This is a genomic window from Microcoleus sp. D3_18a_C4, from assembly GCF_036702415.1.
Taxonomy (GTDB): Bacteria; Cyanobacteriota; Cyanobacteriia; order Cyanobacteriales; family Microcoleaceae; genus Microcoleus.
Genome location: NZ_JAUBTI010000055.1, coordinates 1 through 44,565, shown reverse-complemented (window position 1 = coordinate 44,565; position 44,565 = coordinate 1). Strand labels below are relative to the sequence as shown.

The window sequence follows — 44,565 nt, the reverse complement described above, 5'->3', positions numbered from 1 at the left end:
CAAAAAGTCTTCAAGATTAGCTGTTTAATCTTCTACCTCTTGAGTTTTTGAGCAACATCTTGCCTTCTGTTAAAAGGTGGCTACTTTTAGCTGCACTCATTTTTTAGTCTAAACTACAGTAATTGACAATCTCAAAAACCCGCCTAGCCGGGATATTATGGTTAATCGATCGCACATGGTATTAATAGACATTGGGTTCCCAGAGATTTTCTGGGCATTTCTACGATCGCAGAGTTAATCATGGGTGGTGTCGCTTGAACCCAGAAGATCGATCGACAAATCAGGTAAAATCCAAAATTGCGTTAAGAGGCGATAATGGAACCTCTGAGCTACCGCCCCTGAGCTACCTATGGTGGAACTATGAATGCAGTCGAAATCGAAGAAGCAGTTTCCAGGCTCGCTGAAGCGCCCTTTGACTCGGAAGAGTTCCCCTTTGCCTTCCTCGAAGCCTTTGGTAACAAGCCGACGACTCTCAAGCGACTCAAAAGCAAAAGCGGTGGCTCCAACCAATCGGATCTCGGTGGCTTGCTCCAGCGTAACAATATCCATGTGAAGGTTTGCCCCGAAGGCGAGGTGACAAACACCCTCACGGCGTTGCGGGATAGTGCGGCGACGGCTCGGTATAAGGTTAAGTTTATCCTGGCCACCGATGGCAAAAGTTTTGAGGCGGAAAACCTCGTTGATGGGGAGACTGTCGCCTGCGACTACCCCGACTTTCACAACCATTTTGGTTTTTTCCTGCCATTGGCGGGCATTACGACAGTCAAGCAGATCCGTGAGAACGCCTTTGATATCAAGGCTACGGGGCGCCTCAACCGCCTGTATGTCGAGCTGCTGAAGGAGAACCCGGAGTGGGACAAGGCCGATCGCCGGGAAGCGTTAAATCACTTCATGGCGCGACTAATCTTCTGTTTTTTTGCGGAGGATACGAATATCTTTCACAGCAATGCCCTCTTCACTGCCACCATCGAACAAATGAGTGCGAGTGATTCGTCGAATACGCACGAGGTGCTGTCGGAGATGTTTCGGGCGATGTGTACGCCGCTTAAGGATCGGGAGGCGGCGAAGATTCGGAATTGGGCAGATAGATTCCCCTATGTGAATGGAGGGCTGTTTTCGGGTGGGGTGGCGGTGCCGCGTTTTAGCAAGATTGCCCGATCGTACCTGCTTCATGTTGGCAATCTGGACTGGACAAAGATTAATCCCGATATTTTCGGGTCGATGATTCAGGCGGTGGCGGATGATGAGGAGCGGGGTGCGTTGGGGATGCACTATACGAGTGTGCCGAATATCCTCAAGGTGTTGAATCCGCTGTTTTTGGATGGTTTGCGGGAGCAATTGGAGGCAGCGGGGGATAACGCCCGTAAGTTGCTGAATTTGCGGCAACGGATGGCGCGAATTCGGGTTTTCGATCCGGCTTGTGGATCGGGGAATTTTCTGGTGATTGCGTATAAGAAGATGAGGGAAATTGAGGCGGAGATTAATCGTCTTCGGGGTGAGGGCGATCGCAAATCTGATATACCGCTGACGAATTTTCGGGGGATTGAATTGCGTCACTTTTCCTGTGAAATTGCGCGGTTGGCGTTGATTATTGCGGAGTATCAGTGCGATGTGTTGTATCGGGGGCCGAAGTTGGCGCTGGCGGAGTTTTTGCCGCTGAAGGATGATAACTGGATTACCTGTGGGAATGCGTTGCGGTTGGATTGGTTGAGTCTTTGTCCGCCGACGGGGGCGGGGGTGAAGGTGCAGCGCGAGGATTTGGATTTGTTTGGCGAGATGCGGGAAGTAGCGGAGATTGATTTTGAGAATGAGGGCGGGGAGACTTATATTTGTGGGAATCCGCCTTATCTTGGTTTTACTTGGCAATCGAAAGAGCAGAAGGATGATCTTCAACTAATTTTTGGAGGTCGTATCAAGGCATGGAAATCACTTGATTATGTAAGTGGGTGGTTCGTGAAGGCTGCTGATTATGCAACACATACGAACACCATTGCTGCTTTTGTATCTACTAACTCCATCTGTCAAGGAGAGCAGGTGCCAATCTTATGGCCGTTAATTTTTCAGAATGGTCACGAGATTGTCTTTGCACATACGTCGTTCAAATGGGCAAATCTTGCAAGTAACAATGCCGGAGTAACTGTTGCTATAGTTGGAATTTCAAATCATCCGACTAGAATACGTCGGCTTTTTGAAATTACTGATGATGGTATCGTTAGCGAAAAAGAGGTCATAAATATAAACGCCTACCTGGTGCCTAGTCCCAATGTAGTTGTTGAAGCAGTTTCACGCCCCCCAGAAGGCAAGGACTATATGGTTTGGGGTAATAAACCATCAGATGGTGGGAACTTGATACTATTAGATTCAGAAGCTAGAGACGCAGTGAGTACCGAACCGTCTCTGGCAAAATTTATTTTTGACTTCGTGGGTTCGCAAGAGTTTGTAAGAGGAATCGTCAGGCGATGCCTCTGGATTGAAGATTCCGAGATTCACGAGGCACTAGCTTCAGATTTTATCGCCGATCGCGTAGCTGCCGTTCGTCAGATGCGTCTGAAAAGTCCGGCACTTTCGACACAAGCGTATGCAGAGAAATCACATCGATTTAGGCAGATTCAAGGACGAAGCATCGCGCATTCTATTATCGTTCCAAAAGTTACATCAGAGTCTCGACCTTATTTGCCAGTAGGGCTCCTATCAAGGCATTCAATAGTATCTGACAACGCCTTTGCCCTCTACGATGCTCCCCTCTGGAACATGGCGCTGATCGCCTCGCGCCTTCACCTAGTCTGGATCGCCACCGTCTGCGGCAAGTTAAAAACCGATTTTCGCTACTCCAACACCCTCGGCTGGAACACCTTCCCCGTCCCCACCCTCACCGATCAAAACAAAGCCGACCTCACCCGCTGCGCCGAAGATATCCTGCTAGCGCGAGAGCACTATTTCCCAGCCACGATCGCGGATATGTACGATCGCGATCGTATGGATACCGAATTCCCTCTGGTTAGGGAAGCGCACGATCGTAATGACGAAATCCTGGAACGAATCTACATTGGTCGCCGCTTCAAAAACGACACCGAACGCCTCGAAAAACTGTTTGAATTGTACACAAAAATGACCAGTCAGCCAGCGCCCCTCAACAAGTCTGCCAAACGTAAAACCAAAGGAGAAAAATGATGATGGCAAAAGATTTAACTTCATCGCCACTCGATCGCCAAAATATTCTCAACAATCGCTATGCCCTAGAAAAAATAGAAGAATACTTGGGATTAGGAGGCACTTACTATGAAGAAGAACTGCTATTTACCAAACAACAACTGATTGAAATTTTCGGTATCAGCGAAAGTACAATTGAAAAGTATCTATCCAGTCACAACGATGAGCTGAAGACTAATGGCTATAGGGTGCTACGAGGTCAGAAACTTCGAGAGTTCAAGACTTTGATGGATGCTACCGTAACTGATTACGGTACCAAAACCACAGTCCTAGGGGTTTTCACCTTCCGGGCGACTCTAAATCTAGCAATGGTGCTAGTGGAGAGCGATCGGGCCCGTGCAATTCGATCGCGCATCTTAGATATCGTGATTGACGTAATGGCAGAAAGGGCAGGCGGACATACCAAATATATTAACCAGAGAGATAACAATTACTTACCAGCAGTCTATCAAGAATTTAGCTATCGTAAAACCTTTACCGATGCCCTTGATAATTACCTCGACATGGGTAAATTTAAGTATGGCATTTACACCAACAAAGTGTATCAGATTGTTTTCCGAGAGAAAGCCGAAGAATATAAGCAGATATTAAGTTTGGGTAAAAACGATTGTCCCCGTGATACCATGTATGCCGAAGTTCTCATCGCCATTGCCAGTCTAGAGAATGGTTTGGCAGCAGAATTGAAAGCCGAGTCAGAAAAGGTGGGACGAAAGCTGAAACAAAAAGAGGTTGATTCGCTATTGGAAGCGGCAGAGGAAAACCCCTACCTAAAACCCATTATTGAAGATGCCCGCATCAAAATGGCCAGTCGTGATTTAGGGTTTCGGGATGCTCTGCATCAAAAATTAGAAGCGTATATCCAAAGTGTTCCAGAGAGCGACTTTGATAAATTTTTAGGAGAAACCAGCCGTTCTTTAGAAGAGCAACTTTCCGATCCGGCTCTTTTGGCTGTATTTAAGCGATTGAAGGATCGGTAAGTTATGGCAGCAGATTTTTTTTACTTTGACATTCACTATGCGATCGAGCTGCATGATTGGATTATCGAAAACTCAGGCGGATTTCCGGGTTCTAATAATCCGAGTCTACTAGAGAGCGCATTAAGCTGTTGTGCATTTAATTTGTATGGTGAGGGCGGGCAGGATGCCCACCCCACAAGAGGAAAAATTTATTTTACTATGCAATTTAAATGCGGATTAGCTTAGAACATATTCAAAACGATCTCTATTATCCTGAGATTCACCACAAATTAACTCACCTAGTTTTTGCTGTCAACAATTTTCATGCTTTTAATGACGGAAATAAACGCTCTAGTATTGCATTGGGAGCTTATTTCCTCAAGCTCAACGGGTATGATTTTTTAGTAATAAAATTTGTACTAGAAATGGAAAATATCGCCGTCTGGATAGCAGAAGGTAAAATTTCTAAAGAGTTTCTATGTGAACTGATTGAGTCTCTTATTTTCGAGGAAGATTTCAGTGAAGAACTTAAGTTTAAGTTAGCGCTTGCTGTCATGGGCGATATTGATTCTAATGGTTAGCTTAGCTAGAGCAGAGTCGTTACCTCCCTTTTTGGGCGTAAAAATGCTTAAATGCAAATCCACATGACGAAGCTCCAAAGCTTAAAACCCTTATGAATGAAGGATTTAAGTGCTTAAAAGCAAATGGGAGTCACCCCGAAACCATGCCCCCCAACCTCCGCGCAGACCACGCTACTCCAAAGAAGTCGCTGCACGATCGTAATGACGAAATCCTGGAACGAATCTACATCGGTCGCCGCTTCAAAAACGACACCGAACGCCTCGAAAAACTGTTTGAATTGTATACAAAGATGACCAGTCAGCCAGCACTGCCAAAAAAATCCGCCAAACCTAAAGGAGGTAAATGAGGAGAATCGCGATGGCTGCGCCCCGGCTTGCGCCTACGAGCTACCAAAATGACCCGTTAAATACAGAATGTTAAAATCAGACTAGCCCCTTATAGCCAAACAAGCCAATGCTAACCCTAGACCAACTCATTTCAGAAGCCACTGCATTACCAGATGCAGCCAAGGCTATCCTCATTGACAAAATTGTGGAGAGCATGGAAAGACAAATCGATCGAGATATTTTATTAGAAGGCGTGCAGAAAGCTCAAGAACGCATTGCGGAAATTGATAGCGGCGCAGTTCAAACCATTCCCGGAGATATTGCCTTAGCCCAAATACGGCAACTCTCAAAGCAATGAAATATGAATTTCACCCAGTAGCCCTGCAAGAATATGCAGAGGCTGTGCAATCTAGACTTGAAGGGTTTTACGAATATCGTCGATTTAACTAACTGGCTTCAGCAAAAGAATTAAAAATTCTCAACTATCTCATAATCAAGCCGACCATATTCCCGCCTAGACTGAATGAAGCGAATTCTTGAGAACATACTAAGTAAATAAGTACATGGACATTAATGCATCTATCATTGACCAACGATTAGCATCAGTCGTTAACGATATTCGTCAAAAGTCCGCCGAAGAATTGCACATCCAAGATGAAGGTAAAATCAAGTCCCTCGCATTTGTATACCTATGTGTTAGAACCATCTTGGATTTAGAAGATGACGACGCTTTCGAGTGCCTGACCGAAGGATCTGGTGACTTTGGCGTAGATGCCATGCACATTTCCGAAGAGTATGATGGTGAATTTACAGTTAGCTTGTTTCAAGCAAAATACAAAAACAAGCTAGCAGGAGATTCTAACTTTCCCCAAGAAGGCATTGAAAGTTTAATCAACGCAATTCAATACTTATTTAATCCAGCAGCTAGACTAGAACATATTAATCAACGACTGCTCGCAAAAGTCGAAGAAGCTCGTAGTTTGATTCGGGATGGTTACATCCCACAGGTTCGGGCATTAGCCTGTAACAATGGCCTAAATTGGAATGCGTCTGCACAGGAAGCTATTGAACGCACTGGCTTCGGCAGTCAAGTTACGTGGGAGCATATTAATCACGAACGCTTGGTCAAAATTCTGCAAGCTTCCAAACCCGTAAAAGATTCTTTGCAACTAAGTGGCAAGGCGATCGTTGAAGATATGGAATTTAGCCGAGTATTAGTTGGCAGAATTTCCGTCACCGAAATCGCAGCACTAATTGAACGACATGGTGAACGATTATTAGAGCGGAATATTCGTCGTTACTTAGGCTTGCAAGGTAATCGCGTCAATGAGGCTATTAGAAACACTTTAACCAGCGATGAGAAGAACAATTTCTACTTTTACAATAATGGGATAACCCTAACTTGTGAAAACTTTTCGTACAACGCTTTGCAAGATGGTAATTATCAGGTGCGTGTCGAAAATTTACAAATTATCAATGGAGGCCAAACCTGTCTGACCATATTCAAAACTTTGCGTGACAACAATTTGCTTCATGAAAATGCCCAAGCTTATGTTCTGCTTCGACTTTATCAATTACCTCATGAAAACGAAAGTTTAGTTCAAAGAATCACTTATGCTACTAATAGTCAAAATCCAGTAGATCTTAAAGATTTACGCGCTAATGACGAACTCCAGCAAAGACTGGAAATAGATATTAAGCAATTAGGATTCAATTACCGCCGGAAGCGATCTGATTCTAGTACCCGTCCGATAGATATTACTTCAGGAGTAGCTGCTGAAGCCATACTATCTGTTTGGCGAGAAAAGCCTCATCAAGCAAAATTCTTCTCGCGCGAGCATTTCGGAAAACTTTATGACGCAATCTTCACCGACCAATTGAGCGGCTCGCAAGTTGTAATTGCCGTTCAGCTTTACAGAATTGCAGAAAATCGTCGCAAAAGACCAAATCCTGCCGATCCAGATGTTGTTCGCTATGCTTCATGCTTTATTGCCATGCAGATGGGACGCAAGCTTCTTGCTGATTTGAATATTCAGATGAAAGACATTAGCCATCAGAATTTTAAATCTGCACAGCATCTGATTGAACAAAATAGCGAAGCCTATTTCGATGCCTCAGTACAGGATATTCAACGTGCGCTGCAAGATCTTTATGGGGAACAAGAGATTTCCTTACAGCAGCTATCTGCAACCTTTCGGCGTGGCGATTTAATCAGTAGACTTTGACTTACCAAAATGAATGTCCGATAAGTGCTACCGAACAGCCTGTCAATCGCAAAACCAAAGTTTACCACCCATGAGCAAACCGATCGCGATTCCCTCAGTTTCCGTCACCTACGCCCAGGATGGCACCTCCACCCGCCCCAACGCCCTCGGTATGCGCCCGATGCAAGAACGCGCCTACCAAAAGCGCGGCGAACAATACCTCCTGATCAAATCGCCCCCCGCCTCCGGCAAAAGTCGGGCATTGATGTTCATCGCCCTGGACAAACTAGAGAACCAGAACCTCAAACAAGCTATCATCGTCGTGCCAGAAAAGGCGATCGGCTCCAGCTTCCACGATGAGCCGCTGAGTCAGTTTGGCTTTTGGGCCGATTGGCAAGTTGAACCCAAGTGGAATCTCTGCGACGCACCGGGAAACGACGGCGGCAAAGTGGGCGCGCTGCAGAAGTTTCTAGCCAGCGGTGCCAAGATTCTGGTCTGCACTCACGCCACATTCCGCTTTGCCGTGGACAAATTCGGTATCGAAGTCTTAGACGATCGCCTGATCGCCATAGACGAATTTCATCATGTTTCGTCCAACCCAGACAACAAACTGGGCGATCGTGTCCGCCAACTCATGGCCCGCGACAAAACCCACATCATAGCCATGACCGGCTCCTACTTTCGCGGCGATGCCGAAGCTGTGTTGCACCCGGAAGACGAATCGCGATTCGATACCGTCACCTACACCTACTACGAACAGCTCAACGGCTACCAATACTTGAAGCAACTCGACATCGGCTACTACTTCTACGCGGGTAGCTACACCGACGAGATCGTGCAGGTGCTAAACCCCAAAGAGAAAACCATCCTGCACATTCCCAACGTCAACTCCCGCGAAAGCACCAAGGACAAGATCCGCGAGGTGGAGCACATCATCGAGGAACTGGGCGAATGGCAAGGCACAGATCCCAAGACGGGGTTTCAACTCGTGAAAACCGCCGACGGAACTATTCTCAAGATTGCCGATCTCGTAGACGACGACCCCACCAAACGGGATAAAGTCGCCACCGCCCTAAAAGACCCCACCCAGAAGAACAATCGCGATCGTGTGGACATCATCATCGCCCTCGGCATGGCGAAAGAGGGCTTCGATTGGATCTGGTGCGAGCACGCCCTGACGATCGGCTACCGCTCCAGTTTGACAGAGATTATTCAGATTATCGGTCGTGCCACCCGCGATGCACCAGGCAAAACCCGCGCTCGGTTCACCAACCTGATTGCCGAGCCGGATGCCGCCGAATCTGCCGTCACCGAGGCAGTGAACGACACGCTCAAAGCCATTGCGGCCAGCCTACTGATGGAGCAAGTGCTCGCGCCGCGCTTCGAGTTCAAACCCAAGCGCCCCGACAATCAACCAACACCGGGCTTCGACTACGGGGAAGATGGGTACAATCCTGGCAAGTGCAACGTGGGCATCAATCCAGAGAGAGGCCTGATTCAAATGGAAATTAAGGGATTAGCCGAACCCAAGAGCCCGGAAGCCGAACGCATCTGCCGCGAAGACTTGACCGAACTGGTGACGGCATTTGTCCAAGATAAGCCCGCGATCGAGCGTGGCCTATTTGATGAAGAACTGGTGCCAGAAGAACTAACCCAAGTTCGCATGGGCAAAATCGTCAAAGAGAAGTTCCCAAATCTAGAAGCGGAAGATCGAGAAGCCGTCCGCCAACACGCGATCGCCGCCCTAACCCTCGTCCAACAAGCTAAAAAAACCATGAACGAAAGTGGTGGGCAGTACGCCACAAATCCTGGTGGTGGGGAAGCAGCGAAAAACACCTCACTCCTCGATGGGGTGAGGAAGTTCGCCCTATCGGTAACAGACCTCGATATGGATCTGATCGATCGCATCAATCCCTTTGGCGAAGCCTACGCCATCCTGGCTAAGTCCATGAGCGAAGAACGGCTCAAGCAGGTGGCAGAAGTCATTGCGGCTAAGCGAGTAACCCTTAGCGTGGAAGAAGCGCGGGAATTAGCCAAACGGGCGCTGCGGTTCAAGCAAGAAAAGGGCAGGTTGCCCTCTCTCACAGCAGTCGATCCCTGGGAAAAACGGATGGCAGAAGGAGTTGCCTTCCTGCAACGCAAAGTAAAGGAGGAAACTAATGCCTAAGTACACCACCGATGATGATTTGGAATTGCTCGGTGAATTGGGCATGGACATGACCCCCGAACCCTCCGGCCAGCGTTCTGCCAGAGAAGAGCGGATCATCGCAGGCTTTGAGGAGATCGAGCGGTTTGTGGAAGAATATGGCAGACTGCCCCAGCATGGGGAAGATCGGGATATCTTCGAGCGGCTTTATGCAGTACGGCTCGATCGCCTGCGAGAATCGGAGGAATGTCGTGCAGTCTTGGAACCGCTAGACTCACGCGGACTGTTAGATGCTGAGACTGATGCCAGCCCGATCGCAGAAAGCGATCTCACAGATGAAGCACTGCTGGCCTCCCTTGGAGTCGATGCAGCCTCAGAGAACGACGTTACCCAGCTTACTCATGTGCGATCGCGCAGCGAAATCAAAGCAGCGGAGGAAATCGCCCAACGTACTCCCTGCCAGGACTTTGATGAATTCAAACCCATCTTTGACAAAGTGCAACGGCAATTGCAGTCGGGGGAACGGCAAACCATCAAATACCAGGACTATGCGGCCGTAAAGGAAGGTGATTTGTTCATCCTTGATGGGCAGAAGGTGATGGTGGTCGATATGGGTGAGCCGTTTGTCAGTGACTATGGGCGATCGGACTGCCGGCTGAGGGTGGTTTATGACAATGCCACCGAGAGCGATTTGCTGTTGCGATCGCTCCAGCGTGCTTTAAATAAAGACAAGGCCAGCCGCCGCATCACCACCCCAGATTTCGGCCCCCTGTTTTCTCACATTGAAGCAGCAGACGACTTACCAACTGGGTACATTTACGTGCTCAGGAGCCAATCGGATCATCCCTTCATTGCTGAGAATCGGTCTGTCATTCACAAGATTGGTGTCACCGGAGGAGACGTAAAAAGCCGAATTGCCAACGCCAAGAAAGACCCCACCTATCTGCTAGCAGATGTGGAAATCGTCGCAAAATTCAAACTGGCAAATATGAACCGGAAGCGACTTGAGGCACTACTTCAAAAGTTTTTCAGCAGTGCTCGATTGGAGTTGGAATTGCCGGATCGCTTCGGCACAACCGTGAAACCAAGGGAGTGGTTCCTTGTGCCGCTAGAGGTGATTGAAGAGGCGATCGAAAAAATCAAAGAAGGAACCCTCGATCGATTCCGATACGATCCAAAGACAGCAAAGCTCACGCGATCGTAAGGCTCGATCGCAACAATAGCTAATATCAAATCCCGTAGCATAATTATTCATATCTCTCTTCTCTCCCTCTGTGTCCTCTGTGTTCTCTGCGGTTAAATCATGACCATGCAACGGTCAACGATATAACCCGGATTTGGTATTACAAACCGCAAAAGCTGCCAAAAACCCGGTTTCTTGAAGAAACCGGGTTTTTATCTATTCGATCGCCCTCAAGCAAACCTACAATTACTACAAGGTAGAAGTGCCACTTAAATCGCTACTTGTTGGTAGCTGAATAGGACTCGGATTCGCATTGAGTAAGAGGTCAGCTTCCTTACCAGAAGGATTAGCAGTAGGAGCGATCGCACTACCAACACTCGCCGCTTGCAAAGGAATAATTGGCTGAGTTTGAGCGCTGGTTAGAGATGTTAACAAGCTGTTAGAGTCGTAGATGAGAATGTCATCATCGATGCCACTAAAGCTATTCAGGGTTGGAATTTCACCGCCATTTAGCAAGATGTCATCGGTGGTAGATGTGGCAGCAGTTGGTGTTGAAATAGCTGGATTAGTAGCTGTTGTCACCAGTGGCTGGCTGGCACTTTCTAGAGTAGTAGTCGTGCTATTTGACTGGCTAATTGATTCAGTAATCGTGCTGTTTGACTGGCTAATAGGTGCAGTAGTCGTGCTGTTTGGCTGACTAATTAATGCGGTAGTCGTGCTGGACAAGCTAGTATCAGAACTGCTATCGATCGCACTTAGAACATCGTTACTATCAACAGGTTCGCCGGTTAAAAGATCGATATCCGAGGGAGTATTGAAAACTCCAGGTAGCGGGGTTCCGGGGCTCAAGGGTACAAAGCGAGAACGGTCGATCGCACTAAATTGAGTATCTTTCACCCAAGCTAAGTGTTCGCCGGTGCCTGCGACGCTAATCAAAGCATCGTTAGTATAATTTTCGCCGCCTTGAACGATTTGCAATTGGTCAAAAGTGAGGTCTTGTGTTAGTCCGAAGTAATCGCGATCGCCCTGGAAGTAGAAAATGTTATCAAGTCCCGAACTTGGTGATAGCACAAATATTTCGGAACTACTGCCTCCAATCAGCGAATCTTGGCCGTTCCCGCCCTTGAGTACGTTGTTACCTTCGCCACCGTAAACGCTGTCATCGCCATCGTTACCGTTAAGGCTGTCGTTGCCGCTGCCACCATTTAAGAAGTCGTTGCCATTACCGCCATCGAGGGTGTCATTGCTGCTGCCACCGTCGAGACTGTCATCCCCTTCGTTGCCCAAAAGGTTGTCGCTGCCGGCTTCCCCGGTTAGCAAGTCGTTGCCGCAACCGCCGTCGAGAGAGTCCTTACCGGCACCTCCCAGCATCGTGTCGTCGTCGCATTCGCCGAACAGCAAGTCGTCGCCGTTACCTCCTCCCATCAAGTCGTTGCCGCTGCCGCCAGCCAGGGTGTCGTCGCCGGAATCGCCGGTGAGGATGTCGTCGCCGGAGTCGCCTACAACCAAGTCGTTACTGGCGCCGCCGTCCATTAGGTCAGTTTCGTCGCCGCCGTAGAGGGTGTCTTCCCCAACTTCGCCCAACATCGTGTCTTGCCCCTGACTGCCAAACATCAAGTCGTTGCCGCTACCTCCGAACAGTTTGTCGTCGTCGATACTGCCGTCAATTTTGTCGTTGCCGGCACCTCCTAATAATTGGTCGTTGCCGGTACCGCCGAACAGTTCGTCGTTGCCTGCGCCGCCGTCGATGGTGTCGTAGCCGGAACCGCCGTCGATTTTGTCTTCGCCTGCTTCTCCAAAAATCAGGTCGTCGTCTTCGTCGCCCCAAATGTTGTCGTTGCCGGCGTTGGCGTTGATGAAGTCGTTGCCGGCTTGAGCCCAAATGTTGTCGTTGCCGTCGTTGCCGAGAATCGAGTCTGCGCCGGAACCACCGTCGATGTTATCCTCTCCGGTTTGTCCGAGGAGGGTGTCGGCTGCATCTCCGCCGTAGATTTGGTCGCTGCCGCGGCCGCCATCAATGAAATCTTGGTCTTCTCGGCCGTAGAGTTCGTCCTCGCCGTCGTTGCCCCACAGGGTGTCATTTCCGGTTCCGCTATCGAGGAAGTCGTTGTCGTCGTTGCCTTCGAGGCTGTCGTTGCCGGATTGACCTAAAATTCGATCGCGCCCTTCTCCCCCTGCTAAAGTATCGTTGTTCGCCCCGCCGTCGATGTAGTCGTCGCCGCTGTTGCCGTCGGCGAAGTCATTGCCGTCATTGCCGAAAATTCGATCGACTCCTTCGCCTCCAGTTAAGCTATCATCGTCTCCGCCACCTTCTAAGTAGTCGTCGCCAATGTTACCGGAGAGGGTATCTTTGCCGATTTGACCGAAAAGTCGATCGGCCCCTTCGCCACCATCAAGGCTGTCATTGCCCGATTCACCCCGCAGAATGTCGTCTCCGGTTTGTCCTAACAGCGTATCCTCGTTATCGCCACCCCACAGTTGGTCGTTATCGGCATTGCCTTCTAAGAAGTCATTGCCTTGGCGGCCGTATAATTTGTCACGGCCGTCATTGCCGGAGAGAGTGTCGTTTTCGGTGCCGCCATCTACGAAATCCTCGCCTGTTCCGCCAGCTAAGGTATCATCGCCACCTTCCCCGTAGAGGCTGTCATTATTTTCGCCGCCGTCGAGTTGGTCGTTGCCGAAACCGCCGAACAGGGTATCGCTGCCGGATTCTCCCAGCAAGTTGTCGCTGTCATCGCCTCCCCACAGAGTGTCGCTATCGTCGCCACCGAACAGGGTGTCGAGGCCGGATTGACCGAAAATTCGATCGCGCCCTTGATTACCCTGAAGCAAATCATTGCCGGAACCGCCGTCAACAATGTCATCGCCACTGTTGCCGATAACCGTATCATCACCGACTTGTCCGAACAAACTGTCGTTATTATCACCACCGTCGAGGATGTCGTTACCGTCACCGCCTTCGAGGGTGTCATTTTCAGTACCGCCATTGAGAGTATCGTTGCCGAGTTCCCCAAAAAGTCGGTCTTTTCCTGAGTTGCCTTCCAGGATGTCATCGCCACCGAAGCCGTACAGAGTGTCGCTGTCAGCTTGACCGAGAAGGGTATCGTTACCGTCGCCTGCTAAGAGTGAGTCGTCGCCGAAACCGCCTTCTAATAAATCGTTGCCAGCTTCGCCGAACAGGGTGTCTTTGCCGTCGCCACCGTAAAGGGAATCGTTGCCTTCTGCTGCATCAAGGATGTCATTGCCAGATTCCCCAAACAATTTGTCATCGCCGGCTTTGGCTGATAAAGTGTCATCGCCTTGACCTCCCCACAGATAGTCATTGCCACTTCCGGCATCTAAAATGTCTTTCCCGTTTTCGCCGTAGAGGGAATCGTTGCCTTCGCCAGCATTGAGGATGTCATCGCCGTTTTCGCCGTAGAGGTAGTCATCGCCAGCTTGGGCTAATAACGTGTCATCGTCTTGACCACCCCAGAGATAGTCGTTGCCGATTCCGGCATCGAGAATGTCTTTGCCGTCTCCACCGTAGAGGGAATCCTTACCTTCGCCAGCATCGAGGATGTCATCGCCAGTTTCCCCAAACAAGTAGTCATCGCCAGCTTGGGCTGATAAAGTATCGTCGTCTTGACCACCCCAGAGATAGTCGTTGCCAATTCCAGCATCGAGAATGTCTTTGCCGTCGCCGCCGTAGAGGGAATCGTTGCCTTCGGCGGCATCGAGGATGTCATCGCCGTTTTCCCCAAACAGGTAGTCATCGCCAGCTTGGGCTGATAAAGTGTCATCGTCTTGACCACCCCAAAGTTGGTCGTTGCCGATTCCAGCATCGAGAATGTCTTTGCCGTCGCCGCCGTAGAGGTTGTCGTTGCCTTCTGCTGCATCGAGGGTGTCGTCGCCCGCTTCGCCGTAGAGGTAGTCGTCGCCTTCTTTGCCGAGGAGGATGTCGGCATCGCCGCCCCCGTAAAGTTGGTCGTTGCCGAGGCCGGCATTTAGGGTGTCTTTGCCGGTACCGCCGTAGAGATAGTCGTTGCCTGTTCCGGCGTCTAGGGTGTCGTCGCCTGCATCGCCTGCGAGAGTGTCGTTGCCGGCTTCGCCGATGAGGGTGTCTTGGTCGTCGCCGCCGGAGAGTTCGTCGTCGCCGGTGCCACCGTAGATTAGGTCGGTGTCTCCTTCTCCGTAGAGTTTGTCGTTTTCGCCTTCGCCGTAGATGGTGTCTTTGTCTTCGCCGCCGTACACAAAGTCGTCGCCAGCGCCACCGTAGAGTAAGTCTTTGCCTGTTTCGCCGAAAATGGTGTCGTTGCCGTAGCCAGCGTCTCCTGCAACGGTGTCGTCATCGCTACCGGCGTAGATTAAGTCGTCGGCATCACCGCCTCGGATGTAGTCTTGACCGACTTCACCGTATAGGGTGTCTCGGTCTTGATTTCCGTAGATGCTGTCGCCGCCTTCGCCTCCGTAGATTAGGTCGTTGCCGAATTCGCCGTAGAGTTGGTCGTGGCCACCGAGTCCGTAAATGCGATCGTTCCCAGCATCGCCAGTGATAACGTTAACGGTATCGTCGCCGGTAATATTATCGTCATGCCGAGAACCGGCGACGTTTTCAATGTCGGCAATTTTGTCTTGATTTCCCCAACCGTCGGTAGCATCGCCTGTTTGTAAATTCACAGTAACGCCGTTGGGGTCGCGGCGGTAGCTGAGAATGTCGATTCCTTCTCCGCCGTAAAATGAGTCATTGCCGGCATTGCCAATTAATAAATCGTTGCCTTCTAATGCCCAAATTCGGTTATCTTTTTCGTTGCCAATTAGGATGTCTTCAAAGCGAGTACCGATGATGTCTTCTAAGTTTCTCAAAGCATCGGTAGTGCCAAAACCGTCTTTACCCGTACCAGCCGCAATTTCAAAATCCCGTTCGAGTTCGGTGTAGTATTCGCTGGGATTAACTGCGGTGACGAATTCTTTGAAACGTTGGTTGGTGTTGTTGTCGTAGTCGCTATTTTCGTCAATATTAACGATAACGCCACTGGGAGAATTGATGTAATTAACGAGATCGACTCCTTCTCCGCCGTCAATTAAATCATCGCCGATTTCTCCGATTAACGAGTCATTGCCAGTACCGCCAAATAATTCGTCGTTGCCAGCGTTGCCGTTGAGAGTGTCATCGCCTGCTTGGCCTAGAAGTACGTCGTCATCGAAGCCGCCAAATAGGGTATCTTTGCCGTCACCACCATCGATGTAGTCTTGGCCTTGACTGCCGAAAAGATTGTCTTCGCCAGCTTGTCCGTAAATATCATCGTCGTCGGCCCCGCCATCAATGATGTCTTGGCCGTCGCCACCTTCTAGCCAGTCATTATTTTCGTTGCCTTGGATGACATCGTTGCCGGCTTGTCCGTAAATGATGTCATCACCGGTATTGCCCAGAAGCGAGTCTTGGCCGCTGCCACCATCGATGAAATCGTCGTCGGCGTTGCCTTCTACGGTGTCGCTGCCGTCTTGTCCGTAGAGGATGTCGTTGCCTTCGTTGCCTGGGATGAAGTCGCGGCCGCTGCCACCTTCGGCGTAGTCTTCGCCCGTGTTTCCTTGGATGATGTCGTTGCCAGTTTGGCCGTAGAGTTTGTCATCGCCGCTGCCTCCAATGAGGATATCGTTGTCGCTACCACCGTCGAGAATGTCGTCGCCATCTTCACCAAAAAGTTGGTCGTTGCCAGCTTGGCCGTAGAGTAAGTCGGCATTTAATCCACCATAAAGTTGGTCTTGGTCTTCGCCACCATATAAAGTGTCGTTTCCGGCTTCTCCTTTTAGCAAATCATCGCCTTGTTCGCCTCGCAAGTCGTCATTTCCAGTACCGCCATTCAGGGTATCTTTGCCAGTTCCGCCGTAAAGAGAATCGTTGTTTTCTTCTCCTTTTAAATCATCGTCTCCTTCTTCGCCGTAGAGTTTGTCTTCACCTTGGCCGCCGTACAAAGAATCATTTTCGGTGCCACCGTAGAGGGTGTCATTACCATTTTCTCCTCGGAGTTCATCAGAACCTTGTTCGCCGCGAAGTTCGTCTTCACCATCGCCACCGTAGAGGAAGTCGTTATCTTGACCGCCGTAGAGAGAGTCGTTGCCGTTTTCTCCTCTTAAATCGTCGCTTCCTTCATCACCTCGAAGGTCATCATTGTCATCGCCGCCGTAAGCTGTGTCATTATCACTGCCACCGTAGAATGTATCGTCTCCTTTTTGTCCCCAAAAAAGGTCGTTTCCGCCTTGGCCGTAGAAGATATCGCTGTAGTCACCGCCAGTCATTTCATCAGCAAAATCTGAGCCACTGATGATTTCGATATTTCCAAGAGTGTCTACTGTTTTTTCGCCTTTTACAACAAAGCCATCTTCAACTTTGTAAACATCAAATTTGTCATCAACTTTATCAGTCCAAACTTTAATTCCAATTGGGCTGCCGGAGTAACTAGCAATATCACTTCCTGTTCCTGTTCCCCCGTCTAAAAAGTCGAAGCCAGAACCACCTGTTAAGGTGTCGCTGCCATTTTCACCTTGTAGAACATCGTTGCGTTCTCCTCCTTGAATGTCGCCATTTCCTTTAATCCAGTCATCATTTTCTGTGCCTGGGCGCATTAATGTGTCTTTACTAGGAAAATAGTACCCTTTGGGATGCAAGTCGTAGAAGAACTCTTTGAGACTGTCTTTAAGATCATCCCGTTGTACATAATTGTTGAAATCATGTTGACCTATGTTCCCTTGAACAATCCCTTGCAACATCTGAAATATATTTGAAACTTTCGTCAACAAATCGTCTGAATTAAATTGCAGCTTGGCTACAGGATCTAACGGATTGAAAAGATTCTTGCCGTAAATATCAACTACTTGTTTTGCTTGAAAGTAACTTGTTGGAGAGCCAAATGCTAAAGTTCTAACGCGAGATGGATCAATCTGAGAGCCGATCTCAATTAAACCATCTTCCAGAAAAAAGTTGCCTTGAGAGTAACCTATCAAAATCAAAGAGTTATTAGAATTTGGCAGATTCAGCCAATCACTAGCTTTTGTTGTCCATTCACCATTTAAAGCTTGACTTTTATCTGGGTATTTATACCAGTATTGAGCTAATGACTCTTTAAAATCATCAGGCAAAGTCCCAATTACACCATCATAAACAGCATCCCAAGGTGTCGGAATAAAATTTGTAAGAAACAAAGCTGCTTCACTTAAAAACTCACCGCTACTTAAGGCATGAACAGGATCTTCAAAAAACAGTTTTATCAAATCCAAACTATCTGAAAAAGTACCTAAATTTCCTTCAGGCTCTCCAGTAATAATACTTTGAAATAAGTCTCCAAAAACATCGTCTATCATGTCCTTTAACTTTTGACTTGATATATTTTGGGAAAACTGAAACATTGAAGTAATTGAAATCTGCCCTGCTATCTGATCGAGAAATACTGATGTAGCTGCTTCAAAAAGTCCTTTGGCAAGCTGTATGACAACCGTTTCAACCAGGTTGCCAGTATAATCAGACTTATTGTAATAAGGGGTGTACAAAAGTGAACCTTTGTACCCTCCTGTAATAATTTCATTGCCTTTTAAATTGAAAAGCTCGTCAAGATGATCTTTTTGAATGTCAAACTCTGTTGACGGTGTGAACATTCCATTGATATAAACAACTTGACTATTTCCACCTTCTTTAACCAGTTGGTCGTAAACTTTATCGAACTCAAAGTTAAAATTAGTAGCCATGATTTTTGTCCTCGCGTGGTAGATACAATGTGTTCTAAAAATTGACAAAGCGACTCTATCGACAAGCCCGATCGCACTTCTGCACTTCTGCACTTTCGTACTCTCTAGCTGTCGTATATCCGTCATTTACCCAAACTGAAGTCTCGCGAAGTGCGATGTGCGATCGGGAAGTTACGGGCGATCGCACTTTTGAATAACTCTCAACAAGTGCGATGAACTTCGTAATTTCCCTTCTGTTTATTTATCAGGGTGAGCTCAGTGGTTTTATGCAAAACTCTACGATTTTTTTTGTAAAGTTTTGCAAACACTGGTGAAAGTACGGAACAACGGGTGTTTTCGGGATTTCAGGGCGATCGAATAACGCGCTTCCCCACATTCCGGCAGGGAATGAATTCCCCGCCTCATAGCACAAGTCCTCTCAAAGAGGACTGGTAAATTCTTCAGTCGTCTTCAGACGACTTTCGCTTTGAGGCAGGGGTTTCAACCCTTGCCGGAGTTCGGGATTGCGAGATAATCGGATTGCCCGATCGATCTGGTTGTTAACACCAAAGATCGATCGCCCCTCAAGCCTTTTTGTTCTTCCTATTTACTTATCGGGGTGATCTCGGTAGTTTTATGCAAAACTCTCCAGTTTTTTTGGTCGAGTTTGGCAAAGACTGCGTGGAAGTACGGAACAACGGTTGTTTTGGGGATTTAAGGGCGATCGCCCCTAAAGCCTTTTTGTTCTTCCTATTTACTTATCAGGGTGAGCTCGGTAGTTTTATGCAAAACTCTCAAGTTTTTTTTGTCGAGTTTGGCAAACACTGGGTGAAAGTACGGAACAACGGGTGTTTTCGGGATTTAAGGGCGATCGATGTTACGCACGGGTGGTCAGAAACCGGGTTTTTCGCAGAATACTTCGTTACCAACCTGCATAAATCGCAAAAACCCGGTTTATGCAGGTTTTGATGCGTGTTAACAAAAATTCACATCTAATTGAACGACCCAATCCACCGCACAGCAAGAGTTTCAACCATCCGCTGAAAAAAACTTTCAGAATTTCGCATAAATTCCTGCAACTTACCCTGATAAGTAAATGTAGGAACAAAGTTGCGGCCGCACTGAACTATGAATGATGAGTACATCCCCTCCGAGGGGGAAGACCGCCCATCCGAGAACCAAACCGATGCTGTTGAGGGTGAGGGAGAATCGAAATTATCTGAGAACCAAACCGATGCTGTTGAGGGTGAGGGAGAATCGAAATTATCCCACAGACAACTTCTATATCAAGAGCTCGATCGGCTTGTCACCCAAATTTGCCAGCATCCTCCCGGTTTGAAGCGCAGCCGTTTGTTGAACCAGCTTGTGACTAAGATGAAAAACTCCGGCCTGATCAGGAAGGAAAATGTACCTTACTATGAAGATGCTTTGCAAGAACAGTGGGAGTTTTTCTCTAGCAATTTGTGCGAATCCCGCACGGGAACTCAGTACGATCGCACTCGCGGCAATGTCATTACTTGGTTCAAGTATTATTTCAAGCGACGGCTGCAAAATTGGGCTTCGAGGGTAGATAGAGAAAATAACAGGAGAGACGATCGAGAACAAATTTCAGAAGACGGAACGCCGATCGATCGAATCGAAAATTTGCCCGATCGCGATCGAACTCACATTCTCGAAACAGCTCAGCTTTTTACAGAACTTCAAGCCTGGATTGATAACGATCCCGATGGGGTGTTGAGTAAACACGTTAGAGGGCGACCCGATATAACTTGTCAAGTTATATTAAAAGGTTTATCAGCGGGCAAAAGTTTCACCGTATTAGCAGCAGAACTTTCCTGCTCGTATCCTACCCTGTATGCCTTTCACCGAGTTCAATGTCGCCCTCACTTGCAAAGATTTCGCGAAAATTACGAATTTTAATCATCAAAGGAGTTAACAATGGCACAGAGTAACAGCATCGGAAACCAATCCTTGCCAATGCCAATTACCCAAAAGGCAATTCGTTCAGCACGGCAATTTGCTTCCGAACAGCGTCACCCCCACAAAAAAGAACAAGTTTATTTCAACACTTTGGCTGTGTTGGCCGTCCGCGATTACTTGACGCTTTTAGATATTGAAACAGATTTAACTAATTGCGATAGCTGGAATCCAGTTGTTCGCTTGTTGGAAAATGTGGCTGATTTATATATCAAAAATTTAGGAAAAATAGAATGCCGTCCGCTGATAAATTTGCCGACACCTGCAGAAACTAATCGCATCAATTCGCCGCACAACCTATCCAATAATTGTCACATTCCCCCGGAAGCAAGGGAGGAGCGCATCGGTTATCTGGTAGTAGAAATTGAGGAGGATGAAAAGGAAGCGAGATTACTGGGGTTTTCCCCAACTGCGGGGACGGGCGAATTAGTATTGAGCGAGTTGCATTCCCTGGATGACTTATTGCTCCACCTCGAACATATATCTGAATCTCAAGTCAATCTGCGTCAGTGGCTGGAGAATGTATTTACATCAGATTGGGAGTCAGTTGAATCAATCTTTAATCCGCAGCCGGAGACTTCTCCTACAGAAATTGAAAACCCAGTGAAATCTCATTTAGGCAATTGGTTTAAGAATGTTGCCGAAACAGGTTGGCAGAAAATTGAGAAAGGTAAAGAAAATTTAGAAAACCTAATTTTTCCTGAAGAAAACCCCAATTTTGCATTCCGAGGAGGTGGAAATTTGAGAACAGAATCTACCTGGCCGGGGCGCCAAAGCAGCATCAATAGGTTTCCCGAAGCTGATGTGACGCGGGCTAAGTTGATTGACTTGGGAATGCGTTTGGGAAGGACGAGTGTTGCTTTGTTGGTTGCTGTTGCCGAAGAGGACGATCGCACTCTCAGAGTTCACGTCCAACTGCATCCGGCGATTGGAGAACCTTACCTGCCAACGAATATTAAACTTTCCTTAATATCCGACATCGGAGAAAATCTACACGAGGTAGAAGCAACAGTTCAGAACTTGTGCATTTTGCTGAACGATTTTCACGTAGAGCCAGACGAGAGCTTTAGTATTCGAGTAACTTTAGATGATTTAAGCATAACAGAAACTTTTGTGGTATGATACTTTGATTAACTGCAATCGCATCCAATTTATGAGCTGGACTGTCATCTTGGCTTTGGGGTTTGGGAGTCTAACAGGGGGGTTTCCTCTGGTGACAGCGGAGTTGAAAAAAAAAGGAAAAACCGTCTATAAATTTTGTGGCAGCTTGCCACCAGCCCCCCTAGTTGAGGAGTTACAAAGAAGATGGACAAGTATTTGCGGTGGAGTAAAATCTAGCAGAAGCAGTTCTCGAATCAAAATCAAGCCCGCAGGTAAAACAAATATTTCTGAAGACAACCCTGCTGCTATATGTCAAGGCTTGAAAGCAGAGATGAACAAGTGGCTTGAGAATGATGATTTTTTCAAAAAAATTGAGGTCAAACTCAGAACCGAAATTAAAGATAGATCGGAATGCGTGGAAATCTTCCTAGAGTGCGATAACTCTAAAATTTGGCAGTTGCCTTGGGATGCGTGGAAATTTCGCGAAATATATTACAATTGTGAAATAATCGTAAGTTCCTCAGAGTATGGAACAGTTACTCAACAAGCAACCGCAGGAGGAATGCCTCTACCTTCCCAGGGAAGAGTTTTAGGTGTTTCAGGGAACAGCAAGGGAATTGATGTTGAAAAAGATACCACAGAAATTAAAAAATATTTAGGCGAGCGCTGCGAATTAAATTTTATTAAAGAGCCGACGATTCAAGAATTACATGACCAGTTGTTTGATGAAAAAGGCTGGCAAGTTTTCTTTTATGCCGGACACAGCGACTGCGACGATAATGCCGCCAACGGAATGCTGTATCTCAATGAAAATGATAGCGTTACTTTAGAGCCTTTAAAAGGAGGCATGAAGCAAGCAATTTTTAAAGGTTTGCAGTTACTAATTTTTAATTCGTGTTCGAGCCTGGGAATAGCAACTGATTTAGTCGCTGAGGGCATCCCTTTACCGTCAGTAATTGTGATGCGTGCGCCGCTACCAGATGTAATCGCTCACGAATTTGTGAAGTCTTTGTTTAGATATTTGGCGCTCAAAGAACCTCTGTTTGTGGCGGTGCGAAAAGCTAAGGATGATTTGCTGCGCTGGGAAGCTCAATTTCCGGGCGCGAGCGGAATACCGGTGCTGTGTCAACATCCCACATTTGAGGGATTAAAATTGCTAGAGTTGGCATGCGATCGCCCTGTTATTCGGGCGGGAGATATTTGGGGCGATCGCCAAAATAACCAATCGTTAATTCTTCCAATTGATTGGATGCAGCGGGCGGCAAAAAGTTTAGGTATTACGGCTATCAGTTATATGTTAATGGGCCCGATACTTGGCCGCGTTGTGAATGAAATAGGAAAAACCAGCCACCGTCAGGGTCAACTATTAATCGCTGAAAGATGCTACCAATTAGCAACTTTACTAAATTTAAATTATGCCACACCTCATTATAACTTAGCTGTGTTGTATGAGGACTTGAATGAAAAAGAGCACGCGCAAAAATTAATGAAGGAGGCAGCGCGGCGGGGTTCTGCTGAGGCGAATTCTCAATTATCTCGATCGCTGATTCTCAACAATCAACCTCAAGAAGCTTTAAAATTTATTGCTCGCTGTTTAGAACATACTGAATATGACGGAGTAAAAGCCGCTTGTTTCAAAAATCGCGGCTGGGTGCGGTTGGCACAAAAGCAATATGACGCCGCAGAAGCAGATTTAAGAATAGCAATCGGATTCAGAAGCGACAGCCCAGAAGCTCAATGTCTCTTAGCAGAGGTTCTCGAAATCAAAGGTAAGCCGCAAGCAGCCTTGGAAGCCTGGAATCAGGCGCTTAAATATTCAGATTACCGCGTACCGAAACAAGATGAATGCCTGCAAATTGCCCAGCAACGTTTACAAGCAAAAGGAAATATCAAATGAAAATCAGGGTTGCAGTTTTTATAGCTTTAAGCTCGATCGCAACTACCGCACTAGCAGCCAGTAACAGAATCTCCAACGGACTGATTATCCATAGTAGCGGGGAAGTTGCGATCGATCGCCAAAACGGCCTAATTGTCCGCCCTACCAGCGGTACGCCGCTTTATCCGGGAGACACACTGCGAACAGCGCAAAACGCCCAACTGACGATCCAATGTGCAGATTTGGGAATTAAGTCGATCGCACCGGGTGAAAATCAATTGAATAGCTGTTTGTTAGCCAAAGAAGAGTCGAAATCTGATTGTAGCACCGACTTGATTAAATGTCCCGATCGCGGCGACGGTAAAATTGCTTGGAATAGCGCGCCAATTCCTTATATAATCAGTCCGCGGCGCACGAAATTGCTCGACAGTAAGCCAATTTTGCGGTGGAATCCGGTTGCTGGTGCGACTAGCTATAAGTTGAGCCTCCGGGAAAATGGAGCGAAATTAAACTGGGAAATGACTGTTAGCGGTACTGAGGCTGTCTATCCGGGGGAACCAGCGCTGAAACCGGGTGTTAGGTACCGATTGATTGTCGAGGCGAATACGGGCGCTTCTTCTGAAAGTGCCGTGGGAGAAAGAGATACAGAGTTTAGCTTGCTGGATGAGAAGCAAGTTGAGGCTGTTAAGGATGCGGTTGGGGCGATCGACAAACAAGTACCTAACGAAAACGCCAAAAAATTAGCAATTTCTAGCGTTTATCTTAACACAAACTTGATAGCCGAAGCCATAGAAATTTTAGAAAATATACAAAAAGCAGGAGTGGAAACACCGCCAATTAATCGAGCGTTGGGCGATCTGTATCTGGAAAAGCTACAACTGGTTCCCCAGGCTGAAGTCTACTATTCCAAGGTGATTAATACGGCGAAACCTGACGATATTGAGGAGTTGACGGCCGCTCGATACGGATTGGGACAAGTTCATTCAGCCATGAGAAATAATCTGGAAGCTATGAAATATTTGCGAATGGCAAAAGATGGATATACAACTTTGGGAGATTTGCCAATGGCGGAAAAGGTAGAGAAGCAATTGCGAGATTTGCAAAGGAGGGAACAGAGGAAATAGTGAATTTTTGATGAATGTACGATCGCAATAACCAAAATTCGTAGGGGCGGGTTCGCGAGGGATTTTGTCACCCACAAATAATGTTTATAAACCCGCCCGCACCCAACCAATAACCCCAAAAAACCAAAATTCGTAGGGGCGGGTTCGCGAGGGATTTTGTCACCCACAAATAATGTTTATAAACCCGCCCCCACCCAACCAATAACCCCAAACAACATCCCCGCCACCGGGTTAAATTCAATGAATTATTAATATTTGGGTGGGGTGGGGGCGGGTTTTTAATATCCGTCGTTGGGTGTCATATATTTCGGTGAACCCGCCCCTACGGGATTGTGATATTGTAATTTATTGGTAGATGAATGTACGATCGCAATAACCAAAATTCGTAGGGGCGGGTTCGCCAGGGATTTTGTCACCCACAAATAATGTTTATAAACCCGCCCGCACCCAACCAATTACCCCAAATAACATCCCCGCCACCGGGTTAAATTCAATGAATTATTAATATTTGGGTGGGGTGGGGGCGGGTTTTTACGATTCGTCGTTGGGTGTCATATATTTCGGTGAACCCGCCCCTACAGGATTGTGATATTATAATCTATTGTTGATGAATCTACGCTCGCAATAACCAAAATTCGTAGGGGCGGGTTCGCCAGGGATTTTGTCACCCACAAACAATTTTAATAAACCCGCCCCCACCCAACCAACCACACCAAATAACATCAATTTATATGATTAAATTCAATGAATTATTAATATTTCGGTGGGGTGGGGGCGGGTTTTTACGATTCGTCGTTGGGTGTCATATATTTCGGTGAACCCGCCCCTACAGGATGGTGATATTATAATCTATTGTTGATGAATCTACGATCGCAATAACCAAAATTCGTAGGGGCGGGTTCGCCAGGGATTTTGTCACCCAAAAACAATTTTAATAAACCCGCCCGCACCCAACCAATTACCCCAAACAACATCCCCGCCACCGGGTTAAATTCAATGAATTATTAATATTTGGGTGGGGTGGGGGCGGGTTTTTAATATCCGTCGTTGGGTGTCATATATTTCGGTGAACCCGCCCCTACGGGATTGTGATATTGTAATTTATTGGTAGGTGAATTGACGCTCATCATAACATATATTAAAAACACCATGAAATCCACACACAAAAAACCGCGCTTTTTCCTAACATTCCTCTCCTTCACCACCTTAGCAATGTGGGAAATAGGACTTTTTCCCGCATCCCAAACAGCCACAGCCCAAATCACCCCCGCAACCGACGGCACGAATACTCAAATTACTCCCACTGGCAACCAATTCAACATCAACGGCGGCCAACAATCAAGCGACGGTGCAAATCTCTTTCACAGTTTCCAGCAATTTGGTTTAACTCAAGGGCAAACTGCCAATTTTATATCTAATCCTAATATCCGCAATATTTTAGGGCGAGTTGTCGGCGGCGATGCTTCGCTGATTAACGGATTAATTCAAATAACGGGCGGCAATTCCAATTTATTTTTAATGAATCCGGCGGGGATTGTTTTCGGTGCAAATTCTAGTTTGAACGTGCCTAGTGCTTTCACTGCTACTACTGCGACGGGCATCGGTTTTGGCAATAACTGGTTTAGTGCCGCTGGTACTAATAATTATACTCAATTAGTCGGAAATCCTAATACTTTTGCTTTTACAAATACACAGCCGGGGGGAATTATCAATTTAGGCAATTTGGCAGTGGGACAAGGGCAAAATTTAACTTTATTGGGCGGCACGGTTTTGAGTACGGGACAAGTTTCTGCACCGGGAGGAAATATTACTGTTGCGGCGGTTCCGGGTGAGAGTTTAGTCAGAATTAGTCAACCGGGAAATCTGTTAAGTTTGGAGATTCAACCGCAATCTGTCGCGGGGAGTTTGCCTCAAAATTGGGTGTTGCCAGTTGCATCTTTGCCGCAGTTGTTGACTGGTGGCGGTGGAAGTGCAACGGGGGTGACAGTCAATGCTGGAGGGCAAATAGAATTAACTGGTTCTGGTTTGCAGGTAGAGAATGGAGATGTCACTGCTAAAGAAGTAACTGCGGAGACTGCAACGCTGTCAGCTAATCACAATTTGACATTAGTTGAAAGTCTGTTGCGTACAACGGGCGATTTGAATTTGCTGGCTGACGATACTGTGCGGGTGCGCGATAGTGTGGCAAATCCGTTTGTGGCGAATGCTGGCGGCAATCTGTATATTCGGGGAAATCAAAGTATCGATATTTTGGCGCTGAATCATCTTTCACAAACGCCATTTGTCAGCGGTGGAAATTTGACTTTAGCGAGTGATGGCATTATATCTACAGATTCTCACTTTAGGAGCGGAAATAACACATCGATTGTTGATTTATCCGGTAAACCTGCGAATTTTATTAGCCTGTACGATCCTCCATTTATACAAGATGGTGATTATATTTCTGGGGGTTACACGGGTGCATCTATCAAGGTAGATACGACTTCTGGTACAGGAAATATTACTTTTAATGGAGATATCGTAATTACGAGTCCAGATGCAAATTTTGCTAATGCTTCTCCCGGTACAGATGAATTTATCTTGGGCAGTTCGCGATCGGTAATTTTGCGATCGGGTGGCAACATTCAAGTAGTTGGAAAAATTGATACGTTTCCCGATCCGAAGTTGTTCCCAAGAACTGGTCAAACTGGCCCTATAACTTTGCAAGCTGCAGGCAACATTCAAACAGGAAACATTAACGCAGATAATTTTGGGGGCGATGCTGGTTCTATATCTTTGACTGCAGGAGGAAATATTTCAACAGGAGCACTTCGTGCTATAGCCACCGCTGTGAATGGCAAGGGCGGTGATATTACTGTTAATGCAGGTGGCAGCTTTACTCTTAGAGAAAGTATAGCTTCTTTCGCGTCAAGTGGAGCGGGTGATATTACTCTCAAAGCAAAAAACGATATCACTTTAGACTGTACCTCCCCTAGTTTTTGCATAGAGAGTTTTGCAGGAGGAGTTCCTAATACAGTACCTACTGGCAGTAGTGGTAATGTTACAATCATCAGCGAACAGGGAGCTATTATTTTTCCTCCAAGCGGAGTACATATAACCACGGGAAATAGCGGTTTATCCAGCTTTCCTGGTTCTGTAACGTTACAGGCAAATGGTAACGTTAACGTAAGTTATATAGGTGCAGAGAGTATAGGTGAATCTACAGCCGATGGTGCAGATATTAATATTACGAGCGTAAGTGGCAATATCCAGCTTGGCGACATCAATAATTCTTCAGACGGCGGTAATGGTGGCAGGGTTACTATTTCTACCAGTGGAAGTATTAAAACAGGCGACATATTAAACTACGGTATCTTGCAAGGCGGGATTGTTAATTTTACTAGCACGAATGGCAGCATCACTACAGGGAAATTAAATGCAACCAGCTCTCAGGATTCAGGAAATGATACGATTTTCTTACCGCAAAATGGTGGTTCAATTACTTTGAGTGCCGATCGCAATATTACGACTGGCAATCTCACTGTAACGGCGAATCAAAACGGTGGCCCGATCGCACTTACGAGCACTGCCGGTTCCATAAATACCGGAACGATCGATGTCACGGGCGATCGCGCTGCTGGAAATATTACCATTCAAGCCAAAAGTGGCATCATAACACCGACAACAGGAACCGCGATCGCGGGTACTTCTAGTAACGGCAACGGTAGCAATGTTACTTTATCTACTGCCAGCGGTGACATTAATATAGGCGATGTTTTAGTATCGGGAATACAGGGTGGAAATCTTAACTTTACTAACAGCAACGGAAATATCAATACAGGTCAGCTATTGACAAGTTATGACGGTTCATCTCCCGATCTTAAAACTAACACAGGCGGCAAGGTTAATCTAAATGCTGGGGGAAATATTACTACCAGCGACATCCGGGCGATCGGCAATCAAGACGGCGGCTCAATCACGTTTAAAAGCGGCGGGGCGATCGACACTACCGCCGGAATCATCAATGCGATCGGCGGCAACAACGGCGGCAATATTTCCCTCGAAGCTGGAACCAACATCAGTACGGCAGGAATTGGTAGCGCCCTATTATTAAGCGGGTTCAATGCCAATAGCGGAAATCTTCGCATTCAAAGCGGCGGTAATATCGACACAACAGCAGGCCCAATTATTACCGCTGCGGCCAATGGTAAAGGCGGAGGAATCACCATAAATGCTGGCGGAACAGTTTCGACATCTGATATTAATTCCCGCACTTTCGCTCCCAGTATTACTGTGACTGGTGGCAATATTGATGTCAAGGCAAATGACTCTATTACTGCCAGTGGCAAGATCGAAACTAACCGCAATAACATTACTTTTAACGCTCCGGTAACATTAGGTGATAACCTGTCGGTCAAAATTTTAGAGACTGGCGATATTACTTTTAAATCTACTGTTGACGGGCCTTACAGTCTGACTGTTCAACCCGATGCCGGAAGTGTGGACTTTGGTGGTGCTGTGGGCAGTGTTGCTCCCCTCAACAGCGTCAATATTCAAGATGATATCCACGAAAGTTCCGCTGCAATTAACATTATTACTACGAATAATATTACCGCCAAAAATATTATCTCACCGGCCGGAATTTCTTTGTTTAGTGAGAACGGAGAAATCACAACAAAAAATCTTGATGCGACTTCTCCTAACAATGGCGGCAATATCGCTTTGAGCGCTGGAACTAATATTACTGCCGGCGATATCAATACCTCGTCTGCTGGTGATGGCGGCAGTATCTTGCTCGACGCTACCGGAAGTATTACTGTTGGTAAAATTGACTCTTCGGCGCAGGGGAATGCAGGGAATGTCACGGCTTATAATCGCAGCACTTCTGGCAATATTACTGTGAGTCAAATTGATGCTCAGAGTCAGGGCAGCGGTATCGGCGGAAATGTGGAGATTCTGATGGGAATGTTTTTTCGATCGCTCAATTCCTTCACAGACAGAAACGGCATCAATGCTAGCATTTCTACGGCTGGAAATGCTGGAGATAGCAGCGGCGGTACTATAATTATCCGCCACGGAGGCGCAGGATTAACGCCGTTTATTGTCGGTGATTCTGCCATAAATGGAACGGCGGGTGCAATTACTAGGGGAAATTCTAATCCTATTCAAACAATTTTGCCCGATCGCGAATATCTCTATACTCACAGACAGGATGTCGATCGCATTCAAATTATTTCCGTACCGCCGCCAATAGTTGCACCCACACCAGCAGCGACTCCAACGCCCGCAGCTACTCCAACGCCCGCACCGACACCCGCAGCTACTCCAACACCCGCACCCACAGCCGCAGCTACTCCCACGCCCGCACCCACAGCCGCAGCTACTCCAACGCCTGCACCCACAGCCGCAGCTACTCCAACGCCCGCACCCACAGCCGCAGCTACTCCAGCGCCTTCCCCAACACCGACTCCAGCGCCCGCACCCACACCCCCACCGCAACTCCCACCGCGTTTACCCCTCGCACCTTCGGCAACACCCGAAAGCTCGAGCGCACCATCCCCAACTCCCGAAAGCTCGATCGCACCTTTCCCAATTCGCCAAATATTTATCCCACCTGCCCCAATTCCCCAAACTTCGATCGCACCTTCGGCAACACCCGATCCGATACCTGGTTTTCCCATCGACTTCCGACTACCTCAATTGCCCGATTCATTCGTACTGCCACCCCGCGCGCGCCCCACACAGCCCTCAACACCCACAACCCCAAACGCTGCTGCCCGCCTAGCTTCGAGGCCTACCCTTCCCTCTGTTTCCCAAATCACCTCCTCCCTCGGCGCTCAACCTACGATCGCCCCCAAACCTTCAAACGCACCAAATCCCGCGCCCACAGCCCCTATTGCCTCCGTAACCCAGCCCTTAGCTCCAATTCAGCCAGCACCTGCAAGTGCGATCGTACCCGCGCCTGTAAGTGCGATCGTACCAGCACCTGCACCCGTCCCCGCACCCGCTGTCAGCCAAAGCCAAAATCCCCAACAAAATTTAGCTTTTTTAATTGGCGATTTATTGGGTGCTGAAACTTCTTTCGAGCTAAATCCTGAAACTGGAAATACCAGAGTTGGCTTTCAGCTAGAAAATAATCGACAAATATCGATCGACATACCGCCCGTTGTTGAAACACCCAATCTTACCTTTATCCCAGCTTCAGAAAACCCTCCCGAAAACCCGCCGCAGCTTGGCGCTTCTTCCACCGAACAACCCGACGGATACATAGTCTTAAATCCCGCTCCCGCCGAGACGCCTCCTCCAGAACAACCTCCTGAAAACCCTACTAATTGGTTGGCAAATATTCCCCAAATCTCTCTGCCGCAAATAGAATCACCTCCCGTTAATCCAGTACCCGCACCAACACCAGCACCAGCACCAACTCCAGCGCCCGCACCAACACCAGCCCCAACTCCAACTCCTGCCCCCGCACCAGCGCCAATTCCCGCACCAACTCCCACTCCCCCTCCGATCGCAGAAAATCCCTTACCCGCAGATATCCCAAATATCTTTCCCTCACAAATTAGCAGGTCGCTCGTCGAACAAACTTTAGAGCAAGGTAATGCTAATGATGCGGTTGCTCTAATTGACCAACTCTTTGAACAAGACTACGAAAATTATTATGGGGAAAATTTCACAGATAAAAAAATCAACGTTCAATATCTAAGAGAAACTCTCAAAACAATTAAGGAGGAAACCGGGAAGCAAGCTGTAATTGTTTACGCGATCGTCCGGCTCAAAGAAGTGTCGCTAGTGTTAGTAGTTCCCGACGGGCCTCCTATTCTCAAACAAGCGCCGGTTAACAGCAAAACACTGCTAAAAACTGTGAATCTTTTTCAGGGCTATTTGGCACAGCCACAAAGTTCCCAAGATACAGCATATTTGGAAAACGCGCAGCAACTTTACCAATGGTTAATTGCACCAATATCTAAAGAATTGGAATCGTTAAATATTGATACGCTAATTTTTTCATTCGATGCAGGTTTGCGCCAACTGCCACTATCCGCTTTGCACGACGGCAAGCAATTTCTAGTAGAAAAGTACAGCCTCGGCTCAATTCCCAGTGTCAGCCTCAGTAACACAAAGTATCAAAGTTTGAAAAACGCTCAAGTTTTAGCAATGGGTGCTTCAGAGTTTCCACACACCCAGAAAGAGCGTTTGGCTGCGGTGCCGCTCGAATTATCTGCGATCGCCGGGAGGAGAACAGAAACGCAAAATCCAGCAGCATTTCCCTTGTGGCAAGGTCGCTCTTTTCTCAATCAAGAATTTACCCTGCAAAACCTGAGAAAACAGCGAGAACAACAGGCATTTGGAATCGTTCACTTAGCTACTCACGCCAGTTTTCCTCCAGGGGAAAATGGAAGAAAAGAAGCTGAGATTGATTTGTGGGACAGCTCTTTGGCGCTGGATGAATTTAGGTCGGCGAAGTGGTACGATCGCCGACAAGTAGAATTATTAGTGCTGAGTGCGTGCCAAACTGCGATCGGCGACAATACAGCAGAAATGGGATTTGCTGGACTGGCCGTCCGCAGCGGTGTCAAATCAGCGGTAGCGAGTTTGTGGAAAGTTAATGATATCGGCACTTTGGCGTTGATGACCGAGTTTTATGGCAATTTGCGATCGGCGCCAATAAAAGCTGAAGCGCTCAGAAAAGCTCAACTGGCAATGATCCACAAACAAATTGTAGTAAAAGACGGTCAATTGCGGGGAACTCAAGGCGCGATCGACATTAATCAAGCCACACAAGTAGCAAATGCAGATTTCTCTCACCCGAACTTTTGGGCCGGATTCACAATAATTGGCAGTCCTTGGTAATAGGCGATATTTGTAGGGAAACGGCACGGCGCCATGTCGGGTGCGATATCTGTAGGCAAACAACACGGCCCAGTGTCCGGCGTCCAGAGTATCCCTGACAATCAAGCATCCAGGATACCCGCCACGTGATTCATCCGTCCAGAAATAAAAAACCTGTATCCGATAAAGGAGCCCCCGAATTTATCCGTGGGGTCAATGCTTCAATTCTAAAATCTAAAATCTAAAATCTAAAATCGATTGACTACTATCTTTTTATGTCATAAATTTGCTATGAATAGCAAAACTAAACACTAGCGGGGCAAAACCTGTGGGCAAGTTTGATAAAATATTCAATTCAGAAGACCAATCCGAAGCAAGCTTGACTTTAGAAGAATCCGTAGCAGCGGTAGCACTTGTCGCAGCCGAGGCAAATTCCCCTGATACGGATGCTGATATCTTAGAAAGCATACTTTGGGAATCAGAAATATTTGCTGAATACTCGGAAGATGATATGTCAGCAATGTTTCAAAGACTCGCAGGTATTGTCGCCCAAGACGGTTTAGGAGCATTATTTAATACTGCTTGCGAATCTATGCCAGATGAGTTAGTTTTGGATACTTTTGCAATAACCGCAGCAATGTTTGTCGGAGATGGCGAAATATCTCAGAAGCACCAGGCTTTTCTCCAAGAATTCCAGGAAGCATTAGGTGTGGAAGACGAGGAAGCTGCAGAAATTATTGAGGATGTAACTGCTGCTTACTCGGAAGTAGAGGGCGAAGAGTCGGATTTCGATGGGGCATGGTACATATCTCCTGAAGGCAATTTTAGCGTTCCCATTCCCGTTGACGAGGAACGAGGCGGTAAAATTGATGAGCAAGAAAGCTGTGTCGCATTTTCTGACGACTTTGGCGTTTTGCTCAAAATAGATTATTTCCCTGTTGCTGGTGAAGTTGAAGAAACAATCGAGTCGGTTGGCGAGGAAGGTTATCTCAAGTCTTTTCTCGACAATTTTGTTTCTCAGGCAATTCTTGCTAATGTTCCCAATTCTAAGTTACTCCACGCGGAATATTTAGAAGATGAAGAAGCTTATTTCGTGGTTTTAGATTTGCCTGCGGGTGCAACTATCAGCGTGCAAGAAAACGATCGCCCTCTGACTCGGTTGGATGCTTACCGGGGACTTATGGCTTTTATTGCTGACGATTTTTGCTACACGGTAAGCTGTCAGCGCATTTATCAGGAGGGGAATGAATTGGGTTCCCTGGAGTCTGAAGTTGAGGGAATTATGAACAAGATTTTTGACTTTATTGAGACAATCGAATTCGGGCCGATCGAATAAAGAGGACTTATACCTTTTTCGATTAAAGAATTGGGACTGGTGCGATCGATTGACCGTAAGAACCCGGCCGGGGCGGGTTTTTGAGATTGTCAATTATTGGCGGGTATTGTTGGTGAACCCGCCCCTACCATATTAATGGTAATTGATAGGACATGATATTACAGGTTTTTTTGCAATAAATTATAGTGCGATCGAGAACAGGGTTTTTTGACGCATTCTCGATCGCACTTCCAGATACATTCAGTCAACCAAAGTCGAGAGACAGCAGCAATTAGCCGCCATTTTTGACTAATTAGTAGTCTGAGCTTCCACCAATCTTTGCTTGAGTTCTTCCAGAGCACTCGCCCAGCGCGGATCTGGCTGCACCGAGCCCGAATCAGCGCTCGACACCGTTGTTGCTGACTGATTGCGGCGAGACTTGTTGTTGTCACCCCGACGGCGATTGCTTTTGCTGGAACCGCCTCCACCTTGACTAGGGGGAGCCGACGAGCGTTGCTGTTGCTGCGGCGCAGGGACAGGCAGCGACGGCGACGCCGATGCCGACACCAACTGCGGTGACTGCGGCGACGACTGCTGCTGATCTTCATCGCCCTTTTCAGATTTACCCTTAGAGCGGGGCAGTGCCTTCTCTATTTTCAGCGGGTTTTCTTTGAACATCAAGCCGTTATATTTCTCAATAACTTGGTCGGCTTGTTCGTCGGTTAGCACCGTCACAAAACCAAATCCTCTGCATTTTCCAGTTTTGCGGTCTGTAATTACCTTTGTGGTAACAGATTCGCCCTCCGGTGCAAAAACTTCTTGCAATTCTTGGCGATCGAGTTCCTTCGGTAGATTGCCAACATAAAGACGAATAGACATGAAAAATTCCTCCCGACTTGGATTTTAATTAATTTGCTCGAACAGAATTACCTGAACTCAACTGAATATTGACTTCAGGCAAACACCACATAACCCGAAAATTGGCGCATTCCTCCCACCAACCTTGACAGCTCCCCCACCTTTTAGAACAAAAAGATGATTTACTCTGATAAGGCCGGAACTTAACCGCCGATGCAGAGAGCTTTTAAATCTCAGGTTGTTGTGTAAACTTTTAGTCATCACCAAAAAACTGGGTCTGAAGCCCCGTCCTTATAGGACGGCTTTACATTGAATTAAATCCCCTTTCGGGGTCTGAGAGGGAATTTTATGCAACCTCTCCGATTTTTGGGGAATGGTTGCCCCAAACTCCCATTTCTGGGGTAAAGTTAGCTTCGACAAAGTTATAAAGGCTTGCGCCGGCTAGCAGCACTGTCTCAGTGACCTTAAGACTGTTTAACCACTAGCGACAGAGCAAGGGACTAGCTTCGCATCAAGCGGGTGTCGTGACCTAAATAACGTAGCTATTTAAAGCTTAGTCTGGTCAGAATGGCCTGTTAGATTTCTCTTTCAAGCCTCACGCCTTTAGGCTGAGGTTTCTGACTCAAATGTTTAGGCTATTGGCTATTCTGTATTACTTGCTTCCGGTTTTGATTCAGAATGTTTATAGCCAGCGCCGTCTAGAAATTTATGTCCAAGGATGTCAATTGTAAGCGATCGGAATGCCAATATTCAGTTTAATACAGTGATGGATAAAATGGCTAACATTTTTTCAGCCAGTAATCTTACCTCGCTCCTAATCTCGCTCCTAATGCTGAGAACTACTCACTTACCCGCTATCCCTTAAATCAGGCCCGGCAGAGTCCGAGCATTCTTTAAAGGTATCACAGCCTTGGTAACAGAGCTAGTTATTTAGGAAGATTTCAGTCTGAATTTAACGGAAACCACATCTGAATCACTTTTGAGAATTCATCCGGCACAGCAAAAATAGCGATCGAAAAAAAACAGCCGACAAGCGGCTGGCTGTACTTGCTGTGTTGGGATGTTGACAATTTTTACGCAATGCCTTAAGGGATTTTAGCCAACAGAAGTTATCGCGCTATTTGGTTCAATCCAATTCCTGTAAACTAATGTAACAGACTGCGGGCAAAAAAGCAACTTTTCTTTACGAAGGAAGAGGCAAGTTCGGCAACGGATTTTGTAACGGATGTAACGGATGTAACGGATGTAACGGATGTAACGGATAGACTGTAGGGTGCGTAGGGAGCAACTCCAGAATCCGATCGCCAATCCCCTGTTTAACTCAAAACCGATCGAGGATGCGCGTTGTTGGCGACTCACCTGAGATGTTGCACCATTCTCAATAAGCTTTTTATGAACAGGCTTTCCGGCCTGTTCCACAAAGAGTGAATTTTCTTGTGGAACAGGCCGGAAAGCCTGTTCCACAAGAAAGGTGCAAGATGTGAGATTCACCCCACAATCCGATCGCTATTCCTCACCTTGGGCCCTGGATAATAATGTATGCGCCCCAAATAGCAGCAGCAAAAGCCAAAACCGCAGACCAAATCGGATGTCCGCTGTCACTAACCCTCCCTCCTTGACTGCGGAGACTTTCAAGGTCGATCGCCACAGTAGCACCCCGGCGCAGCCAACCAGTCGCCACAACAGATGTTCCGATCAAATCGCTAGGGCGAGTAGTCTCTTTGAACAAAAATGGCCACAAAGAGCCAATGTAGCCAAACCTCGAAACATAGTGCAACCTCACCAAACCCGTCGCCGTTTGCAAAATCAAATCTTGTCCCAGCCAATTACTCATACCCGATCGACCCAAAAGTTGCCCTTCCAGTCGCACCGGTTCAGCATCCAGCGGCAAACTATCGGGATTTGACAAAATTTCCGGCAAACTCGGCGAAGCGGTTTCTCGCGGTATAATGTCCGGGAAGAAATAATTGATCCGCATCAAAGTACCGATGCTAAATCCGATCGGCAAACAGCCCCAAAGAATAGATCGATCGCCCCAAAGCCAATCCAACTGCCAGATACTCGTCCTCGAAAAAATCCCCCCAATCAGCCAAAGCAGCCCGACTATCCCCAAACTCATCGGAATTCCAAAAAACGGCGCACCCTGTAAAAATAGTTTTGAGTCTTTAAATTCGAGTATTGACTTAAACAGAGACAATTTTCCTTTCCTGGGTTGTTCTTGCACTCCCGCGTTTGCCAAATCTAACTCTGTATCCAGTTGCCAGAATTGAGCATAGAGGGCCAACAGCTTCAAACGCTCTCCCAGCAAAGGATGCGCGCGGTTAACCGTCAACCAATTGCGCTCCTGATTGCTGACATCCCACAGCAAAATCTGTTCTAGCGGCGCGTGTAATGCAGCAGAACCAAGGCTTACAGCTTGTCCAACGCCTACAGGTAACAATAGATCGAAACTTTCCAGAAAAAAGCTAGTTTGTTTTTGCTGTTCGATATTATCAGCAATGCCGATCGCAATTTTAGCCAGTGCCCGCGTCAAACCGTTAGGATTACCTGTAATTTCTGCAGCAGTGCGATCGCTAAAATACACTCTGCGGCGCGACACCCACAACATCGGCCAGCGCAACAACTTATAAATCCCGTAACTGGTAGCAGAAATTGCAGCGGCCACAAATTTGACAGCAGAACGCAAAAACTCGATCGTCATTAAATCACACAACCGCTCTTGCCAGTGCGCCACCTGCCAATAAATCAAGTAAGGAATCTGAATCACCAGCAGCGCCAGCGACATCGGCGCAAAATCCCAGTGAGAGATATGGCCCAACTCCCGTGCGAAAATAGTAGCAATTTCCTCATCCGTCAACTGTTCCAACAGCCCGCGACTCACAGCAATCCGAGCAAAACGGGGCAAACCGCCGTAACTGAAAGCTACAGGAACATTCAGCGGCAAGAGTTTCAGCACCGGCACCGGCATATTTTGCTTGGTACAATAACTTCGCAGTACCCGACTAGCTTCCTTGCTGTGCTTGGATAAAACTGACCCGCGCAGGGTTTCGATGCCGCAAAACAGTTTCAGCAGCGCGTCTATCAGCCAGGGAGACGAGGCCAAAAGCAATCCAAAAACCATCTGAACAAAGGGAGTTGGATCGCGGTAAAAAAGCTGAATCGGCGCGAAAATAGGCAGTCTACTGAATATGTAAAGCTGAACCAACAGAGAATTAGTGTTTGTCAGCAGGAATTGCAGGACAAACCGGGCTAGGAAAAATAGGGCGATCGCACTTGCAACGGCTTGCACCCGAAACTCCAGCAACTTCAGCCGTTTGAGCGGGCGCGGGCTTTTCGCGGTGCGCCCTGCTTCGCGCCAAGTGAGTTGGTAAGTGGTAATATCTGGGCTGGCGACTCCGGGGATATCTGTTGGGGAACCGGAACTATTTTCGCCGCTAATTTCTGTATCGGGTGCGGTTTCTGTAGGGGCGGTGCCCCCGTGCCCGCCCTCTGATGTCGGGCCCCCGTGCCCGCCCTCTGATGTCGGGCGAATCGGCGGTGTGGGGGGTGGAGGTGGCGGGGAAATATGTTGCGATTTGGCGTTCCCAGGCTCTACAGCAGGCTCTAAAGGTAAAAATCCTGTTTTTTTATCTACGGTCGGTCGTAGCGAAGCGGGGCGTAAGCCATCGCCCCCTATCGATTTTTTCGGCGATTTAGTTGCTGCATCAAAGGCGACAAAGCCTGTTTCGGGGGGAGTTTCTGCGGATTTTGGTTTATTTGCCGGTGGTTTTGGGGGGGGAGGGGGGGTTAATTCTTTTAAAGCGCGATCGGCCCAGGTTTTGATTTGAGTGTTGGGGTTTTGGGCGAGGGAAGTGCACAGGGCGATCGCCTTTTTCACATTACCAGTTGCTTTGTACGCAGCCACCAACCCCATCTGCGCGCGGATTCCCGACGGCTGATTAGCTGCGGTTTGAGTAACGGATTCTAAAAGGGCGATCGCGGTGGGGTAATCCTGCTGTTTCAAAGCTGCTAGCCCAGCCTCTAGAGACTGTTTTGCAGATGAATCCGCCGGATTTGGATTAGTGGGAGGTGCCATGACTGTGCTTTCGCTAGCGTCCTTTCTAAGATAGCTTGGGTGGTCGATCGATAGCTGTTCTAACACAGCTCTATTTCTCTGTCACTATTTGTTGCAACCTTTGCCGCAAGGTACTTAAATAATTTCACTAAAATTATTTGTTTCTGAGATATTGCACCATCGCCACGATCCGACAGGGGTTTAAACCCCTGCCTCAAAGCTAAAGTCCTCGCTTCAGAGGACTGAAGAATTATGTCAATTTGTGGTTAAATACTTCCTTGCTCTTTTAGTCTCGCGTTGCGTGGACTTTGTTTGTGTAGACGCGATTTCAATCGCCAGGTTTTAATCTCTATTTTTTGATGCTAAAATTGAAAACAGTAGCTAAAGGAAAAATGCCATGTCAGAACAAGACATCGCTAAGATCATTACGATCGAACCGGGTAAGCGAGGTGGTAAACCTTGTATTCGAGGTATGAGAATTACGGTTTATGACGTGTTGGAATATCTCGCTTCTGGGATGACTTACCAAGAAATCCTAGAGGATTTTCCCTATCTCACGCAACAGGATATTTTAGCTTGCTTGAGTTTCGCAGCTAAACGAGAGCAGTTTATGTTAGTTGTTGGGTGATGAAAATACTGTTATTTGACCAAAATCTCTCTCCTCGTCTTGTCAATCTCCTTGCTGATATTTATCCCGATTCCGCTCATGTTGATGCAATTGGATTACCTACCGCACCCGATCGCGAAGTTTGGGAGTATGCTCGTCAGCATGACTATATTGTCGTTACCAAGGATGCGGATTTTAGCGAATTGAGTCTATTGTTGGGATTTCCTCCGAAGGTAATTTGGATACGGCGCGGAAATTGCTCGACGCAGGATATCGAGAGGCTACTCAGAGAGAACTATGATGCGATCGCAGTTTTAAGAGACACTCCTAATAGCGGTATTATCAGTTTGTTTTAACTCATATCTTGCACCATTCTCAAGAACAGGCTTTTCGGCCTGTTCCACAAGAAAATTCACTCTTTGTGGAACAGGCCGAAAAGCCTGTTCCTAAACAAGTAATTGAGAAGGGTGCAACATCTCAGTTTTAATAAAAACGTTTAAAGAAACCGGGTTTTTTGCCGAATCTACGCATCACAACCAACTATTCTGGAAAAAACCCGGTTTCTGGCCACCCGCGCGTCAGCCTTTAAAGAAACCGGGTTTTTTGCCGAATCTACGCATCACAACCAACTATTCTGGAAAAAACCCGGTTTCTAGCCACCCATGCGTCATTCCTCCAAGAAACCGGGTTTTTTACCGAATCTGCGCCTCACAACCCAGTATTCTCGTAAAAACCCGGTTTCTGGGCCCCATGCGTAAGCCCTAAAAAGAACTTAACCTTGCAGCTTACCGCCCAGATTTTCTCGGCGATGTACTGTCAGCCCGCGAACGACGGATCAGCACGCTCATCACCTGCTTCGGATTAGCCGCACGCTGTAGGGGACTCCAATCGCCCACTTCTGCAAATCCCAGTCGGTACAAAGTGAGTATGGTTTCCCTGACACCTTTGGGCGAACCGACAACCGTTAACAGCACCACTTCCTGTTCGCATACTGCTGCTGAGTCGTCATTTGGGCGAGCCGATGAGTTGTCGTCAGGCACGAATTCCTGTGACATAATATGTTCTCCTGGTTTTGGGTTTTCTAGAAAAACCCAAAAACCCAGCCGCCCCGCATTTCAAGACATAGCAGGGCGGCTACAGAGAATGTTAAGATTCTCGGAGCCTCCAGACTGCTGATTCCAGTTTGGCGGTTATGCTGTCCATTGCTGTTACCAGCAGCTTTGGGCAGTGCAACTAGATTTTTGGGCGACGCGGGCTGCCTCCTCTACAAGCAAGCAACCTCTCACTTCAAAGCGTAGCCGCAGATGGGGGCCGCCGTCAATCCATTTTGGATTTTAGATTTTGGATCTTAGATTTTGGATTTACTCGTTACCAGCGTCAGCGGCTGAAAACCAGTTAGTTGGGCCGAAATGCTAAAGTGAAAGTAATGTTGCTTTAGTACAACCATGTCCAAACGACTCACCATTGCCCAAGCACAGCAGCAGCTTCCCAACCTACCCCAAGAACTTATCAATGAGCCTATCATCATCACTCAAGATGGTGTTCCCGTTATGGCTGCAATGAGCTACACGCATTTGACTGAACTGTTAGAAACCTTAGATATTCTCACCGATACAGAATTCGTTACCAAATTGCGCCAAAGCATCACCCAAGCACGCCAAGGCAAAACTATTTCCTGGGAAAATGCCAAAGCAAAATTGGGACTATGAATCACGAAGAAAATGCGATCGAATATGAGATCCAGCTTACGCCACTGGCACTGGAAATGTTGGAGGCAGTCAATCGATTTTAGATTTTAGATTTTAGATTTTAGATTTTAGATTAAAGAATTGAAGCATTGACCCCACGGATAAATTCGGGGGGCAAGTTTCATCGGATACAGGTTTTTTATTTCTCCACAAATGAATCCGGGGGCTTGTATCCTGGATGCTTTCGGTCAAAGATCGACGAGAACAGGAAAAATTGCGCGATCGCATTGATCAACTAAAATTTGAACCACAAAAGCAAGGCAAAGCCCTTGTAGATAACCTATCAGGATTTCGCAGCATCCGAGCTGTTGGACAGCGCTATCGTATAGTTTATCAAGTGGAACAAGATCGAGTTCTAGTTGTTGTTGTGGGACTAGGGAGACGTAAAGATGGTGACAAAAAAGACATTTACACCATCTTAGAAAAACTGTTAGATCCGTGATTGTAACTTCTTATATCCGGCGTATTTAAGCCGAATATAGCAATCCTAAATCATTCATGTAAATTTGTAGGGGTAGTGCCCCCGTGCCTACCCCCTATTTGTAGGGGTAGTGCTACCCCTACTCCCCGTGCCTACCCCCTATCTATCGGGGCAACCACGGGGAGTAGGGGTCGGATTGCCCCTACAATAATTACGCGAATGATTTAGGGTTGCTATAAATATCATTTGTATGGACACAACAGTGTTGTGTCCTTTGCCTACGGTAATCTCACTCCTCGCTAACAGCCAAACCAGAAACCACAGGGGCGATCGCATTTAACTTCAACACAGGATGCTCCCCTTCCACCTGGCGGCAATTCCACTCATTCCTAAACAGCAAAACCGGCCTTCCCCAAGTATCTTTCACCGTCACCGTATTAAACAGCCGCCCAACTTTTTCCAGCGCCTCCCAACCGCCGTCAACCCAACGAGCTACACTGTAAGGCAACATATCGATCGTCGTTTCCACATTATATTCCGACTGCATTCTGAACTGCACCACCTCAAATTGCAACTGTCCGACAGCAGCCAAAATTGGCTCGCGTTTCGACTCATCAACCGAGTACATAATTTGCACTGCGCCTTCTTCCTGCAACTCAGAAACGCCTTTGCGGAACTGCTTAAACTTAGAAGGATTGGGATTTCTCAAAAAAGCAAAAAGTTCGGGAGAAAAACAGGGAATCCCTTCATATTCCAGTTTTTGGCCGGTGTAAATAGTATCGCCGATCGCAAATACCCCCGGATTGTTCAAACCGATCACATCCCCCGGATACGCAACCTCGATCGACTCCCGATCCTGAGCAAATAACTTTTGAGGCCTTGACAAACGCACCGTTTTACCACTGCGAGCGTGAGTCACGTTCATGTCCTTTTCAAACTTGCCCGTACAAACCCGAATAAACGCCACCCGATCGCGGTGTCTTGGGTCCATATTCGCTTGCAATTTAAACACAAACCCGGTAAAATCTTCATAAGTTGGCGGCAAATCTCCGGCGCTGCTCTTGCGGGCGATCGGCTTCATAGCGTAATCTAAAAACGCATCTAAAAACAGTTCGACCCCAAAATTGCTCATCGCGCTGCCAAAGAAAACTGGCGTCATTTTTCCAGCCCGAACCAAGTCTAAATCCAGTTCAGTGCCTAACTCATCAAGCAGTTCTAACTCTTCTTTGAGCTGATAGTAAAGGTCTTGTTCCAACAAATCTTCAATGCGCGGATCGCCCAATTCAATGACGGTATCAACAGCAGCGCGAGAACCGTGTTTAGTCCGCTCGAATAAGTGAATTTTGCGCCCTCTGCGATCGAAAACACCTTTAAAGCGATCGCCCGTACCTATCGGCCAATTTACCGGATAAGTCTGCAACCCCAATTCCTTCTCAATTTCGTCCAACAAATCCAAAGGTTCTCTGCTAGGGCGATCGAGCTTATTAAAGAAAGTAAAAATAGGCAAACTTCGCAGCTTACAAACTTCAAATAACTTCCGAGTTTGCGGTTCCAAACCCTTAGCAGCATCCTCAAGCATCACTGCATTGTCAGCCGCCGCCAGAGTTCGATAAGTATCTTCGCTAAAATCTTGGTGTCCCGGAGTATCGAGCAGATTAATGTGATATTTTTTATACTCAAACTGCAAAACAGTAGAAGTAATAGAAATTCCCCGCTGCTGTTCCATCGCCATCCAGTCAGACGTAGCGTGTCGCTGAGCCCGCCGCGCTTTCACAGAACCTGCTTCGTGAATTGCACCTCCGTACAGCAGCAGCTTTTCTGTCAAAGTAGTTTTTCCCGCGTCAGGGTGCGAGATAATAGCAAAGTTGCGCCGGCGCTCAACAGCAGTTAGCAGTTCAGTTTCAAGTTCTGTTGTCATCACAAATTAGGTAGGGGAATCATCACCCGATCGCCATTATAGCCTGTGCTACAGTTGCTATTAAAGGTAAAATTATCAATAAAGTCAAGGAAGAAATTTAGTATGTACGACTCAGACAAGCGGAAGCTTCTATCACTGGTGTGCCACGGGGCGATTTTTTTCAGCACGTTACTGTTCTCGATCGGAGCGCCGATCGCTGTATTGTTAGTATCAGATGACCCCGTTGTCAAAGAAAACGCCACAGAAGCAATCAATTTTCACCTTAATGTATGGGTGTACAGCACCGTGATTATGGTGTTAACAGTCGTCACTTTCGGTCTTGCTGGCTTTATCCTAGTGCCCCTAGGTTATCTGCTGCACTGGGGACTGACAATAATGGCTATCCTCCAGGTTTTGCAAAATCCTAACCTACCTTACCGCTACCCTTTTATTTTCCGAATAGTTTAGACAGCAAATCGCGCTTCACCATCGATTTCACAAACCCGATTTCTTCAAGAAGAAACCGGGTTTTTAATTGTTTTATAACTCACATTTGTTACCCCCAACTGGCAAATACACCGCTTAAGTGACAAAGAGGGTTGATTCTCGGAGACAAGATTCAGTAAAAAAAATTAAAAGTTTGTGAAACTAAGCATCATCCAGTTGGGGCTTCCTGAAAATTTACCTAACATCATGAGTGAAATATTCTTAATCCATAAAAATTCAAAAATTAGAGCACAATCAACTATTAATTATGCTGTTTTCGCCCTGTTGCAGCGCTGTTGTGAACGCTAAGTCGATCTTCCATTGATGCCGTTTCCCAAACTATGCTACCGCCGTTGGCTTATTTCGCAGAGTTAGGGCGGATGTTCGATCGCTCCGAACCATCGTTTTTGCTTCTTCTGTGCTATTTTTGCATCGGGCGATCGATCTATTGAAATTTTCCACAAATTCTATCTCTAGCAGGTGTCTTAAAACTTAATACAATATTTTTCCAATAAAAATCCCGCTCTTGTGGAACGGGAAAGCCATCAGGGTGCATCTATATATATGTAACTATAACTCATGGGGGGTATAACCCCTCGTAGCTTTATCAAATCTTTACAATCAACAAATTTTTGTAAAGATTGAGGTTTTTATTTGACGGATAGGCCGTTTTATGAAATTAAAATGGAAAATGCTGACATTTATAACATCCAGTGAGTTTCCCAGGACAATTGCGATTAAACTAGGATGGCGCTGTTTCTTCACCTTAATTATCAAAATATCAATAATGTGCGATCGCCTGGTTAGCCTGTTTGGGATTGAAAACTAAAAATTCAGTAGAGTGCGTCAGCAATTAGCTAATCAAGCAGAGAAAAAATAACGCGCTGCTGACGCACCTTACTAAGGAATGAGAATTAAATAACTTCCACAAGTTTGTGGGATGGGGAGCATCTCAGTTTTGCATTTACAGTGCGAGCG

At 47.1% G+C, this 44,565-nt stretch carries 28 protein-coding genes; 22 read left to right on the top strand and 6 right to left on the bottom strand.

The features are described from left to right. The first annotated feature begins 360 nt into the window (after positions 1–360). The 9 genes from QUB16_RS21475 to QUB16_RS21435 all read left to right on the top strand — a co-directional run bounded on the left by QUB16_RS21475 (position 361) and on the right by QUB16_RS21435 (position 10,628). Positions 361–3,171 carry a DNA methyltransferase gene (locus tag QUB16_RS21475; RefSeq protein ID WP_333319209.1) on the top strand — a complete coding sequence of 937 codons (2,811 nt, stop codon included), beginning with the start codon at positions 361–363 and terminating at the stop codon, positions 3,169–3,171. Further along, positions 3,168–4,187, top strand: coding sequence for a DNA-binding protein (locus QUB16_RS21470; protein ID WP_333319207.1), 1,020 nt, complete (start codon positions 3,168–3,170; stop codon positions 4,185–4,187). The genes QUB16_RS21475 and QUB16_RS21470 overlap by 4 nt, the downstream gene beginning before the upstream one ends. A gap of 3 nt (positions 4,188–4,190) precedes the next feature. Next, positions 4,191–4,412 (top strand): hypothetical protein, encoded by a 222-nt coding sequence (locus tag QUB16_RS21465; protein ID WP_333319206.1) that lies wholly within the window; start codon positions 4,191–4,193, stop codon positions 4,410–4,412. Beyond that, positions 4,397–4,747, top strand: a complete 351-nt coding sequence (locus QUB16_RS21460; protein ID WP_333319204.1) for a type II toxin-antitoxin system death-on-curing family toxin — start codon at positions 4,397–4,399, stop codon at positions 4,745–4,747. Before QUB16_RS21465 ends, QUB16_RS21460 begins: the two co-directional genes overlap by 16 nt. A gap of 92 nt (positions 4,748–4,839) precedes the next feature. Beyond that, entirely contained in the window at positions 4,840–5,094 is a 255-nt protein-coding gene (locus QUB16_RS21455) for a type IIL restriction-modification enzyme MmeI (RefSeq protein WP_333319202.1), read from the top strand. A 107-nt stretch (positions 5,095–5,201) separates the two neighbouring features. Beyond that, a complete protein-coding gene (locus QUB16_RS21450) occupies positions 5,202–5,432 on the top strand; it encodes an addiction module protein (protein WP_333150963.1) in 231 nt (76 codons plus the stop codon). Between the two features lie 205 nt (positions 5,433–5,637). Beyond that, the gene (locus tag QUB16_RS21445) at positions 5,638–7,299 is read left to right on the top strand and encodes an AIPR family protein (RefSeq protein WP_333319200.1); all 1,662 of its coding nucleotides are present in this window, start codon (positions 5,638–5,640) and stop codon (positions 7,297–7,299) included. 70 nt (positions 7,300–7,369) lie between these two features. Then, the gene (locus tag QUB16_RS21440; protein ID WP_333319198.1) at positions 7,370–9,445 is read left to right on the top strand and encodes a DEAD/DEAH box helicase; all 2,076 of its coding nucleotides are present in this window, start codon (positions 7,370–7,372) and stop codon (positions 9,443–9,445) included. Further along, a complete protein-coding gene (locus tag QUB16_RS21435) occupies positions 9,438–10,628 on the top strand; it encodes a GIY-YIG nuclease family protein (RefSeq protein ID WP_333319196.1) in 1,191 nt (396 codons plus the stop codon). Before QUB16_RS21440 ends, QUB16_RS21435 begins: the two co-directional genes overlap by 8 nt. 228 nt (positions 10,629–10,856) lie before the next feature. Here QUB16_RS21435 and QUB16_RS21430 read toward each other — a convergent pair whose 3' ends face one another. Beyond that, positions 10,857–18,329, bottom strand: coding sequence for a calcium-binding protein (locus QUB16_RS21430; protein ID WP_333319194.1), 7,473 nt, complete (start codon positions 18,327–18,329; stop codon positions 10,857–10,859). Positions 18,330–18,370: 41 nt separating this feature from the next. On the opposite strand from QUB16_RS21430, the gene QUB16_RS21425 reads away from it, so the two are divergent. The 8 genes from QUB16_RS21425 to QUB16_RS21390 all read left to right on the top strand — a co-directional run bounded on the left by QUB16_RS21425 (position 18,371) and on the right by QUB16_RS21390 (position 33,537). Next, positions 18,371–18,526, top strand: coding sequence for a hypothetical protein (locus QUB16_RS21425; protein ID WP_333319193.1), 156 nt, complete (start codon positions 18,371–18,373; stop codon positions 18,524–18,526). A gap of 418 nt (positions 18,527–18,944) precedes the next feature. Continuing rightward, positions 18,945–19,277 carry a hypothetical protein gene (locus QUB16_RS21420; protein ID WP_333319191.1) on the top strand — a complete coding sequence of 111 codons (333 nt, stop codon included), beginning with the start codon at positions 18,945–18,947 and terminating at the stop codon, positions 19,275–19,277. Between the two features lie 159 nt (positions 19,278–19,436). Beyond that, positions 19,437–20,228, top strand: a complete 792-nt coding sequence (locus QUB16_RS21415) for a hypothetical protein (protein ID WP_333319190.1) — start codon at positions 19,437–19,439, stop codon at positions 20,226–20,228. 18 nt (positions 20,229–20,246) lie between these two features. Then, a complete protein-coding gene (locus tag QUB16_RS21410) occupies positions 20,247–21,407 on the top strand; it encodes a DUF1822 family protein (protein WP_333319188.1) in 1,161 nt (386 codons plus the stop codon). Between the two features lie 31 nt (positions 21,408–21,438). Next, positions 21,439–23,283 (top strand): CHAT domain-containing protein, encoded by a 1,845-nt coding sequence (locus QUB16_RS21405; RefSeq protein ID WP_333319186.1) that lies wholly within the window; start codon positions 21,439–21,441, stop codon positions 23,281–23,283. After that, positions 23,280–24,386: a hypothetical protein gene (locus QUB16_RS21400; protein WP_333319184.1), complete on the top strand. Its 1,107-nt coding sequence runs from the start codon at positions 23,280–23,282 to the stop codon at positions 24,384–24,386. Before QUB16_RS21405 ends, QUB16_RS21400 begins: the two co-directional genes overlap by 4 nt. Before the next feature lie 1,212 nt (positions 24,387–25,598). Then, positions 25,599–32,222, top strand: a complete 6,624-nt coding sequence (locus QUB16_RS21395; protein WP_445251147.1) for a CHAT domain-containing protein — start codon at positions 25,599–25,601, stop codon at positions 32,220–32,222. A 307-nt stretch (positions 32,223–32,529) separates the two neighbouring features. After that, positions 32,530–33,537, top strand: coding sequence for a tellurite resistance TerB family protein (locus QUB16_RS21390; RefSeq protein WP_333319180.1), 1,008 nt, complete (start codon positions 32,530–32,532; stop codon positions 33,535–33,537). Between the two features lie 288 nt (positions 33,538–33,825). On the opposite strand, the gene QUB16_RS21385 is transcribed toward QUB16_RS21390, so the two are convergent. Together QUB16_RS21385 and QUB16_RS21380 are read right to left on the bottom strand one after the other, a co-directional pair. After that, on the bottom strand, positions 33,826–34,395 hold the full coding sequence (locus tag QUB16_RS21385; protein WP_333319179.1) for an RNA-binding protein: 570 nt from the start codon (positions 34,393–34,395) through the stop codon (positions 33,826–33,828). A gap of 1,492 nt (positions 34,396–35,887) precedes the next feature. After that, positions 35,888–38,515, bottom strand: coding sequence for a zinc metalloprotease HtpX (locus QUB16_RS21380; RefSeq protein WP_333319176.1), 2,628 nt, complete (start codon positions 38,513–38,515; stop codon positions 35,888–35,890). 310 nt (positions 38,516–38,825) lie between these two features. Between QUB16_RS21380 and QUB16_RS21375 the strand changes: the two genes are divergently transcribed. Both QUB16_RS21375 and QUB16_RS21370 read left to right on the top strand, forming a co-directional pair. After that, positions 38,826–39,056 carry a DUF433 domain-containing protein gene (locus QUB16_RS21375; protein ID WP_242725088.1) on the top strand — a complete coding sequence of 77 codons (231 nt, stop codon included), beginning with the start codon at positions 38,826–38,828 and terminating at the stop codon, positions 39,054–39,056. Next, positions 39,056–39,391, top strand: coding sequence for a DUF5615 family PIN-like protein (locus QUB16_RS21370; protein ID WP_333319174.1), 336 nt, complete (start codon positions 39,056–39,058; stop codon positions 39,389–39,391). Before QUB16_RS21375 ends, QUB16_RS21370 begins: the two co-directional genes overlap by 1 nt. 429 nt (positions 39,392–39,820) lie before the next feature. Here QUB16_RS21370 and QUB16_RS21365 read toward each other — a convergent pair whose 3' ends face one another. Then, positions 39,821–40,090, bottom strand: coding sequence for a hypothetical protein (locus QUB16_RS21365; RefSeq protein WP_333319173.1), 270 nt, complete (start codon positions 40,088–40,090; stop codon positions 39,821–39,823). 390 nt (positions 40,091–40,480) lie between these two features. On the opposite strand from QUB16_RS21365, the gene QUB16_RS21360 reads away from it, so the two are divergent. Next, complete coding sequence (locus QUB16_RS21360; RefSeq protein ID WP_333319171.1) at positions 40,481–40,744, top strand: prevent-host-death protein; 264 nt, start codon at positions 40,481–40,483, stop codon at positions 40,742–40,744. A 217-nt stretch (positions 40,745–40,961) separates the two neighbouring features. After that, a complete protein-coding gene (locus QUB16_RS21355; RefSeq protein ID WP_333319169.1) occupies positions 40,962–41,225 on the top strand; it encodes a type II toxin-antitoxin system RelE/ParE family toxin in 264 nt (87 codons plus the stop codon). Positions 41,226–41,493: 268 nt separating this feature from the next. Here QUB16_RS21355 and prfC read toward each other — a convergent pair whose 3' ends face one another. Beyond that, positions 41,494–43,122 (bottom strand): peptide chain release factor 3, encoded by a 1,629-nt coding sequence (gene prfC, locus QUB16_RS21350; protein WP_333319167.1) that lies wholly within the window; start codon positions 43,120–43,122, stop codon positions 41,494–41,496. Between the two features lie 102 nt (positions 43,123–43,224). On the opposite strand from prfC, the gene QUB16_RS21345 reads away from it, so the two are divergent. Then, the gene (locus QUB16_RS21345) at positions 43,225–43,569 is read left to right on the top strand and encodes a DUF4870 domain-containing protein (protein WP_333319165.1); all 345 of its coding nucleotides are present in this window, start codon (positions 43,225–43,227) and stop codon (positions 43,567–43,569) included. A gap of 357 nt (positions 43,570–43,926) precedes the next feature. Here QUB16_RS21345 and QUB16_RS21340 read toward each other — a convergent pair whose 3' ends face one another. Continuing rightward, on the bottom strand, positions 43,927–44,049 hold the full coding sequence (locus tag QUB16_RS21340) for a hypothetical protein (protein ID WP_333319163.1): 123 nt from the start codon (positions 44,047–44,049) through the stop codon (positions 43,927–43,929). Positions 44,050–44,565: the final 516 nt, after the last annotated feature.

Bases quoted from the DNA above. Each gene is read 5' to 3' on its own strand.
- QUB16_RS21475 (WP_333319209.1), top strand. From the start codon at position 361: ATGAATGCAGTCGAAATCGAAGAAGCAGTTTCCAGGCTCGCTGAAGCG.
- QUB16_RS21470 (WP_333319207.1), top strand. From the start codon at position 3,168: ATGATGATGGCAAAAGATTTAACTTCATCGCCACTCGATCGCCAAAAT.
- QUB16_RS21465 (WP_333319206.1), top strand. From the start codon at position 4,191: ATGGCAGCAGATTTTTTTTACTTTGACATTCACTATGCGATCGAGCTG.
- QUB16_RS21460 (WP_333319204.1), top strand. From the start codon at position 4,397: ATGCGGATTAGCTTAGAACATATTCAAAACGATCTCTATTATCCTGAG.
- QUB16_RS21455 (WP_333319202.1), top strand. From the start codon at position 4,840: ATGAATGAAGGATTTAAGTGCTTAAAAGCAAATGGGAGTCACCCCGAA.
- QUB16_RS21450 (WP_333150963.1), top strand. From the start codon at position 5,202: ATGCTAACCCTAGACCAACTCATTTCAGAAGCCACTGCATTACCAGAT.
- QUB16_RS21445 (WP_333319200.1), top strand. From the start codon at position 5,638: ATGGACATTAATGCATCTATCATTGACCAACGATTAGCATCAGTCGTT.
- QUB16_RS21440 (WP_333319198.1), top strand. From the start codon at position 7,370: ATGAGCAAACCGATCGCGATTCCCTCAGTTTCCGTCACCTACGCCCAG.
- QUB16_RS21435 (WP_333319196.1), top strand. From the start codon at position 9,438: ATGCCTAAGTACACCACCGATGATGATTTGGAATTGCTCGGTGAATTG.
- QUB16_RS21430 (WP_333319194.1), bottom strand. From the start codon at position 18,329: ATGGCTACTAATTTTAACTTTGAGTTCGATAAAGTTTACGACCAACTG.
- QUB16_RS21420 (WP_333319191.1), top strand. From the start codon at position 18,945: ATGCAAAACTCTCCAGTTTTTTTGGTCGAGTTTGGCAAAGACTGCGTG.
- QUB16_RS21415 (WP_333319190.1), top strand. From the start codon at position 19,437: ATGAATGATGAGTACATCCCCTCCGAGGGGGAAGACCGCCCATCCGAG.
- QUB16_RS21410 (WP_333319188.1), top strand. From the start codon at position 20,247: ATGGCACAGAGTAACAGCATCGGAAACCAATCCTTGCCAATGCCAATT.
- QUB16_RS21405 (WP_333319186.1), top strand. From the start codon at position 21,439: ATGAGCTGGACTGTCATCTTGGCTTTGGGGTTTGGGAGTCTAACAGGG.
- QUB16_RS21400 (WP_333319184.1), top strand. From the start codon at position 23,280: ATGAAAATCAGGGTTGCAGTTTTTATAGCTTTAAGCTCGATCGCAACT.
- QUB16_RS21395 (WP_445251147.1), top strand. From the start codon at position 25,599: ATGTGGGAAATAGGACTTTTTCCCGCATCCCAAACAGCCACAGCCCAA.
- QUB16_RS21385 (WP_333319179.1), bottom strand. From the start codon at position 34,395: ATGTCTATTCGTCTTTATGTTGGCAATCTACCGAAGGAACTCGATCGC.
- QUB16_RS21375 (WP_242725088.1), top strand. From the start codon at position 38,826: ATGTCAGAACAAGACATCGCTAAGATCATTACGATCGAACCGGGTAAG.
- QUB16_RS21370 (WP_333319174.1), top strand. From the start codon at position 39,056: ATGAAAATACTGTTATTTGACCAAAATCTCTCTCCTCGTCTTGTCAAT.
- QUB16_RS21365 (WP_333319173.1), bottom strand. From the start codon at position 40,090: ATGTCACAGGAATTCGTGCCTGACGACAACTCATCGGCTCGCCCAAAT.
- QUB16_RS21360 (WP_333319171.1), top strand. From the start codon at position 40,481: ATGTCCAAACGACTCACCATTGCCCAAGCACAGCAGCAGCTTCCCAAC.
- QUB16_RS21355 (WP_333319169.1), top strand. From the start codon at position 40,962: ATGCTTTCGGTCAAAGATCGACGAGAACAGGAAAAATTGCGCGATCGC.
- prfC (WP_333319167.1), bottom strand. From the start codon at position 43,122: ATGACAACAGAACTTGAAACTGAACTGCTAACTGCTGTTGAGCGCCGG.
- QUB16_RS21345 (WP_333319165.1), top strand. From the start codon at position 43,225: ATGTACGACTCAGACAAGCGGAAGCTTCTATCACTGGTGTGCCACGGG.